Genomic DNA, 49,782 nt, shown 5'->3' with positions numbered 1-49,782 from the left:
GACCTCATCCATCTACGCCGGTCGAAGAACCGATTATTGGTCGGGGGCGATATCGACTATACGATTGTGGATGACGACGCCGGACTTCTGTCGTACCGGCGCACGCTGCCAGGCGACAGTCTCACGGTTGTGTTCAACATCTCGGGTGAAACGAGAGAGTTTGAACTGGCTCGTGCAAGCACGTTCGTGCCTGAGTTATCGTCGCGTCGCGGCGCGTTCTCAGTGGTATCAAGTCATCGCGCATCGCTGTTACCGCGCTCCGGCGTGGTCCTGGTCAGCCGGTGACGAACAGGGGACGCATCGACGGCAGGTCAGCAAAAGGGCAATTCGGCGTCCCCAAATCGGTTCTGCGCGGCTTTCGCTCCCATTTCATGAAAACCTTTTCGCGTTCCAGGGGAGCAGGGCGAGGCGTTTTCTGAAGACTTCCGGGCGGCGAAGTCGGGCGCGCGTCGACAGCACGTCGCGAGGAGGCACCCTCCCTGTTGAATCGATGAAATTATGCCTTTACCTTGCGGCTACGACACATGTAAGCGCTTTCTTTTTGCAGTTTCTGCAAACGAGAAACCGCAATAAAACTGCATATTTGGGCGTCACCATATACGATATCGCGGAGCGGGCCAGCGTCTCCATCGCCACGGTGTCGCGCGTACTGAACAACCAGGCCCGGGTCGCCCAGAAGACCCGGCGACGAGTGCTCGAGGTTGCGTCAGAGCTGGGCTACCAGCCTCACGCGTCCGCTCAAAGTCTGGCACGCAGAAAATCCAGCCTTATCTCCGCCGTGATCCCTATGATCACGAACTACTTCTTCATGGAAGTACTTCGAGGGCTTCAGGATCGACTGGCGGAAAGTGAGTTCGATCTTCTCGTCTACACCGCTCGAACGATGGAGGAAGTCGGCACGCAGCTGGACCGCGCCCTGCATCGGGGTCGGTCCGACGGCGCCATGATATTTTCGACGCCCGTCGACGACGGTAGAATCGCAAAACTCAGGCGATCCGGGCAGCGAGCGGTGTTCGTTGATTGCTCCCATCCGGATTTTGATTCCGTTTCGATCGACAATGAGCTCGGCGGGTATCTGGCGACCGGGCACCTGATTGAGCAAGGTCACTCGCGAATTGGCCTCATCATGGGGCACGCCGGCTCGGTTCCTGCGCACGATCGCTATCAAGGCTACTGTCGGGCGCTGCAAGATGAGCGAATCCCCGTCGACCATGATCTTGTCATGGCGAGCACGGATCAGACGCGACACGGCTTCAGTGAAGCTCAGGGCTACACTGCCATGAATGCACTGCTTGATCGTGGCAAGCCTGATGCAGTGTTCGTCACCTCCGACGTTCAGGCTGTCGGAGCCCTGGCAGCCGTTCAGGATCGTGGCCTGGCGGTTCCTCATGACGTAGCGATTATCGGCTTCGACGATCTTCACTTCAGCCGACACATCGGATTGAGTACGCTTCGGCAACCCATGTACGATATGGGCCGCCTCGCAACGGAAATGCTTCTGGCGCGCATCGCCGAGCCCGAACTCGGGGCACGGCACACCGTCCTTGCGCCGAGCGTCGTGGTGCGTCGATCGACCGTCGCTGAACAAAAGTCTGGCGCAATGGACGAGGTACTCGAATCCGTTCGCGGCGTAGCGAGGGAGCCATCGAATGCGTAAGCCGGCCATCATAGTGGTATTGATTGCAGCCGCTGCCTCGGCCGCCTGGCTCGGCATCATCCGTCCTGCTGGTGACGACCCGGTCGCAGTGGCAGACGTCGACGGCGTGCCAATCACAGTAGATCGCTACAGAACAGAATACGCGCAGTACCTGCTCGAGACAGGCCTGGAAGACACACCCATGCGCCGTCGGGATTTCCTCGAGCGACTCATTTCCGTCGATCTCCTCGTGCGTGAGCAGAATGACAATGGAGTTGCCAGTTCTCCCGAGTATGAGTTTTCACGCGACCGTGTCATACGAAAGCTGCTCATTGAAGGCTATCTGGCGCGGGCCGTGTACGATTCGATTGCTGTCCGGGAGCAGGATCTTCGGCAGCTCTTCCTGAGAACCAAGACGACGCTGAAAGCAAGTCACCTGTACGCACCGACGCTTGACGCTGCCGCAACCCTGCACGAGAGGCTTCAGCGGGGAGAGCGCTTTGAGGATCTCGCCCGCGAGCACTTCGAGGATCCGGCGCTGGCAGAAAACGGGGGTTCTCTTGGCTATTTCGGATTCGACGAAATGGATCCGGCCTTTGAAGAGGCTGCCTATGCACTGGAAGTCGGGGAGATATCGCCGCCCGTCAGGACGGCGCAGGGCTATTCCGTCATTCGGCTGGATGATCGTCTGGTCAAACCTGTCATCTCGGAAACCGAATTCGCGGAGCGCAAAGCCAATCTTAGCCGCTACGTAGTTGTTCGCCGTCGCCAGCTTGCGAAGAAGGCTACGTATGATGCACTTCTTGAGGAGATCGCACCCAGGATCGACGAACCCGTTCTGGCCGCGCTTTTTGAGCGGCTCGTCGGGACGACCATCGACCGTCGAGAACAAGTGACGAATATCGAGATGAATGACGTCCTGGTCGAGTTGGACGGGCGGACTCTCACAGTTGGCGAGTTCTTCGACGAGGCCGTTTTCGCCAGCGCCGAGCAACGAACAATGGTCCGGACCCCCGAAATCCTCGACGCCTTCCTCGAAGGCATCATGATCCGCCTGGCTATTCTTCGCCGGGCACGGGGATCGGGAATCGAGGAGGCACCGGAGTTCAAGCGGGCCCTTGAAGACGAGTTGAGAGACTGGACCTACGAGCGCGCGTGGGAAGCACTGGCCGACAACCTCGAAATACCGGAGGATTCGCTTCGCTCGCACTTCACGACGAATCGTGCAGAGTTTCGGCTGCCCGAACAGGTCTTTGTGCGCGAAATCCTGCTTGAGAGTCGAGAGGAAGCTATTGCTGTGCGTGGCACCGTTACGCCCGACAATTTCTCAGATACCGCCCGTCGCAGGTCGGTCCGGCCACGAGCTGATGAGCGAGGCGGAGCACTCGGATTTGTTGCCCGTGATCAACTCGGCGTGCTTGCGGATCGCGTCTTCTCGGCAGAATCGGGCGACATTCTTGGACCCATCGAGGTCGGAGGTCGCTATGTGGTGCTGTATGTCGGTGAGCGAAAGCCGGAACGAGAGGCGGAATACGCCGACGCCAAGGATGCCATCAGGCGCCAGTTGGAATTCGTCTGGTTGCGAAAGGCGGTAAGGGACCATGCGCGGGAATTGCGTGGTCGCTACCCGGTGACCATATTTGATGAGACATTGGGCTCTCTCCAGTTAAGACAAGAGCAGGCTTCATAGGTTGCGATGCTACGATTCAAGAAACTCGTATTGAGTGCGGCGCTGCTGCTGATTTCTGTATCGGCAGGCGCCCAGACTGGCAAGATCGTCGGTACGGTCACCGACATGGCGACAGGTGATCCGCTACCGGGCGTCAACGTCTTCATAGAAGGGACGACCCAGGGTACGGCAAGCGACCTGAACGGCCGGTTCGTCATTATCGGCGTTCGCCCTGGCGTGTACACGATCTCTTCGTCCTTCATCGGTTTCACGACGCAGCGAAAGGAGGGCGTGCAGGTTAACGTCGACCTTACGACGACCGTCGACTTTGAGCTCGGTGAGCAGGTCATCGAGGGCGACGAGATTGTCGTGACTGCCGAGGCCATCACGGTCAAGAAGGATCTGACGAGCTCGGAAGCACGCGTGACCGCCGAGACGATCGATAAGCTACCCGTTACCGAACTCGGCCAGATACTGGAGGTCCAGGCCGGAATTACAAACCGGGATGGCATCCACATTCGTGGTGGCCGAAGCAGCGAGATCACATATATGGTCGATGGTGTGCCAGTCACTGATCGTTACGATGGATCAGCGGCGATTCAGCTTGAGAATGAAGGCATCCAGGAGCTCCAGGTGGTGTCCGGCACATTCAATGCCGAGTACGGCAACGCCATGTCCGGTGTCATCAACATCGTGACGAAAGAGGGGCGTAGCGACCGATTCGGTGGCTCGGCTAAAGTGTATGCGGGGACCTATGCAGTAGGGGGCGACGGCGGGGAAGATTTCCTGCGTGGCACAGCCGTTGACGAGTTCACCAGTGCCGGGGTTCAGTACCGGGACGTCAATGTCTATTCGTACCTGCCCTTCAAACCGGGTCATTACTACAACGCGAACGTCTCGCTTGAGGGACCCATTCTCTCGGACCGCGTCACCTTCTACGGTCTGGCTCGCTATTTCCAGAACGACGGCTGGTTCTATGGCGCACGGTTGTTCAATATCGATGGTACACCGGGCGACAGTTCACTCGTTCCGATGAACACATTCGAGAAATTGAGCCTCCAGGGAAACGTTCGGATCCGGCTAACCAACCGCATCATCGTCAACCTGATTGGGCTGGGATCGATCGATACGGGCCGCAGTGCAGACCAGGGCCGCCGATGGGTGCCGGATGGCCGACAGGCGTTTGACAACAACGGGTACGACTTCAAAATCAAGGTCACGCATCTCCTGAGCAACACGACCTTCTACACGTTCAACGTCGCCACATTTTACAAGCGTGCCGAGGCTGCACTGTATGACGATCCGTTCGACACGCGCTACAACGACTTCAACATCAGTCCCCCCGATTCCGTACCCACCGGCGGCTTGCGGCTTCTTCGGGGCGGCACCGACCTGGGTCGTTTCAACAGGACAACACGATCGTATCTGGCCAAGGCGGATCTTTCCAGCCAGCTCGGCGAGCATCACCTCGTGAAGATTGGGGTTCAGGCGCAGCTGGATAATCTTGAGTTGACGGGATACGGGCTTATCCCGGCGACCGACGCTCAGGGCGCCCCGACGTCCGGAGCTGATTTCAGGCCGGCCATTCCAGAAGAGTCTTCCTCCTCATTCAGCAGTTTTGATGGCGTCGAGCCCATCAACATCAGCGCCTACGTGCAGGACAAAATCGAGTACGAGAATTTCATCGTGAATGCGGGAATCCGTATGGATTACTTCGACTCGCGTTCAGTCATTCCTGCCGATCCGTCGGATCCCAACATCTTCAATCCTCTGAAGAAGGAGAATCGCTTCCGCGACGAGAATGGCAACGGCTTTATCGACACCGCGGAGGAGCGGGCGGATAACCAGCTCACGATTGAAGATCGCGAGCAGTACTGGTGGGCTGAGCCCGGATCGAAGACCACGATTTCTCCAAGACTCGGTGTGGCCTACCCCATATCTGCACAGGGAGTCATCCACTTCTCGTTCGGGCTCTTCTACCAGATACCGACCTTGAACAATCTGTTTGACAATTTCGGCTATAAGATTCCGAATTCATCCGGACAATACGGTCCGTTCGGCAATCCCGATCTCGAGCCGCAGAGCACTACGATGTACGAGATCGGTTTCAAGCAGGGATTCGGCGAGTACGTGCTGGATGTTACCGGCTACTATCGGGACGTTCGAAACTGGGTTTCCACGTCGCCGGTCATTCTGACGGTCCAGCCGGGCATCTCGTACGTCGTCTACTCGAACCGGGATTACGCGAACACGCGAGGCGTCACGCTGAGCCTGAGCCGGCGATTCACGGATCACTGGGGATTTGACGCGAGCTACACGTTTCAGGTCGTCGAAGGGTCGAACTCCAACCCGGCCGACGAGTTTTTCGCTTCACTGGGGAACGCACAACGGAAGCTGGCCCTCCTGCCGCTCGACTGGGATCAGCGGCACAAGATCGCGGGCGGTTTCTACCTTGGTGGAAACGAGTGGGGCGCGTCTCTCCGCGCACGGCTTCAGTCAGGGTTTCCGTACGACCCCAGTTTCCCCGAAGCGGCCATCGTCGGTAACGACGTTCAGCCGGAGTTCGCCGAGAACTCGAGGCGTATGCCCTCTGCCTGGGAGATCGACCTGAGTGCCTACAAAGAATTCAGTCTTGGCTCGGTAAGACCACGCCTGTTCATCGAGGTGTTCAACCTGTTCGATCGTCGAAACGTGCAGGGCGTGTTCGGTGATACGGGCGAGCCGGACGTTACGCTGCAGGCGTTTAACCCCGATTCGTATGATCCGGGATTCTGGGTGCGTCCAGGGTTCTACAGTGAACCCCGACGGATTCAGATTGGCGTCGAAATCAGGTACTAGCGAGCGTGGTGCAGGTGTATTCAATGCCGTTGAAATCTGGAATAATGAGAATAAGATCAAACCGCAGGCGGTGGTTGCTCTCGCTGATTTTGGTTGGTGCAGGGCTTCTGATCGTCGGACCGGTGGCCGCGCAGGGAGTCATTGACCGGGATCACGTGCCGAGCAGCGAACGCGTGGATGCATTCGAGCGCAGGCGTGACAACATCGACGCGAATAACATCCGGGCGACGATCACGAACTGGGCGCAGACGGCCCAGTCGGGGAGTTCACAGCAGGACTTCTTCTACGAGTGGCCCAAAAACACAAACCGCATCTACATCTCACTGACGCAGCTCTGGATCGGAGCCCGCGTCCGAGATAACAACGGCGACTCACTCTGGGTCGTTGACGTGGCTGACTTCAGAAGCAAGCCCGGCGAAGAGAATGTCTCGTGGACGCTCGAACCGATCAAGGGCTATGTCAACCCGAATAGAGAGGCGAGTACCGAGGCGGCCGGGATGGCACAGTCCGACGAACAGGATTCGTGGCCACCGTTCTGGCCGGACAAGCTTGACGATACGGACGATCCCGGCTGGGCCGGTTCGTGGAACGGCTTCTTCGGTAAGGACATCTTCAACGCCGATCAGGAGTTCTTCTTCAAAGTTGGCGACGACCAGTACGATCGCTATCCGACCTATTTCCCCGACTCGACCGACCTGTCGCGAAAAGGAATGGGAATGATCGCCGACGTGCGCATGCTCGCCTGGAGTCAGATTCTGATTGATGATGCCGTCTTTGTTATTCACGGTGTTACCAACGACGGAACGGAAGATCTCGATCGTGTTGCGTTCACCATGTGGCTCGCCGACCTCGTCGGTGGTGACGCCTCCGACGACATACCGTTCTTCGATATCGAGGAAGACGTTGCATTCATGACCGACGCCGACGGTATCGGCACCGAGCCGTTCGGATCGGATCCTGTCGGCGAAGCCGTTTTTGCCTTTCTGGAGACGCCGGGCAATGCGGCTGATCGAATCGATAACGACGGCGACGGTTCAACCATCGGTTGTCTTCCCTTCATCGGTGAGTGCAACAGCCCTGTCGTATCAGAGGAGTTTCTGGTGGGCGAGAATCGCACCAACGGTGTTGACGACAACGCAAACGGGCTGATCGACGAGAACACGACGCACGTTCCGTTCTCAGGTGAGCAGGGCTCGAGCGTCGGCGTCGGTTTTGCCGATCGCATTGACAATGATCAGGATGGCGAGACGGGTGGTCCGACGATCACGGCTGAAATGATTGCGGCGTCAGCCGGGGATAGATGGAGGCGTTGGCCGCCGAACCCCGGCAATGATGCGACAAGTATTGACCTGAATGGACGGCCCATCGTGCACGTGGTGGATCTCGACGAACAGGATATTGGTCTGCCCTTTCGCGATAATATTGACAACGACGATTCGCACGTAAGCGCAACCGCCGACTACCCGTCGCTCTCCGAACCCGGATCGCCGTTGATAGACCAGGCGATTGTCGATCAAGCTTCGGGAGATCCGTACGGACGCTATCGGGTGCCGAACACGAACATTGTGCTCTACGCCGTCGGTCCGGAGGATCTGGGCAAGGCTTACGCCGACGGCATTGATAACGACGGCGACGGAGCGATCGACGAAGGGATCGATGAGGGCTTCGACGAGATGATCGATGAGAGTCGGTCCGATGGCATCGACAACGACCGCGACTGGAACGCTCTCCAGCACGATGCCGGACTCGATGGCGTGCCGTTCAACGGCGACCCCGGTGATTCCGACGGTGTGCCTACGACCGGGGCCGGCACGGACTTTCCCGGTGAGCGAAATATTGACAAGACCGATGTTTCGGAGTCCGATCAGATCGGAATCACGAATGTTCAAATTATTCCGGCCTTCTCCCTCAACTTCCAGTCGCAGTCTGACCGCTTTCTGTACAACTCGTTCATGATTCCCGGCGACTTCGACGTCGAGCCGCCGCCACCGGGCGAGAGCGACCTTGTCATTTCCAGCGGGCTTTTCCCTCTGGCTGCCGGGCAGACCGAGCGGATTTCCCTGTCCATTCAGATCGGAGTGACGCGGGAGGAGGTTCTTGATACGCGCGACAATGCGCTGCAGGCCTACCTCGAGGACTACCAGTTTGCTCAGGCCCCTGTCACGCCCACCGTGAGAGCTGTCGAAGGTGACCAGCGCGTGACGTTGTACTGGGATTCCGAGGCGGAGCAGTCGTTCGACCAGTTCCTCGCAGGACTCGGCCGCGATCCCTTCGACTTTGAAGGGTATCGCGTGTATCGATCGACGGACCCCGCGTTTCTTGATCCTCGTATCATCACGGACGGGTTCGGCAACCTGCTTTTCCGAAAGCCGATTGCACAGTTCGATCGCATAGACGGATTCGAGGGATTTCATCCCGTCGACATCAACGGGGTCAAGTTCTATCTCGGCAACAATCGTCGGGATCCGGGCGAAGCCTCAAACGGCCTGGCGCATACGTTCGTCGACTCGACCGTGACGAATGGCATCCGGTATTTCTACGCCGTTACGGCCTACGACTATGGGTCGGCCATCGACAATATTCCGCCCACCGAGACGCCGATTCGGATCCGGCGCCTGGCGGACGGTACCATCGAGACGGGGCCCAACGTCGTCGAAGTGACCCCTGCTGCTCCCGTGGCAGGTTTCGTCTCAGCACAGTTGAAAGATCTAAGACGTACGAAGGGTTCGACGACCAGTCGGATCTTCTACAACATTGTCGACCCGACCGTCATTGCCGACAACCATCAGTATCGTGTGGTTTTTCGCGACACGCTTCGCAAGGGCTCGGCGACTGCGCCCGATACGCTGGCGACGAAGGACTTCTCGCTGATTGACGTGACTGCAGGCGATACACTTCTCCAGCGCTCTATAGCATTCAAGTCCGGAATCGAGTTTCCGGTTCTCGATGACGTCGGGCGTCCCATCGGGTTCGATCTGGTTTTTGTTCCTGAGCCGTTCATCGTTGTCGACCGCGTGCGCACGGTTTGGGAGCCGGCCGGAGCATATCCGATCTCGCTCGACCCGTTCCTGTTTCCGCCCTTCATCAAGGGTATCCGGAATCCCTCTGACTACCGCATCCGAGTTCTGGCGCCGGAGCAGGGCCGGTCGATCGAACGAACGCTCAGGCCGGGCCTGACCGTACCGTCGATTGCAACCAATGTGGCTGTTTATCGGTTGGCGCCTGATGGTACCGAGACGCCCGTAGACTATGTCTTCATCGATCGAACCGGCGATCCGTTGATCAACGTGACGTCGACCGAGCCTGCGGAGTTCACAGCCGATCCGGCCAGTTCCTTCGGCACCGATCTCATCATACTGTACGAGCCGCTAATCGGCGCGGAAGAGGCCGGCCCGAGATACACGTGGCAAATCGGTCTCAACTTCACCGTGCAGAGTGCTCGCAACCCGCAGGAAGGAGATGTGATCGACATCATCACAAAGAAGCCGTTCCTCTCGACGGATGAGTTTGAGTTCACTACGGCTCCGCCGTCGGTTGATGCGTCGAATCCGGACTCACTGCTGGAGATGATTCGCGTCGTGCCGAATCCGTACGTTGTCACAAACCGGTTCGAGCCGCTCAACCCGTTCAGTACGGGCCGTGGCCCCCGGCTTATCAAGTTCACGCACCTGCCACCGCGAGCGACGGTTCGTATCTTTACTGTTGGCGGCAAGCTGGTTCGTGTACTTCGCCGAGACGAGGGCGGGAACGACGGACTCACTGCAGCCGACCTGCTGGATGGAACGCTGGACTGGGATCTAGAGAGCAGTGATAATCTGACCGTCTCGTACGGAGTTTACCTCTATCACGTCGAAGCGCCTGGTATCGGAGAGAAGACAGGCACCTTCGCGATTATCAAGTAGCGGTACGCGCCGTAAGAGCCATGGACAAACACATGATCATCAGAAGAAGCACCCCGATCGCGCTGGCACTGCTCCTCCTCTGCGGCGTAGCTGCCCTGCCGGTTTCTGCGCAGTTTGACAGTACCACACGAGACGTCACGAAGCGCGGGACAACGGCGGCGGAGTTCCTCAGCATTCCGGTCGGAGCACGTGCGACGGCCATGAGCAATGCAATCAGCGCGTCGACTGAAGGGCCGACCTCGATCTATTGGAACCCGGCCGGCCTCGCGTCAATGACCGGCGGCGCCTTTACGGCCGAATACGCACAGTGGCTGGCAGGAATTGACTTTTCATATGTCGCTTTGGCTGTCAACGGCAGCTTTGGAACAATCGGCTTCGGGTTGACCTCGATGCGCGTGCCCGATATGGAAGTCACAACGGTCAACGAGCCGGATGGCACGGGTGAGCAGTTCGATGCCTCGTCGTATTCCGTGTCACTGGCGTACGCCAAATCTCTGACCGACCGTTTTGGTATTGGCGGTTCCATCAAACTTGTCAACGAGCGAATCTGGAATTCGACAGCCAGCGGAGTAGCGTTCGACATCGGCACCATGTTCGAGACACCTTTTCATGGTATCCGACTTGGAGCGTCCATCAGTAATTTCGGGTCGAAAATGCAGATCGGGGGGGAGGACCTGCTCGTCGTGGTCGACATCGATCCGAATAACCGCGGAAACAACGAGAGCAACCGGGCTCTTCTGCGCACGGACGAGTTCGACCTTCCGCTGGTGATGCGGATCGGGTTAGCCGGTGAGGTCGTCAATAACGAACAGTATCGAGTGACACTGGCCATCGATGCACTGAATCCGAATAACAGTGAGCAGTACGTGAACGTCGGAGCCGAAGTGGGGCTCCTGGGTGATCTGATCATGTTGCGAGGAGGGTACGGTGAGATCTTCCTAACGGACAACGTGCGATCGTGGTCGGCTGGAGTTGGCTTGCGGTACCGGTTCGCGCCGCTGGACTTCGCTGTTGACTATGCTTATGAGTTGCAGGAGTTTTTCTCCGACATCAGCCGGTTTACTTTGACCGTTCAATTTTGAACATGAATCTGCCGGTAGTCTTGCCGGCATCGCAAAATCCCAACAGCATGAAATGCAATAGGGTGTTTTTTCAAACAAACCACAGGAGTAGTGAAATGCAGACGACTACTATCAAGTGGTGCTGGTTAACCGCTGTGTTCCTCTTGATGACCGCCGTTGTCCCTGCGCGTGCGCAGGAGCGGGTGGTCACGCTGACGTTGAACACGGCGACGATACCTGACACCACAAACGCCAACGGCCTGATTGAGGTACGTGGTACTGCCGATAATTCACCGCCGGACACGCTCTCCGACGGCAACATTATCGACTGGGGTTCCGCCAGCACGCTCGAGCCGACGAACATCGGTGGAGATTACTGGCGACTTCAGTTCGAGATCGCTGATTCTCTGCAGCAGTTCAAGTTCTTCTCGCAGCAGGCCGAAGATGCCGGGCTGAACGGATGGGAGGCAGATCCGAATCCAAAGATCGGTCCGGCGCCGGGCGATACCACGTTGCCGCTGCACTACTTTGAGTCGCAGTCGGAGTGGCGCGGTGTGTCCGGCGATCGTGGCGAATACGACTGGCGTCCCTTTGGTGCTGAGGGTGACTCGGTGGCCGTCTGGTTCCGCGTATTCATGAAGACCCGCGACGCAGCGACGAACGCGGGCTATGATGCAGAGAACCCGGACATCACGATCAGTGTCCGCGGTGGCCCGCCGGCTCCCGGCGCGCCGAGCGACTGGGGCGAAAAGGATTCCACGATAGCTACGCTAACTCGCGAAGTTGCCGAGATGGGAAAGACAGGCTATGACCTGTATTCGGGTCAGATCACGTATCCGGCCAGCGCTATCGGCATGGAGCAGAAGTACAAGTTCACGGTCGACGACGACGCTCAGGATGGCTTCACCATCGGGTGGGAGAGCATTAGTGATCGCGCCTTCACGGTGCCGGCACAGGACTCGACGCTGCGTTGGAAGTACTTCAACAACGACCCGCGAGCTCCCATCGGAACGGAGCCGGTCGCCGGAACGGTCCTGTATTCCGTCGACCTTGCGCCTTTGCAGGCTATCGGAGTGTTCGACCGCGCACGTGGAGATACTCTTGAGGTACGTGGCGACTTCAACGGTTGGGATTGTGACAATCCGGATGACTGTCTCTTGCTTCCCGATCCGTTCGAGCCGACTGTCTTCTCGCAGCAAGTGGCGCTGTCGAGGGTCGTCGGTAGCACGGTCAATTACAAGTACTTCATCAACTTCAAGGATGACGCCTTTATTGCGGAGTTCGGGGTAGATCCACCGGCCGGATGGGAAGAGCCGTTGAACACGACCGGCGCCAACCGCGTATTCGAATGGGCCGGAGAGCCGTTGCAGGACATCGGAAGGACCCAGTTCAACAACATCCTCTCGGGGAACATCATGCCGGATGGCGTGACAACCAACGTCACGTTTACGGTTGATATGTCGGCCGCCTTGCTGGTTACAACGGAGCCGTTTGTACCGTCGACCGACTCGGTATTTGTTCTCGTCGAAGATCCGATCTGGAACTTCACGCAGGGCATCGAGGCGAACGCGGGCAACTTCGCGCGGCTTCTTGCCTATCCCTTGACACTTGAGGGTGCTAATGTGTACTCGGGCGTGGTCCCGGTGACGGGTCCGACGTATGCCGGAATCGGGTACAAGTACACGTACGGCCGGCCTGCAGTGGATGCGTTCCAGGATGAAGCGGGACAGGGTCTGGGTTCGGGCACGGGACGTCGTCGCGTGCGGTTCGTTCCGGCCAACGGGGACGGTAGCTGGCCGGCGGACTTCTCCTTCCCGTCTGAAACGTATCAGCCCGAAGGTGCGCTTCCGTTCGAAGAGAATCCAACTCTCGTCGCGGTTGAGCCTATTGACGGGGAACTGCCTCAGGCCATCTCGCTGAGCCAGAACTACCCGAACCCGTTCAACCCGACCACGACGTTCGAGTATGCGATCAACGCGCCGCAGCGAGTCCAGCTGCACGTATATGATCTGATCGGACGCCGCGTCGCGACACTGGTAGACGGTGTTCAGCCTGCCAATGCCTACCGCGTCAACTTCGACGCGAAGGACCTGGCCAGCGGAACCTACTTCTACAGACTTGAAACCGCGGACAAGGTGATGACGCGGACGATGGTTCTGCTGAAGTAACCGGCCAACGATCTGACCGAATCGGCGGTCATTCGGCCAGTCGGAAACGCAAGTCGGCCACCTCGAGGGGTGGCCGACTGTGTCTCCGGCAACTATCAGGAAAACGTCTAAGGACAAAATGCGAATAATGCCTGTCGGACGACTATTCGTGTGCGCGGCATCGCTGTCGCTCGTGCTTGCGGGGATGGCAGCAGCCCAGCCGATCAACGTGACGTTTCGTTACGTTCAGCGACCTGACCTGAACTTTGTCCGTGTGTACAACCCGGGTGACTTTAACAACTGGGGCAACAACAGTGCCGGCAGAATCCCGGTGGGGGACCCGTCGCAATTCACTTATGACGCTGAACTCGACGAATACGTGTACACCAAAACCCTGCTTGTGGGCGCCTCGCATCAGTATAAGCTTCATTTTCAGTTCAACGACAGCGGTTCAGATTGGGCATGGTTCGCAGACTTTTACAACGACCGCATTTTCACAGGCAACAACGACGGGAATTCGCTCGTCACGATCAAGGACCCAATGGTCTTCCAGCCAGCGGGAAAAATCAGTACGTCGTTGAACGAAGTAGAACGTATTTCGGTCGGTGTATTTGGAACGGCTGCTGTAACCGCAATTACATTTGAGATCAACGAAGTCCCGATGGACGGCATGCCGTTCTTCGATGCGGGAAAGAGAGTCTTTCAGTACACGCCTCCGTCGCCCCTCTCTATTAATTCAACATTCAAGTTGATCGCGACGGACGCCATGGGGCGATCTGATTCCGTGAGCGTCGGCGACCCCGCCCCCATCGTGGTCGACGAACCAGCCCCTCCTGGTGTTCGCGACGGCGTCACAATGGACGATGCCGATCCGTCCCGCGTCACCCTCGCTTTGTTTGCCCCGGGCAAGAACTTCGTGCATGTCATCGGCGACTTCAACAACTGGGAAGTCAGTGACGACTTCCTCATGAAGCGCGATTCAATCAATGCAGACTCCATTCGGTGGTGGCTAACGCTGGACGGCCTGACTCCCGGACAGGAATACGGGTATCAGTATCTCGTCGACAACCAGATACGGGTTGCAGATCCTTACGCCACGAAACTGCTGGATCCGTCCCATGACGGTTTTCTGGCATCGGTTTATCCGGGACTCAAGGCCTACCCGACCGGCGAGACGACCCAGATGGTCGGTGTCTTCAAAACGGGAGAGAGTGCATTCAACTGGGCGCCTTTCGAACGCCCGGAGCAGAAGGACCTTGTCATCTATGAGATGCTCATTCGCGATTTCATTTCGAATCACGACTACGCAACGCTCATCGATACTCTCGACTACATAGAGCGACTTGGCGTCAACGCCATCGAGTTGATGCCGGTGGCCGAGTTCGACGGGAATGACAGCTGGGGCTACAACCCGGCCTTTCATCTGGCGCCGGACAAGTACTACGGCCCCCCGGAAGACCTGAAGCGTTTTGTGGATGAGTGTCACCAGCGAGGTATCGCGGTGATCCTTGACGTCGTCTATAACCACGCAACGGGTCAGTCACCGCTGATACGCCTCTACAATGCCTCGCAAACGGGGGACCCATCCGCGCCACCAAATTCGAACAGCATCTATGCCAACACGACGGCCCGGCACCCCTTCAACGTTTTTAACGATCTGAACCACGAGAGTACAGCGACAAAGTACTGGCTTGATCGAGCCAGCGAGTACTGGCTGGAGGAGTTCAATGTCGACGGATTTCGTTTTGACCTCTCCAAGGGCTTCACGCAGGTCAACAGTACGGATGATTCAGTGATGCGTCTGTACGACACCAGCCGGATCCAGATACTGAAGCGGATGGCGGATCAGCTCTGGGCGGTAGACTCCACGGCGTATGTCATTTTGGAACACTTCGCAGAGGATCGCGAGGAGCGTGAACTGGCAGAATACGGGATCGCTAGCGGCCGCCCGGGAATGATGCTCTGGAACAATAAGCACTCAAACTACAGCGAAGCGGCGATGGGCTACCACGGCAGTGGCAAGTCCAACTTCGCCAGCGTGTACTACGGAACCGGAGGCCGTGGGTGGACCGTCCCGAATATAGTCTCCTACATGGAGAGCCACGACGAGCAGTGGCTGATGTTCAAGAACCTGGCATTTGGAGCCTGTACGCGGTCGATCACCAATCATCTTGTCTGCGCGCCGTCCGATCCCCTGAACTTCGGGACGTACAATGTTCGCCAGCTCAACACGGCGTTAGACAGAATGAAGATGGCTGGGGCTTTTTTCTTCACCTTGCCGGGTCCCAAGATGATGTGGCAGTTCGGGGAGCTTGGATACGGCTACGGACCGGACGGGCGGGAGTGTCTACGTCCGGGAGACGAGCTGGGCGATTGCCCGGCCGGCACGCCGAGCCGCACGGGTCGCAAACCGATCCGGTGGGATTACCGCAACGATCCTCTCCGCGAGCGGCTCTACGGCGCATTGTCCGCGATCATCAACCTGCGAATGAACCATGAGGTGTTCTCCAGCACCCAGACCAATGTTGAGCTGAGCGTCTCAAGTGCTGTCAAGCGCATCAAGCTGTCGCATCCCACCATGAATGTGGTGATTCTGGGCAACTTTGGTGTCACTCCGGCGAACGGTACACCGGCTTTCCATCACCCGGGTACCTGGTTCGACTTCTTTACCGGCGCTGACGTGCCGGTGGCGGACGCCAGTGCGCCGTTATTACTTGCGCCTGGCGAATTTCACATTTATACGAACAGGCCGGTCGAGACACCGGAGTCGGGTTTGATCACGGTAGATGTGGAGCAGGAACCGTCCGAACTACCACAAGCGGTCGAGTTCGCGTCAGTTTATCCAAACCCCTTCAGTGGGGTTGCGACCCTGAGATTTGCGCTGCCCGCTCCCGGTAGTGCGAAAGTTGAAGTGTTCGACATCCTCGGCCGGCGCGTGGCTGTCCCCGTTGCAGGAAGACTGCCGGCGGGCAATCACGAAATCTTGTGGGATGCCACTGACCAACCCAGTGGGGCCTACCTGGTGCGTCTGCAGAGTGACGGCGTGATTCTTAATCGCACAGTTGTTCATTTGAGGTAGACACTACGGTTGTCGTCCCGGGACTCCGCATTCGCTCGCTTTCCATCGTGTTCGAGAGGGCGGGGCGTGATCGGAGATCGATCCCGTGCTCGTGATAGCGCTGGACAGGCTGCGAAAATCGTACACAGTCGATACGACATGAGATGTCCATGGATGGCCGCTCTTGCGGCCATGACGGAGAAAGTGCCACGCAACTGACCAAGAGCTGGATTCGATGTCACAAGTAACGTCAGGCCTGATCTTATGTAGCCTCCTCGTTGTCGCAATCGCGTCCTGCACGTCTGAGCAGGAGACGGGAGGACACCTCGCCAGCAACACGGTCCCTGACTGGGTGGCCGACGCCATCTTCTATCAGATTTTTCCGGAGCGCTTCCGGAACGGCGATCCTGATAATGACCCGACCCACGCCTCGCTCGATTATCCGGAGCGAGTCCCTGCCACCTGGCGGCCGAGCAGCTGGACGGCCGACTGGTACGCCCGGGCCGACTGGGAAGTCGCTGCCGGTGATGATTTCTATGAACACGGCGTCTTTCACCGGCGGTACGGAGGTGATCTCGCCGGTGTGATCGAAAAACTGGACTACCTCGCGGAACTCGGGATCAACGCCATCTACTTCAATCCGCTTTTCTATGCCCGCTCGATGCACAAGTACGACGGGAACAGCTTCCACCACATCGATCCGTTCTTCGGGCCGGATCCCGTCGCGGACCTCGAACTGATCGCCTCAGAGACGTCCGACCCCGAGTCATGGCACTGGACTACGGCCGACCGGCTTTTCCTCGATCTGCTGGCGGAAGCACGTGATCGCGATATTCGTATTGTCATGGACGGTGTGTGGAATCACACGGGCCGCGACTTCTTCGCTTTCGCAGATCTGCGTCGAAACGGAGAGCTTTCGCCATACCGCGACTGGTACCGCGTCAAACGCTTCGACGACCCGTCAACACCGGCGAACGAATTCGACTACCACGGTTGGTGGGGAGCAAAGAGCCTTCCCGAATTTGCGGATGCGCCCGGCGGTGATGATCTGCATCCAGGTCCGAAGGAATATGTGTTCGAGGTTACTCGCCGGTGGATGGATCCGGACGGTGACGGCGATCCGTCGGATGGGATCGCAGGCTGGCGACTCGATGTCGTTCCGGACGTACCGATCAAGTTCTGGGCAGACTGGAACGCGCATGTGAGATCGATAAATCCTGACGCGTACACGGTGGCCGAAATCTGGCTTGACGCAGGCAAAGACGTGGAGCGCGGCGGCTTTTCCGGAACCATGAACTACTTCGCCTTCGCGATGCCCGTCAAAGGATTCCTGGTTGATGACATGATGACGGGAGACGCCTTTGTCCGGATGCTGAAGGATCGGATGGATCGCTACGCTCCGGCGAATCGATACGGTCTTCTGAACCTGGTTGATTCTCACGACACACCACGCATCGCGTCGATGATTGCAAATCGTGAAAGCCGCTATACAGAGCCCGATGTGTTCGACTTCGATCGTGATTCGTCCCCGCGGGGTGGGCGAGCATTCGACGTCCGCAAGCCGGACACCCGTGAACGCCGAATTCAGCGGATGATCGCGCTGCTTCAGGCGACGCACGTGGGACCCCCGATGATCTACTACGGCACCGAGTCAGGTATGTGGGGCGCCGACGACCCCGATGACAGGATGCCAATGGTCTGGGATGACCTGGACTACGATGTACAGCGGACAGATCCTTCCGGACGCGCAGAGCGAGCCGACACGGTCGCTTTTGACCGGGATCTTTACGACTACTACCAAAAGATCTTCCGTGTCCGACACGAGCGTACTGTTCTGCGCCGCGGCGATTTCGAGCCAATCGGCTCAAGCGATTGCAGTCAATCGTTCGGGTTCGTTCGCAGTGTGGGTTCGGACCGGTCCATTGTCGTCATGAACCGGGGCAACGAGTCATGCACGTTCGATATTCCTCGACCTGCCGGGTGGAGTGGTGTCGATGTCGTCGTTTCGACGTCAAGTGACACGGACGTTCGGGTCACTGAGAATAGTGCTACCTTTGCGGTTGAGCTGGCGCCGCTAACGGCTGCTCTGCTTGAGGACTCGACAGCCATCCAATCCACTCGTGACCGGAATGAGTAGCGGCTTCCACCGGGGAATTATACTTGCGTGCACGCTTCTTGTGGCCGGCTGTGCCAGTGCGCCCGATGTACCCCGAATTCGGATCTGGCATCAGAAGATCGGTCCGGAGCGTCTGTTCTTCGAACGGGTTGTCGCCCAGTACAATGCGGACAATACGGATCACGTCGTTGAAGTGCTTTATCGCGAGACGGAGGAGGCGCGTAACCTGTTCGTGATCGCATCGGTGGGAGGGAAAGGTCCAGAACTTCTCTTTGGGCCATCGGACAACGTGTCGGTGCTGGCGCTTACGGAGTCGATCATGCCGATTGATCGTGTCCTGACGTCCGAATATCTCTCGCAGTTCAACGACGAGGGCGTACTCAGCTGGAACGATCAGCCGTGGATGGTCGCAGATCAGGTTGGCAACCATCTGATGTTCGTCTACAACAAGCGTTACATCACGGAACCGCCCGAGACGATCTCGGAAATGATCTCGATGCTCACTGAGCTCGCGAGTCGTCCCGAAGTCACGTACGGATTGACGTGGAACTACACGGAGCCTTTCTTTTTCCTTCCGTTTCTTACGGGGTACGGAGGGTGGGTCATGGACGAAGACGGTCGTCCGTCGCTGAATACGGAGGCGACGGTAAAGGCCATCCGCCTCATACTGGACCTCCGCGACAAGTACCGCGTGATTCCGGGCACGACCGATTATGACACCGCGGAGGCGACGTTCAAGGAGCAGCGCGTGGCGGCCATCATAAACGGACCGTGGTCGTGGACCGGATACGAACAGGTGGGCATCGATTACGGTCTGTCGCGCATTCCGATGAACGACGAAACCGGATTGTGGAGCGCACCGGTCATCTCGTCCAAGGGTTACTGTGTGAACGCGAACGTACCCGACGAAAAGCTTCCGTTCGTTCGCCGCGTACTTGAGTATCTCACGAGTGCTGAGATGCAGGCGGCGATGGCCGCCGAACTGACGACGATTCCGGTCATGACGTCCGTCCGCGAATCGGAAGTGATGAACGAGAACCCGCGGCTCAAGCAGTCACTTGCACAGATCGAAGTGAGCCGCCCTATGCCGATCGATCCGAAAATGCGGCAGATATGGGACGGCATGCGCGGGCCGTACCAGCTGGTGATGAACGGCGCCGTATCGCCGGAGGAAGGCGCTCGCCTGATGCAGCGCGAAGTGGAGAAACGAATCGCGGATACATTCCTGTAGAGCTATGTCGAGCGGCGGAGTTCTGGACTTATCGGTGGGAGGCAGCAGCGAAAGGCGGCGGACGCGACTGTTTCTGTTCTTCCTGCTCGGACCGACCGTAGTCCTTGTATTTGCGGTCGTAGCGTATCCGTTCTTCTTCAATGTGGTTCTGTCGCTTTCGAATATGAACATCTACCACATCCGCGACTGGGATGTGGTCGGTTTCGAGCAGTACGCGGCCGTATTTCAGGAGCCGAAGTTCTGGGAGATCCTGTTCAAGACGGTCGTGTGGACGCTCGTCAACATCATCTTTCACGTCGTACTCGGCGTGTTCCTCGCGGTCCTGTTGCATCAGAAGTTCGTGGTCGGGAAGCCGGCGTGGCGTGTGCTGTTGATCATGCCGTGGGCGTTGCCGCAGTACATCACTGCGCTCACGTGGCGCGGCATGTTCAACTACGACTACGGCGCGATAAATCTGATGATCACGAAGTACATGAATCTGTCGCCGGTCGAGTGGCTGACATCGCCACTAGAAGCCTTCTCAGCGGCCATCCTCACGAATATCTGGCTCGGTTTTCCCTTCATGATGGTGATTGCCCTGGGAGGACTGCAGTCTATTCCGGCCGAGCTATACGAAGCTGCCGACGTTGATGGAGCCTCGGCCTGGAAGAAGTTCTGGAACGTCACTGCGCCGCTGTTGAAACCGGTCATGCTTCCGGCGATCACGCTCGGCATCGTCTGGACATTCAACAACATAAACGTTGTGTGGCTGGTCTCGAATATGGGCGAGCCAAATGATCAGACCCACATCCTTGTGTCCTTTGTGTACAAGGCGGCCTTCAGTGCATACCGGTTCGGATGGGCTGCAGCCCTGTCGATGGTCATCTTCGTCATTCTGTTCACGTTCAGCCAGGTGTTTCTGAGCCGGACGGGCGCGACAAAAGCCGCCTATTAGGGAGACCATGATCAAACGGTTCGAGTCAAGGCGGTTTCTGGGAATGTTCGGTACCTATGCCGTCCTCCTGGTGTTCGCGTTTATCGCGATCTACCCGGTAACGCGAATTATCACTATTTCGCTTCGCCCGGGCGATCAGCTGTTGTCTACGTCTCTCGCCATGATTCCTGAGGGCGCGTCGCTGAAGAACTATGTGCATCTCCTGACGGAGACGCAGTTCCTCCGGTGGATGCTGAACTCGCTTGTCGTGTCTCTGGTTGTGACGGCAACGGGCGTCGCGTTTGCGTCGACGGCCGGCTATGCGCTATCGCGGTATAAATTCTCCGGCAAAGGCGCGATGCTCAGCGGCTTGCTCGTCACGCAGATGTTTCCGGCCACGATGCTTCTGCTTCCCCTCTACGTGGTGCTGATCAAGTTGCACCTGCTGAATTCGTATCTGGGGATTGTCATCATCTATACCGCCACGGCGTTACCGTTTTGCGTGTGGCAGATGAAAGGCTACTACGACACCATTCCGTTCGCGCTCGAAGAGGCGGCTCGCATTGACGGCGCGACTCCATGGCAGACGTTTACCAGGGTGATCCTTCCGCTCGCGGCACCCGCACTGGTGATCACCGCGCTCTTCTCGTTCATGACGGCGTGGAACGAGTATGTGGTCGCGAATGTCGTTCTGCAAGACACCGAGCTGTACACGCTGCCCCTCGGGCTGAAGATGTTTCAGGGGAGCATGCAGACACAGTGGGGCCTGTATGCGGCCGGTTCGATGCTGGTCTCGGTGCCGGTCGTTGCGCTCTTCCTCATTCTCAGTCGCTTCCTCATTTCCGGATTGACGCTCGGCGCTGTTAAGGGATGACCGTCCCGTGGCGCTCTGTACGGTGTCAACCGACCTGCCTTTCGCCTCCCGTTCTCCATTCACCCGGTTGGAACAGTAGTCCGACAGGCGCCACCAAGACGTTGTAGAGCGCGTACAGTAGCTCCCACACCGGTTGGAGGTTCAGGAGATCCCGCTCACCGAAGACGGCGGCCGGGCGGGCGAGGGCGGCTCGCTGTATGATGAGGCGACCGGCCAGCAGCGCGAGTCCCGGCAGACCGGCCACAATGGGCGCCAGCCACATCGCGTGTCCTGTGACGTGAAATGCCAGCAGGTGGGCCTTGACGGACGGACGGTAGTATCGGCCGGCAGAGGCGTGACGCCGCTTCTGCCGGATCCACTCTGACCAGCTCTCGGGCGCGGCAGTCGGTACCTGACTCTCCCGCTCGTGCATGTGCAGTACCGAAGCGCCGCGTCGTGCGGCCTCCTGAACGAGCAGATCATCATCGCCACTCAACAGGTGCGCGGAGTGATCGAATCCGTCGATGCGACCAAAGAGTTCTTTCGAATAAGACAGATTGCGCCCAACCGCCATGTAGGGACGGCCCAGGCCGATGGCGGCGGCTGTCAGGTAGCCGGTCAGAAACGTCTCATACCGCGAGACTGCGTTGACCATTCCGGCTTCCCGCTCAAACGGGCTGTAGCCTGCCACCACCGTGTCGCGGTCGGTCGAACAGGCGGCGAGTGAGCTCAGCCAGCCGGCACGGGGATGGCAGTCAGCGTCGGTGAATGCCAGACGCTCGAACGCGGCTTCCTCGATGCCAGCCCCGAGTGCATTCTTCTTTCGTGGTTCCGCCGGCGTCGTTGCGACAAGCCGGAATCGGTCGTCCGAACGAGCCTGTTTTCGGACGATGTCAGCCGTGGCATCCGTGGAGCCATCATCGACGATCAGAACCTCAAAGCGATCGTAGGTTTGAGCAGCCAGGGATGCGAGGAGGGCCGGCAGTCGATCGGCCTCGTTACGTGCGGCGACGATCACCGAGACTGGCACTGCAGTGGTCGATGGCGCGGTCGCGGTGCGGCGGAGCTGCCGCCGGAAGCCCAGAGTCAGGATGGTCCAGTACCCGATCTGAACGGCGAGGCAAAACGAGAATACGATGAAAGCGGTCAACGTGAGCCGTACCCCGGCTTCTCGCCGGTCAATGTCAAAAACAAGCAGGGTCGATTGTGTATCTTCCCTGTCCTCAATTCCCATTCGCTAGTCGATGGTTTCTGACAGCACCGATACCCGGCCGAAGAAGTGGCCTGCCCTGGGGCGATTCTGGACCGTGCCCAATATACTGACGATGAGTCGGCTGGTCCTCGCCGCCTGTGTCACGTACCTGATTCTAACGAACGGGTCGCTCGTCTGGTTGTTTGTGCTGCTGGCTCTGGCTATGGCGACCGACTGGTTCGACGGGCAGATTGCGCGATGGTCGCACACCGTGTCGGAATGGGGTAAGGTCCTGGATCCGATGGTCGACAAATTCAGCGCAGGCCTCGTCGTTCTGGCGCTGTTCATCACCGGCCAGCTTCCAGGCTGGTATCTGGGATTCATCGCAGGCCGCGACCTGTTGATTCTGCTCGGTGGATTGGTACTCGTGCGACGCACCGGCCGGATCGCCGTCAGTATGTGGTCGGGGAAGGTCGCGGTCACGGCAGTCGCCATCACGGTCCTCGCTGCCCTGCTTCGCGCCGACCCGCCGATCCTGAACTTCTGTATCTGGACGTCCGCGGGTCTACTGGTATACTCGTACATCAGATACCTCGTGCGTTTCTTTCGATTCCTCAGTTACGGTGCCGTGCCGCATCTGAATCTGGACGAGGAGTTGGTGGAAGAGGACAAGGTAGAAGCAGTATAGACGGCAACACACGGGCTTCCAGTGCGTTCGTGTGTCCACTCAAGATGCAATGTCCATTTCACGTAGCTGATGGCACTCTTCAACAAGACTCAGAGAGCGGAGGCAGAGGCCGAAAAACTCGCCGAGGGCCTGGAGAAAACGCGGTCCAGTATTTTCGGAAAATTGAATCGGATCGTTCGCGGAAAGGACGCCGTCGATGATTCCGTGCTGGATGAGCTGGAAGAATTACTGGTAACGAGCGACGTTGGTGTAAAAACGACGGTCGATATCGTGCATCGCGTTGAGGCTCGCGTGGCGCGTGACAAGTTCGTATCGACAAAAGAGCTCCAGCATCTGATTCGCGACGAGGTCGCCGGCCTTCTGCTCGACAGCACGGCGGAGCGGCCGGCCGACTTTGACGCATCCCTTCCGAATCGCCCGCATGTTATCATGATCGTGGGCGTCAACGGTGTTGGAAAGACGACGTCGATCGGGAAGATTGCACATCGATACAAGCAGGCCGGACGCAAGGTAGTGATCGGAGCCGCCGACACATTCCGTGCCGCCGCCATCGAACAGCTCGAGGTGTGGGCCACACGCGCCGGAGTCGATTTGATCAAGCAGCGGCACGGTTCCGATCCGGCCGCCGTGGCGTTCGACACGTTGGCTGCTGCGAACAACCGGAATGCAGATGTCGTCATCATCGACACTGCGGGCCGGCTGCACACGAAGGGCGGATTGATGGACGAACTCTCGAAAATCAAGCGGGTCATGGATCGGCAGGTCGACGATGCGCCGCATGAGGTACTCCTGGTACTCGACGCATCCACGGGGCAGAACGCGATTCGTCAGGCAGAGGAGTTCACGAGAAGTGTGGACGTGACAGGCCTGGTGCTGACGAAACTCGACGGAACCGCCAAAGGAGGCATTGTGATTGGCATTTCCAACGAGTTCGGAATACCCGTAAAATATATCGGTGTGGGCGAGACGATCGACGACCTGCAAGTCTTCGACAAGAGGCGGTTCGTCGACGCTCTATTCGGCTGATTTGGCGTCCATTCGATAGACTTTGGGGACCATTCGTGTCGAGAATTCTACCGTCTATCTTTGCGAACGTAGCGGTTTCAGGGATTTTACCGATATTCGTGGGTGCAGGCTTCCTCGCGGAAGTATCTACGATGCACCGAAGTTACACGGGGCTCAACGGCATTTCATGACGCATCGATACGACTCGGCTCTCTACGTCATCCTCTGTTTCGTCACCCTGGCGCTGGCCGTTCGTCCGGTATCGGTGATGGGACAGGTGGATGCCATCGACCTCGATATCGAGGCGATCAGTCTGATGGCGCAGACGCGCGATGCAGGGTCCCGGGTCGATGTATACACCCGAGTCCCTTTTACCGAACTGGCGTTTCAGCCCTCTCCGGAGGGCTTCGTCGCGAGGTATCGGATTGCAGGCGAGATTGTTGAGCTCGGAGCAGATGGTCGGCGCGGCAATCCAGTCAGGAGCCCGGTCTGGGATCGAACCGTGAATGTGCCCAGTTTCGGCGAGACAAAAGACAGGACGCGATTTGACTACACGACGCAGACCGTCCTGCTGAGACCAGGGCGGTACGCGGTCGAGCTCTCTCTCCAGAGCGAGGACGGCGCAACCTCGTTCGTCAAGGAAACCGAGATCGAGGTCAAGGGCTTCGACGCTCCGATATCCATCAGCGATCTGCTTCTCCTGGAAGAGTACGACGTTGAGTCATCGCAGATGCTGCCGAGTGTATCAAACCGCCTGGGATCCGATCAACTCGGCTTTTCCCTGATGTACGAGGTCTACGTGCGTCAGCCGCGGTCGGTGCGTATTTCACGCCAGGTATTTCTTGCCCCGGACGGCATGACCGCTGGGGAAACGCCTGCAGACGAGATGGAATCTGAAGAGATCGTGTTCGTTGATGCGGAAACGAAATTCCTGGAAGCCCGCCGAAGCCAGCACATCGTCACGATTCCGACCAACGAACTCAGGCTTGGTGGATATCTCGTGCGGGTTTCTTTAGAGGACGAAGACGGCAACGTGTTCGACGTGGCGGAGAAGTCATTCACGGTCGACTGGATGGGGCTAGCCGATCACATCATGGATGTCGATGAGGCGATCGCCCAGCTGCAGTATATCGCCAAGCGGAAGGAGATACGACACATCCTCGAGCCCGAGTCGAAGTCCGAGCGGCTGGCACGCTTCCAGGAGTTCTGGAGAAAGCGCGATCCGTCGCCAGGCACACGACGAAACGAGCGCATGGAAGAGTATTATCATCGCGTATCTCACGCGAACCGGCGATACGGCTCCCTCATTGATGGCTGGAAGACCGATCGCGGGCAGGTGGTCGTCTTGTTCGGAGAACCGGACTTCGTTGAGAGTCACCCATACAATTTCAACGTCGAGCCCTACGAGATCTGGTTTTACTACAGCATAGGTCGCCGCTTCATCTTCGTCGATCGAACAGGTCTCGGTGACTACCAGTTGCTCGTGCCGATCTGGGATGAACGCACGCGCCTTCGGTAGTTGTGCCGGATATTCGCTATCGTGAAGGGTGTCTGATTTCCAGGCATCCTTTTCTTGTTTTCAGTCCGTCCACCATCTAGCGTGCGCCATGTCTTTGCGGATCGTGTTCATGGGAACGCCGGAGTTTTCGGTACCCTCTCTCGAGCGTCTCGTGGAAGAAGGCTACGGGCCCGTAGCCGTTGCCACCGTTCCGGACGTGCCAGGGAGAAGAGGGTCAAAGCTGCAGACCTCTGCGGTCAAGCGGGCGGCATTGCGCCTCGGGATCGACAAGGTGATGCAGCCCGAGTCGGTGAAGGACCCTGCATTCGCTGCGGATGTCGTAGACCTGGCCGCGGACGTGATTGTCGTAGTGGCGTTCAAGATTCTTCCACCGGCGGTGTATGAAGCCGCCCGACTCGGAGCGTTCAATCTGCACGGCTCACTTCTTCCCAGGTATCGTGGTGCTGCACCCATCCATCATGCGGTGCTGAACGGTGACCGGACGACGGGAGTTACGACGTTCTTTCTGAAGCAAAAGGTCGACACGGGAGACGTAATTCTAAGGCGTGAAATGTCTATTGGTCCGGACGAGACGACGGGTGACGTCCACGACCGGATGATGACCCTGGGCGCTGAGGCCGTTGTCGATACCGTCCGGTTAATTGAACTCGGCGATGTGCCCTCGCTTCCACAGGACGACACGCTTGCCAGCCCCGCGCCGAAAGTATTCCGCGCCCACGCGGAGATTGACTGGAATCTGCCGGCGGCGAAGGTCCACAACCACATTCGAGGGATGTCGCCGGTTCCGGGAGCGTTCACGCATCATGGCGACGTCATTCTGAAGGCTCTGAGGTCGCGCCGTCGCAGCGAAAGCGGTGCGCCCGGCGAGGTGCTTGGTTCGGAAGATGAAATGATTGTCGCCTGTGGAGACGGTGCGGTTGAGATCATGGAGCTCCAACTGGAGGGCCGTCGCAAGATGAGCGCCAGAGAGGCACTACGAGGATACCGTCTGACCAGAGGCGAATTACTTGGTCGCCCGGGGCGCCAGGCGGCCCGATAAACGTCCTTGGCACAGCGGTTGAATAGGCACTTGATGATTGTGTTGGATATATTTGACGCCCGCGGGAGGAGTTGATTTCATCACGCTTCAGACCTGTCCACCTGCTACTCCGATGATGGGTCCTTCTCGCGGCTAAACCAGAACTGAGCTATCCAGCGAGACTACGTCCACTCCATGGAGCAGGATCCTCGACTCTCGATACAGAACTGGACGCCTCCGTTCGTGCCTCCTCTGCTGCGCGCACTTGAGCGTCTTAACGAGCGAGATGCGATCACGCCTGCCGGGCTCACTGCCCGCGCAAACGACAACCTTATCGGGCAGCTCGGCGTATCGTCCGAAGTGGTGGAACGTACGTTCTCTCACGGCGCCCTGGGTGTTGCCGTGGATCACACCGTACTGTTTGATGGCTTCGCCTTGCTGATTCCCGTGAGGGATGGCATCGCCGTCGCAATACGTGACAGTCCAGACCGGGTCTCTCGATTGGTGTTTGAGGGTGAAGACTATTGCTGGTCGTTCGATGCCGGGTCGATCGACTCTGTGACACCCGAAACCCCCTGGTGGGCCCAGGTCGTTATGCGTGTGCTCCACGCGCTCGATGGCATTACACGCCAGGTGGACATATCTGTCGTAAGCACGATCGTGCCATCGTGCGAGGAGTCGTACGGAGCTGCACTTGCTGTATCGTGCCTGCGGACATTGCAGTCAGTCTTCGCTCTTGCGCTGGGAGACGAGGAGGTGTTCTCCATCGCGACGCAAGCGATTGTCGAGTCAACAGGCCGGCCATGCAGCATTGCGTATGCCATCGCGTCGGACGCCGCAATTGCCGATTCGTTCATGGCGATTGATGTGAAGACCGGGCGTCACACGGATTTCCCGGTGGCGCTTCACGACGAAATTGCGTTCGGGTTGATAGAAACCGGTAAGCAGAAGGAGTCGGTAGCGTCGCTCCTCGAGCGTCGCCAGCAGGAAGCCGACGGGATTGCGGAACGACTGAGAAAGAAGCAGTTTCCGGAACTGGACTCCATTCGCGATCTGCAGCACAAGGATCTGGAGCTCGCCGAGAAGGCTCTCTCGCGCGGGTCGCGGCCATTGCTCAGGCACCTCGTCCGGGAGAACCAGCGCGTCCACCGTCTTATGGTGGCGGCTCGCAAGGGTGACTGGCAACTCTTCGGAGCGCTGATGTTGATGTCGCACGCGTCGCTGGATCGTGATTTCGGGTACACGGTGGACGAAACCGATATGGTCGTCCAACTTGCCGAGGAGAGAAGCGCCGATGGAATACACGGAGCGCGTGCGCTCGGATCCGCGGGTGCTGTGCTCATCCTGGGACGACCTTTCGTGGTTCCGGCCTTTCTGGATGAAGCGAAGGTCGCGCTCCAGGAGCAATTCGGAATAGCCGCAAATACCGTACTTTTGTAGCTTCGTTGTGAAGTACGGAGTGGTAGTGGCACAAGACGCCAGAAGAGCGAGTGTATGAGTGATTTCGACATTGCGGCAGTAAACGAACGAATTGCCAGTGAGAGCAGGTTTGTGGATGACCTGGTATCCGAGATCGGCAAAGTTGTTGTCGGACAACGATATATGATCGAGCGGCTGCTGATCGGGTTGCTGGGAGAGGGCCACGTGCTGCTGGAAGGCGTGCCGGGGCTTGCCAAGACGCTGACCGTCAGTTCCCTCGCACGGTCGATTGGCACCGGATTCCAGCGAATACAGTTCACGCCTGACCTGCTGCCGGCGGACCTCCTCGGAACGCTCGTGTACAACCAGAAGGATGGTGACTTCTTTATTAAGAAGGGACCGATCTTTTCGAATATCATTCTGGCGGACGAGATCAACCGTTCGCCGGCGAAAGTGCAGAGCGCCCTCCTGGAGAGCATGCAGGAGCGGCAGGTGACGATCGGAGAAACCACGTTTCCACTGGAGGAACCCTTTCTGGTACTCGCTACACAGAACCCGATCGAGCAGGAGGGCACCTACCCGTTACCGGAAGCGCAGGTCGACCGCTTCATGATGAAGATCAAAGTCTCGTATCCCACCCGGAAGGAAGAACTGGAGATCATGCGGCGCAATGCCCGGACCGGAGACAAAGCGGTTGTCAGGGAAGTCGTAACGCCAGCGCAGATTCTGAAAGCGAGGACCGTCATCAACGATCTCTACGCAGACGATCGAGTCGAGCAATACATGGTGGACCTGGTCGTCGCTTCGAGAGAGCCGGCCGCTTACAAACTGGCCGATCTTGCTCCCCTCATTCAGTACGGTGCCTCGCCACGTGCATCGATTAATCTCAATCTGGCCGCGCGCGCTCATGCGTTTCTGCGCCATAGGGCGTACGTGACACCGGAAGATGTTCGTTCTATAGCGATGGACGTCCTTCGCCACCGCGTCGCGATTACGTACGAGGCTGAAGCTGAGGAGATCAACAGCGAAGATATTGTCCAGAAGATTCTCGACACCGTAGAGGTACCGTAGCAGGATGGTTCCACCGCGAATCCCCATCACGTTTTAACCGCAGATCATGCCATCTTCTCTGACGGGAATGCTGCATCAACCGATCGCGTACAAGAAGGACTCGATCACGGTACCATTTCTGATTGAAAATCTGCGGACCGTCGTCGGCGTGGAGATCGAATCCGTGAACGGACTCACCGGTGAAGGGCGCAATGTCACCGAGAGCAATCTTCATCGACCGGGGCTCGCGCTCGCCGGTTACATTGATCTGTTTACCCACCAGAGAGTGCAGGTCCTGGGGAATACGGAGAACCAGTTTCTGATGTATCTCGAAGCCAGGGATCGTTCAAAAGCGTTCCGCAACCTGGTCAAATTCCCAGTGCCGTGCATCTTCCTGACGGAAGGAAATAAGCTGCTCAAGTCGCTCGTCAACATAGCGACGCGGGCGGACATACCGATCTTCAGGACGCCGCTGCCGTCGACGGAGTTCATGTCCGTACTCCGCGACTTCCTGATCGATCAGTTTGCACTCCAGCAGTCAATCCACGCCTCGCTCGTTGATGTATACGGCATCGGAATGCTATTGATGGGGAAAGCCGGAATCGGGAAAAGCGAGGTTGCGCTCGACCTGGTCGAGAGGGGCCACCGCCTAGTTGCGGACGATGTTGTGATCGCGACCCAAAAAGAAGAGAACCTGTTGATGGGTTCGGGCACGGATCTCGTTCAGCACTTCATGGAGATTCGTGGTCTCGGCCTGGTGGACGTTCGCGCCATGTTTGGCATTCGCGCAATCCGGTTTCAGAAGAGAGTCGAAGTCGTCGTAAACATGCACGTCTGGGATCCGGACGAAGAGTATACGCGGCTTGGAATGGTCGAGGACGAGTACGAGATTCTCGGCGTGAAGCTTCCACTCGTGAAGCTTCCGATCACGCCTGGAAAGAATGTGACCGTGTTGTGTGAGGTGATCGCCATGAACCATCTTCTTGCACACTATGGATACAATGCAGCGGAAGTGTTCGCGCAGCGGCTGTCAGAGCGAATCGAGGACAACTCGAAGGGTGTGCCGAAGCGTGGCATTGAGTACTTCGAGCACGATTACGAGTAGCAGAGTGCGGTGTGAAGTGCTCACCGGCCCGATTCGCACATACTGAATAAACCCTACCAATTATGATCGGCAAGACAGTAGCTCAATACGAGATCATCGAGCAACTCGGAGCAGGCGGCATGGGCGTCGTCTACAAGGCTCGCGACACCAAACTCGATCGAATTGTTGCGCTGAAATTTTTGCCGGTCGCGGTGAGTACGGATGCCGCCGTAAAGGAGCGGTTCATCCAGGAGGCGAAGGCGGCGTCTTCGCTCGACGATCCGTACATCTGCACGATCCACGATGTGGCGGAGGCGGAAGACGGACAGTTGTTCATCGTGATGGCCTTCTACGACGGAAATACGCTCAAGTACACGATCGACGACATGACGATGAGCGCTGCGGAGGCCTGCAGCATCGCCCGGCAAATGGCACTTGGGCTGGGTGCGGCGCATGACGCGGGTATCGTTCATCGCGACGTCAAGCCGGCCAACGTGATGGTGACGTCAAAGGGCCGGGTGAAGCTTCTGGACTTCGGTGTTGCCAAGCTTGGCGAATCGTCGATGTTGACGCGCGAAGGCTCTACAATCGGAACGGCAGCGTACATGTCGCCAGAGCAGGCTCGTGGCGAGAGCGTGGATTCGCGTTCGGACATCTGGTCGATCGGCGTCGTTCTCTACGAGATGCTATCGGGTGGTCGCCCGTTTGGAGGTCCGTATGAGGCGGCCATAGCGTATTCGATTCTCAACGAGGAGCCCGCGCCGCTCACGGATGTGCCGGAGGAGATCGTTAACATCGTCAGCAAGGCATTGTCGAAAGATGTCGATACCCGGTACCAGTCGGCCGTCGAGATGGCGAATGATCTGGCGGAATTTTCAGGAGACGCCGTGCTTCAGACGGCGATCAGGCCGTCCGTCGGCCGGTCCAACGCGGCTGTCCCTGGCTTGCAGGGCATTGTTCTTAGGTTTTGCATCGGAGCAGCGGTGGTTCTAGGAGTTCTGTACGCTACGATGATCGCGTTTGGTCTCCCGGGCTGGGTATTCCCGGCAGGCGTGCTTCTGGCTCTGGTGGGGCTTCCAATCGTTCTCTACGGCGCTTCACTCGACCGAAAGCGCGCCTCACTCAACACGGGAGAGCGCCAGAAACTGACCGGTTTGAGGGCGTGGCTTACGACGAAGCGCGCCTATCAGGGCGGCATACTCGCAGGCGCTGGACTCATCGCCGTGGTACTCGGATTTGTAGGACTCAGGACGGCCGGCGTCGGCCCCTTCGCCACGCTCATCAGTGGCGGAACGCTATCGGAGCAGGATCTGCTCATTGTAGCAGATTTCCACAACCAGACCACCGACCCGACCCTCGGCCTCACGGTGACGGAAGCGTTCCGTATCGACCTCTCGCAGTCCACTGCAATACGTTTGATGGACCGGTCGGCTGTCCAGTCGGCGCTTCAGCGAATGGAGATCAACCCGGACACGACGCTCACATCGAGCCTGGCGCTGCAACTCGCCGAGCGGGAGGGCGCAAAGGGGATCATCGAAGGGGACATCAACGCTGCCGGAGCAGGGTTCATTCTTAACGCCCGCATTATGTCGGGAGTTGATGGCTCTCAGCTGGCGGCGTACCGCGAGAGTGCCCGATCCGATGTCGACATTCTTGATGCCATTGACCGGCTTTCCGCCAAGCTGAGGGAAGAGATTGGCGAATCTTTGGTCAACATTCGATCGGGCGAAGCGCTAAGTCAGGTGACGACCTCGAATACCGAAGCGCTACGACTGTTTACCGAGGCTGACGAGGTCGCGAGTGCCGGTCGGTTCGAGGATGCTCTCGGATTGATCCGGCGCGTTATTGCGATGGACTCGAACTTTGCGATGGCCTATCGCAAGAAGGCCGTGCTGCACTCCAACCTCGGTGATCGTGACGACTCCTCGAAAGCTGCTATCACGAAAGCCTATGGACTCCGGGATCAGCTTCCGCTCCGCGAGCGCCTGCTCGCCGAAGCCTACTACGCATCCGAAGTGACGGAAGATCGGGACGAGGTGACGAGGTTGTACGAGGAGGTTCTTCGGCGGTACCCCTACGACCGTGTGGCGCTCAACAACGTGACGCTCGAGTATCGCCGGCAGAAGCGGCACGAGGAGTCGATTCCCCTGCTCAGGAGAGCTCTTGAGGTAGAGAACGCCTCTGTTTTTCGGCGGAACCTCGTCATCAATTATGCCGCTCTGGGCCGACTGGATGACGCTGAGCACGAACTTCAGGAGTTTGAAGCCAACATCCCGGGCCTGAGCAGCTCCGCGGATCTGTTTGGGCTGACGGCATATCTCAAAGACGATTACGAATTGGCCGAGGCGTGGACCGATTCGATGGCCGCACGGGCCGTCGGTATTCCGGAAGAGATGGGTGCGCTGGAGAGGAAGAATCATCTCCTGAGGGCTCGCGGAAGGATTGCGGATGCCAGGCCGTACCGTGATAAGCTGCGAGCGATGCGGCGGGAGCGGTTTGCATCGCCAGATCAAGACCCGCTCAAAAGGAAGGGCGACTCGCTGGGCGGGGTCATGGGCTACGAACATCAGGTAGCCCTTATGACGGGGGATACGAGAAGGTGGAAAGCCGCCTTTGATGAAGGATTGAGTTTCGCGGAGGAGAATAATCTGATCGAAGATGACGACGATCCCTACGCATGGTTCGCGATGACGCACGTGACGCTCGGCTTTCATAAAGAAGCATTGCCGTGGGTGGTGCGGCACGAAGAGCATCACGCGAAAACCGGAGAGGAGTCCGAGCCGTGGGGTCGGGCTGTGGGGGCCTATGTCAGGGCGCTAAACGATGACAAACAAGTCGAGAGTGCACTGGCTGAGATCGATGCGGCCCGCGATGAGATCGCCTGCACGCGTTGCTTTCATGACTGGCAGGGGAACCTGGAGGAGAAAAGGGGGGCACTGGACGCAGCAATCAAGCACTACGTGCAGTTTACGTCGGCGATTGACATCTTCGCTTTGCCCTGGAACAAGGACACCGAAGCGATAGCACTGTTCAAACTGGGCTCGCTCTACGAGGAACGCGGCGACACTGACGAGGCGATCGCGGCCTACACGCGAATGGCAGAGCGGTGGAAGGATGCCGATGCGGTGCTTCAGCCACAGGTAGCGGAGGCAAGACGGCGGATAGAGACGCTGCTGGATCGGAAGGCCCAGGAGGGGTAGGCGTATGCGACTCGTCAGTTTGTTGCTGCTCGGTGTGTTTCTCGTTGCGCCGGGGTCCGCTCAGGTCAACTCAGTCGTGGGGCAGGAAGAGCCGTTGCCTCTGCCCACGGAATGGGAGACCTACTTCGTCATGTTGATTCGTCCGGGCCCCGTTGTGGAATGGCAGAGGGAGGCACTTCAGGAGCTGATGAACGAACATATTCAGTACCAGCTTCGGCTGCAGGCCGATGGGCGAGCGATTGCGGCGGGAGGTGTGGCTCCGGACTCTACGGCTGCGGCATCTCTTGTTGGCTTCACGCTGCTGCGGGCGTCGTCTCTCGAAGAGGCGAAGGCATGGGCGGAGGCTGATCCGGCTGTGGCCGCAGGTCGCTTTTCCGCCGAGGTGAGGACGTGGTACGTGCCGGCAGGACGGCTGTCCCGGCCCGACTGAGCAGGTCGTTCAGCGCGGGCGTTGCTCTCGCACAACGATCAGGACCAATCGTCTCCGCGAGGAGACCCTGGTCGACGTGGCGATCCGGGCGGTGGGGTAAGATGTGAGGTCTCAGATTGCTCGCTCGCTGCCACTCGCTCGCAACGACAGTGCGGGAACCAGTCTCACGCTCGCTCGCCAGGCCAATGATCATCGTCTTCGCGAGGAGACCCCTGGTCGACGTGGCGATCCGGGCATGGGGTCAGATGCGACGGTTCAGATTACTGCACTCGCTATCAACCCCGCGCAACGACAGTGCGAGAACCAGTCTCACGCTCCCTCGCCATGGTGCTGAGCTATCGTCCTCACGCCGTCTCCAGCGTCTCCTCGAACCGAACACCCACCAGACTGGAGACGCCCTGCTCTTGCATCGTCACACCATACATACGGTCGGCCGCCTCCATCGTGCGCTTGTTGTGCGTCACAAGGATGAACTGCGTCGTCTCCGAGAACTTTCGGATCAAATGCATGAAGCGGGTAATGTTCGCGTCATCGAGCGGCGCATCCACCTCGTCGAGGATGCAGAACGGACTTGGCTTGACGAGGTAAATCGCGAACAGAAGCGCGATGGCCGTGAGGGTCTTCTCACCACCGGAGAGCTGCGCGAGCACGCTCGGACGCTTTCCGCGCGGGCGGGCGAACACCTCGATTGCTGACTCGAGCGGATCAGCCTCGTCGACCAGCACAACGTCAGCCGCTGCTTCACCACCGAACAACTCCCGAAACAAGTCGGCAAAGTTCGTACGGATTGCCTGGAAGGTCTCGTCGAATCGGGTGGCCGCAGTCGTGTTGATCTCCGCGATGGTCTCGAGGAGCGTTTCTTCGGCTTTCTCGAGGTCGATGAGCTGGGCGGAAATGAAATCGAATCGCTCCTTCTCCGTTTCGTACTCATCGAGCGCGAGCGCGTTCACGGGGCCCATGGACCGGATTCGGTCGCGTAGGTCGTGCACCTTGTCCCGGGTCTCGACCTCCGTCATGCCCTCCGGGATCTCGATTTCGGCCGTCTCCAGATTTACGTCGAAATCGATCTTGACGTGCTCGAGCAGATCTTCCAGACGTGTCTGGATTTCGGCTTTTCTGACCGCACGCGTATTTTCTTCGCGAATTCGCTCCTCGCGTGTCTGTCGCACTTTTCGCAGCTCGGCTTCGAGGCTCGAAATAGTCGACCTCGTTTCCATGACCTCATCCTTCGCCGCAGAGACCGTCGATTCGAGATCGGGTCGATCCTCCCGGACGGAGGAGAGCTTGTCGCGAAGTACGTCGCGCTTTTCCGTCTCGGAAATGGCCGTCTCCTCCAGCTGCGTCAGTTCTGTTGTGAGCCGTTCGGCGCGCTCTGAGGTTTCATCGATCTGGTTGCCGGTTCGCTCGATGTCGCGCTCCAGGTTCTCGACTTCGTTCCGCTTCTCGAGTGCAAGAAGGTTCGCTTCGCTGAACGCGGTAAGCGCCGCACGACTCAAAGCCTCGGCCGCGTTGAATCTTTCCTCAACGTCTGCGCGGAGGTCGCTCTTCTCAACAAGATCCATGCGGGTCTTGTCGACGGCCACCTTGTGATCTTCTATTTCACCTTCGGTGCGGGCTATCGTATCGCGAATCGTCTTTTGCCGATCGGCGAGCTCACGAACACGGTCGTTGAGAGAACCCAGCTGAAACTCGACTCTTGCCAGCGCCTTGTCGACCTCAACGGCCGTCTGCTCGGCCTGTGCAAGAGCCATTCGTTTGTCGGCGAGCTGGTCCTGCTCCAGACGGCGTTTCAGTTCGTCAACCTTCGACGCGCAGACAGCCAGCTCTCGATCGTACTCCTGCAATCGCTCGCGCGCGGCGTCAAGTTGTTCGCGGCGGCCAAGTCGTGCTGCCGAAGTCGACGTGCCCGGCTGATCGCTGCCTCCGAATACTATGCCGCGGACATCGACCCATTCACCTGTTCGGCTGAAGACACGATATCCGTCCTCAAGACGCCGGGCCACCTCGGCCGCCTCGTCGGTCGAGTCCGTGACGACACAATTGTGAAGCAGCACCCTGATCAGGGGTCGGTATTCGTCCGCGATTCGTGTTAGGTTCTCCAGTAGCTCACCGTGGGAAGTGGTAGCAAGCTCGAGTCGCCCGGCGGCCTTTTCCAGCCGTGACAGGATGAGGAATGTCGCACGGCCTTTACCCTGGCGGCGAAGGCTGACCATGGCTTCACCGGCTTCGGTCTCCGTACCTACCACGATGCAGGACGCCATGTCGCCCAGCGCAGCATCAAGTGCAAGGCGGTCGCGCTCATGGCACGAGACGAGGTCGGCCACCGTCTTCAACTCTGCTCCCGACTGACTCGACTGCTCTGCCAGGAATTGCACCGCCTCCGAGAAGTCCTCGTACGAGGTCACGAGACTTCCGAGAAGCTGCTCTTCAGTTGCTGCGGCCTCTCGCTGTTTCTCGATGCGGCGTAATACGTTAGTGGCTTCTTCGACTTCCTGTTCCAGGGCGCGGCGCTCCGTCTCAGCCTGGCTGACGGCTTCCCTTCCCTCAGCAAGCGCACGATGCTTCTCATCGGCCACGTCCGACGCGGTCGCTACTTCACCTGCAAGTGTCTCTGCCGCGGTAGAGAGTTCGGTTGACTGTACGAGACATGATTCACCGTCTTGCTCGAGCAGCTCTTTTCGGCTGACGAGACGGTCGAGATTTCGCTGGGTGGCCGCCATGGTCTCGGCGGTGGAGCGCTCAAGGTCTCTTGCTTCCTGAAGGCGTGTTCGAAGGGTCTCCGCCTCTGCGCTCGTGAGGTCGCGGGTCTCTCTCGCGCGTTCCAGTTCGTGAAGGAGGCGTTCGAGTTCCGGCCGGGTGGCGGTCAGCAACTGATCGAGCCGGATGACCGACGATTTCAGTGTTCCGATCCTGTCGAGGGCCTCGGCCCGTTCGCGCTCGCTCCGAACCCTGTCCCGTGCGACCGTCTCAAGACGCTGGCCGATGAGCCGGAGGTCCGCTTCGATCCGCCGAACTTCCTCGAGATGACTTTGCAGGCCTGCCTCGCGCGTGACGAGAATTTCCTCTTTCTTGATCTGGTCGATACGGAGTGACTCGAGATCTGCCTCGAACTGAGACTGCCGGGCATTCTGACCTTCGAGGTCATCGTGCAGGTCTCGCATCTCGCCGTCAATGGTCAGTCCTTGTTGGTTCAGGCGGGTGAACTCGAGAAAGGAGAAAGCGAGTTCCAGCGTTCGCAGTTCGTCTTCAAACTCCTTGTACCGAGCCGCCTTGTTCGCCTGACGCTTGAGGCTGCGGACGCGCTTGTCGATTTCGTCGACCAGGTCGCGCAGACGCGTGAGGTCGGCCTGAGTCGAGTCGAGCTTGCGCATCGTCTGCGTCCGGCGAAGCTTGTACTTGGTGATGCCTGCCGCTTCTTCGAATAGTCGCCGGCGGTCCTGTGCATTGTCGGACAGGATCTCCTCGATCATCTTGAGTTCGATCACGGAGTAGGCCCCGGCACCCATGCCCGTGTCCATGAAGAGGTCGGTGATGTCCTTGAGTCTGCACTGGACGCCGTTGAGCAGATACTCGGATTCGCCGGAGCGAAAAAGGCGCCGCCCGATCGTGACTTCCGCATATTCTACGGGCAGGATACCGCGCGTATTCTCGATCGTGAGTTTGACCTCGGCCATGCCGAGGGGTCGTCGTTTGGATGTCCCGTTGAAAATGATGTTTTCCATTTTCTCGGAACGGAGCACGCGTGCGCGTTGCTCACCTACGACCCAGCGGACGGCGTCAACGATATTGGATTTGCCGCATCCGTTCGGCCCAACTACGGCTGTGACGCCTGGATCGAATTGCAGATCGGTTCGACCCGCGAAGCTCTTGAAGCCATGCAGGTCCAACTTGCTTAGGTACATATTGGCGGAACTGTGAGAGCGTTGATTTACTCTGCCGGTGGGGGGATCTGGCAGACGGCACCGTGGTGCCTGGTTTGGACGACGACCTCCAAAGAAACGGAGTTTATAGCCGTTTTGCAAGCAATATGGCGTTGCCGATGGGTCGTGCCATCGATTGACGCAGCCTGTTGTAAATGCTGCGCTTGCAGACTCGACTCGCTAAACGTCTTTACTCCGATAGCCGTTATTGCTCGGATACATGGCAAGATTGAGGGCTCGGACAGAAAGAGGGAGGCCCGTCGCGCCCGCCATCGGCGCCTGATCATCCGGGTTCTCGTTGCCGACGCCGGGATACCCTCCGCGGTTAACAAGGAATTCGTCTGGCAGGCGGCCAGCGATACAAAAAAGTCCCCCCGCAGCCACCTGCGGAGGGACTCTCAATGACCAACTCCGAGATCCTATGCTCCAGCCATCTCGCACTTGTTCTCCAGCTCCCCTGCAATGGACCCTGGCATCGTCATGTTCTTCATGAAAGCGATCTTGCCGGCATCCTCGAAATACATCTTCATGCGGTACATCGCGTCCACCATCCGGATCGCGACGCCGTCATCGGTGGCTGTCACAACCAGCTCGATGGGATATGCTCCGGCGTGCGCCAGTCCCGGACACGCAAAGCCGTCCCGCTCGGAATCTTCACCCGCTCCGACGATCTCAAACGACTTCGAATCCAGCGGCGTGCCGGTCGTCCCGAACAGGACCGTCTGGTACTGGGCCAGATCCACTCTGAATGAGAGCCCCGTACCCCACTTCTCGCCGGGACGACGAAGTCCTTGCTCTACCAGGTTCGCAACTTCGTTGAGTGATCGGCCCGGTATCAGAGCAACATCCTTGACCTTGCCGTCGAACCTTCCGCCTGCCATCACGCCCATTGTTCGCCCGATGTATCCCTTGCTCCTGACCTGGCCATACTGCCTGACGCTTTCTGAGCCCGTGACCGCATCAAGAATGGCTGTGCGCAGGCCGGTCACGTGCTGCTCTACGAAATCTGCATAGCCCGTGTCGTTCATTAATACAGTGCGGATGATATTCCGCTGGTTCACGATCGACACATGTACTCCGTCTTCATCCTCAAAGATGTTGATGCGGTCGAGGACGCCGAACGGTCCTGTGGCGTTGTTCGCCCTCATCACAACGTTTCCATAGGCGGGGCGGTGGGCGATAACCACGCTCGCGGCGTAGCTGCAGGAGGCTGGAGCACCCGGAGCGACGTTGGCGACGATTTCCCAGCCGGCACCCAGCAGTGCATCCTGAACCGCGTTTGTGATGGAATCTATCGAGCCGTCCGCCGCCCGGACGACGTATTCGTACACTCCCTGGTCCTGCGCGGACTGAGCACTCGCGGACGAGACGTTCCATCCCGTCAGGAGGAATAGGCAGAGGGATAGTGTTATCTGAAGGTATTTCATGAATGTCTGCTGCTGGTTTTTTATTCCGCAGCGAAGATAGCAGGTGCGTACGGAGCAACGTGGAAGCGCTATCCCGATACGGTAGACCGGAAATCCCCTACGCGATCGTAGGGGATTCATCAGCATCGGACACCGTCGGTCAGTTTGGGATCAGGCGTCAGCCAGTTCTTCCTCGCGAAGGATCTCGAAGACCAGTCCACTCTCGTCGGGTGCACGATCGGCCCGGACCTCGGACCCATCCTGTAGCCATCCGCCAAGAATCTCCTCAGCGAGCTTATTGGTCAGTTGACGCTGAAGCACACGCTTCAGTGGTCGAGCGCCGAACACCGGGTCAAATCCCTGACTCGCGAGCCAGTCTTTCGCGTCGTCCGTCATCTGCAGATTGATTCCGTGACTGCGCATCACGAGCGACTGGATCCGGGCAAACTGGATCTCCACGATCTCCCGAATCTGATCGCGGCCCAGTGCTCTGAACATCACGATCTCATCGATCCGATTCAGAAACTCCGGCCGAAGTTGCTTCTTCAGAAGTTCCAGTATTTCGTTCTTTATCGACTCTTGCTCAGCGGAGCCCAGCCCATCTTCGAACGCCTCCATGCGGTCGCGGATTACCTCAGAGCCGAGGTTGCTTGTCATGATGACTATGGCATTCTTGAAATCCGTCGTCCGGCCCTGGTTATCTGTGAGGCGTCCGTCGTCGAGCATCTGAAGAAGGATATTGAACACCTCAGGGTGCGCCTTCTCGATTTCGTCGAGCAACACCACTGCGTACGGCCGTCTTCGCACCGCTTCCGTGAGCTGGCCGCCTTCTTCGTAGCCGACGTATCCGGGAGGTGCACCGACAAGCCGGCTCACCGTGTGCCTCTCCTGGTATTCGCTCATGTCGATTCTGACCATGGCCTGCTCGTCGTTGAACAGGAATTCAGCGAGCGCTTTCGCGAGTTCGGTCTTTCCGACGCCCGTGGTACCCAGGAAGATGAAGGATCCGATCGGTCTCGACTCTTCCTGAAGACCTGCGCGGCCCCGGCGGACCGCGTTAGCCACGGCTTCGACGGCCTCGGGCTGACCCACGACGCGCCTCGTCAGTTCTTCTTCCATTCGGAGAAGCTTGGACCTCTCGCTCTCGAGCATGCGGGAGACGGGGATTCCGGTCCACCGCGACACGATTCCAGCAATGTCTTCCTCGTCAACCTCTTCCTTGAGCAGTGCTCCGTTCGACTGGATTTCGTCGAGGCTCTGCTTGGCCTCGATGATCTGCTGTTCGAGCTGCGGAATCTTGCCGTAGCGAATCTCGGCGACGTTGCCGTAGTCGCCACTGCGCTCAAGGCCTTCGGCCTCGATCTTTAGATTATCGATCCCTTCCTTCGCGTGCCGAATATCCTGAATGAGCTCCTTCTCTCGCGTCCAACGCGCCCGCAGTTCTGTGCGAGTCTCCTGCAGGTCGGCGAGCTGTCTCGCGATGTTCTCGAGCTTCTCCGCATCCTTGTCGCGCTTGACGGCCGCACGCTCGATCTCAAGCTGGCGAATACTGCGTTCGAGTTGATCGAGCTCCTCGGGCATCGAATCGATCTCGATGCGCATCCGGGCCGCCGCTTCGTCGATAAGATCGATGGCCTTGTCGGGCAGGAAGCGATCGGATATGTACCGGTGACTCAGTTCTGACGCCGCTACAATCGCCGCATCGGTGATACGAACGCCGTGGTGAACTTCGTACTTCTCGCGGATACCTCGCAGGATAGAGATCGTATCCTCCACAGACGGTTCCGGGATGACGACCTTCTGGAATCGACGCGCGAGTGCCTTGTCCTTTTCAAAGTGTTTTCGGTACTCGTCGAGGGTCGTCGCGCCGATTGCTCTCAACTCACCCCGCGCAAGGGCGGGCTTGAGGATGTTCGCGGCGTCCATCGCGCCCTCGGCTGCGCCCGCTCCAACGATCGTGTGGAGCTCGTCAATAAAGACGACGATCTCTCCTTCCGCCTCAGTGATCTCTTTGACGACGGCCTTCAGTCGATCCTCGAACTCGCCGCGGTACTTCGCGCCGGCAATGAGCGCACCCATGTCGAGTGCCACGATGCGCTTGTCTTTCAGACCATCGGGCACGTCGCCCTGCACGATGCGGATCGCGATGCCTTCTGCAATCGCGGTCTTCCCTACGCCCGGCTCACCAACCAGAACGGGGTTGTTCTTGGTGCGGCGGGAGAGGATCTGCAGCACACGACGGATCTCTTCGTCGCGACCGATGACCGGGTCGATCTTTCCCAGCTTCGCCAGTTCATTCAGATTGCGCGTGAAGCGATCCAGCGCATTGTACCGGCTCTCCGCATGCTGATCGGTAACGCGCTGGCTACCGCGCACTTCCTGCAGCACGTTGACAATGGAGTCCTTTGTCACGCCCTGCGACGAAAGGGTTTCACCAATAGTATCTTTTGCCTCCGCGATAGCGATGAGCAGGTGCTCGACGGCCACATACTCGTCCTTGAGCACCTTCGCCTCAGCCAGCGCCCGGTCGAAGATCTTCTTCATCTCCTGACCGAGGTATTGTCCCGATACGCTCGACCCGCTCACTACCGGCAGCTTGTCGAGTGCCTGATCCGTTCTTGCAGAAATGAGGTCCGTGCTTGCTCCCAGATGTTGGAAGAGCGATAGAACCACGCTGTCCTCATTGTCGAGGAATGCCCGCATCAGGTGAGGGGACTCGAGGCCCTGATGACTGCGAGATGAGGCAATTTCCAGCGCACGCTGGACGGCTTCCTGCGCCTTTATCGTAAACTTCTGAAGATTCATATTCATGCAGGTTGAATCGCGGGCGCGTCCCGACGTATTGGCAGAACGCTTGTCTTGCTCGTGGATTTACATTGGCATCGAAAAGCGTACCAAGAGTAGCGGCGTGACAGGATGGCAGGATACGGTCTGGGCGCGGTTCGGGCGTGCTCACTAGATTAGAGAGCGTGGATTGATTCAGGCGTCGCCATCATCACGTTATGGTATTCAGGATGAGAGTTTCGATGATTCCGATCCTTGCTGCCGCCCTTTGCGTTTTCGCGCACGTCGGCGCGGCCAAAGGTACTCCGTCAGCCCACGGCGATCCGCCGGCCGACCACCTCATCGTCACGTCACCCAACGAGGAGGTCATGGTCGTCTTCCTGCTGGTTGACGGCCGTGCGTTCTACAACGTGGTGTACGGTGAGATGGAGGTGATCGAGCCGTCGCGTCTGGGTGTGCGGCTGCGCGGTGCCAATGGCTTTCACGATGGCCTGGTGATGACAGGCATCAGCCGACGATCGGTCGACGAGACATGGCGTCAGCCGTGGGGGGAGGCGAAGGACATCAGGAGTCACTTCAACGAACTCAGCGTAGAGCTCGCGACGTCCGCAACGCCGGCGCGCACCATGAACATAGTTTTTCGAGTGTTCGATGACGGCATAGGTTTCCGCTACGAGTGGCCAGAGCAACCGGCCCTTACGGATTTTGTGATTACCGACGAGGTGACCGAGTTCGCGTTCACCCGAGACCATGACGCGTGGTGGATTCCCGCCTACAGAGTCCATCGCTACGAGTATCTCTACCAGCGCTCACCAATTTCGGAGCTGGGCCTGGTTCACACGCCGCTTACACTCGAGACAGATAGTGGACTGTTCCTCAGCATCCACGAAGCCGCACTGACCGATTACTCATCGATGATATTGCAGTCACGAGGCTCTAGTCGTCTCGAGGCGAATCTCGTGCCGTGGTCGGATGGAACTCTGGTGAAGGCCCGGGCGCCATTCGTATCGCCCTGGCGAACCATCCAGATTGCGAAAAGTGCTGGAGCTCTGATCACTTCCTATCTGATACTGAATCTGAACGAGCCGAGTCGGATTGTAGATACGTCGTGGATTCAGCCCGGCAAGTACGTCGGGATCTGGTGGGGGATGCATCTGGACAACTGGACATGGGGATCCGGTCCGCGGCACGGGGCAACGACGGAGAACACGCGTCGCTACATAGACTTCGCATCCAGGCATGGTCTCGATGGTGTACTGGTCGAGGGGTGGAATGTCGGATGGGATGGCAACTGGGGTGAAAACGGCGACAAGTTCAGTTTCACACGACCTTACCCGGACTTCGACCTGGAGAAGATGGCGAGGTATGCGGCGGCCAGTAACGTTACGCTGGTCGGGCACCACGAAACGTCGTTCGGGATCGACAACTACGAGCAGCAGATGGACGCAGCATTTGCGCTGTACCGGCGACTCGGGGTGAAGGCGGTCAAGACCGGCTATGTGGACAACAGCGCCGAGCGCCACGAACTCCACCACGGGCAGTACATGGTGCGACATTTTCGCAAGGTGGTTGAGACGGCTGCCCGCTATCAGATTGTGCTGGACGTTCACGAGCCCATCAAGGAGACGGGAATTCGGCGCACCTGGCCAAACATGATGACGCGCGAAGGTGCACGTGGGATGGAATACAACGCGTGGGCGACAGATGGCGGGAATCCGCCAGAGCACGAGACGATCATCCCGTTCACGCGTGGACTCGCAGGGCCGTTCGATTTTACTCCCGGAGTTTTTGATCTCACGCTGAGCAGTTCCAAACGGAATCCGCTCGTGGCGCGTGTCAACACAACGCTGGCCAAGGCGCTCGCGAACTACGTCATCATCTACAGTCCGCTGCACATGGCGGCCGACCTCATCGAGAATTACGAGGGGCATCCGGCGTTCAAGTTTATCGTCGATGTGCCGACGGACTGGTCGGAGACCATTGTGGTCAACGGCAAAATCGGCGACTATGTGACGATTGCTCGCAAGGATCGTCGAAGCGACGAGTGGTACGTCGGAAGCGTGACGGACGAATTCGCGCGTCAGCTCGATGTGGCGCTGACGTTTCTGGAGGATGGGCGTGAGTACGTCGCTGAAATTTACGCCGACGCTTTCAATGCCGACTGGGAGACGCGTCCATATGCCATGACGATCTCGGAACGGGCGGTAACCCGCGACACGGTGCTGGATCTACGTCTTGCGCCAGGAGGTGGCCAGGCGATTCGCATACGGCCCGCTGGATCCGAATAGTGAAACGACCTTCCGGCGGCGTTCTGTGCGGTGTTGAGGACGAAAGCGACCGGTTACACCCAATACGAAAGTGAACCAGATGCTATCTAGCCGACCGATTCTCCTGTCGTTGCTCGCGGCCGTTCTCGTGGGTTGTGTTGACAAAAACGCGCCTGAGGAAGACCGCGCCTATGCAACGGCGGCCGTATATCAGACGTCAAGAGGCGGCGACAAACTGGCCGAGAAGGGGACTCTGCGATTTGCCGCAGAGGATCGATTGGACCACCCGGTCCTGTCCCTCGATCCCGCCACGGAATATCAGCAGATTCTTGGTTTTGGCGGTTCGTTTACAGAATCGACCGCGTATGTCCTGAATCAGCTCAGTGACGAAAAACGCAGCGAGGTCATCGATGCGTACTTCGGCCCGGATGGGGCGGCATACACGTTGACGCGAACGCACATCAACAGCTCGGACTTCTCGCTCCGGAACTATGCGTACGCCGAGGTGCCGGGCGATACGTTGCTTGAGCACTTCAGCATCGAAGAGGACATGGACGATGTCATTCCTTTGATCAAGGATGCTGCTGCAGTCTCACCGTCCGGCTTTCAGATTATCGCATCGCCGTGGACTGCGCCGCCGTGGATGAAAGACAACAACGACTGGAACGACGGCGCTCTGAAGCCGGAGTACTATCCAACGTGGGCGTTGTATTTCTCGAAGTATATCGAAGCCTACAGGGATCAGGGGATCGACATCTGGGGCGTCACCATCGAGAACGAGCCGCTCGGCAATGGAGGGAACTGGGAGAGCATGATCTACACGCCGGCCTCGATGCTCGACTTTCTGAAGAACCATCTCGGCCCGCGTTTCGAGCAGGACGGTATTGAAAGTAAGATTCTGATCTATGACCAGAACCGGGATCACGTTGAAGAATGGGTCGACACGATTCTGGCCGATCCCGACGCCTCGAAATACGTATGGGGGACTGCCGTCCACTGGTACAGCAGTACGGTCGAATGGTACCCGGAGGTGCTGAACGCGCTGCACGACCGGTACCCCGACAAACAGATTCTGCACACGGAAGGAACCATTGACGCCGAGATACCGGTGTGGCAGGATGACGACTGGTACTGGCGGCCGGAAGCCACCGACTGGGGATGGGACTGGGCGCCTGAAGAGGACAAGCCGCTCCACCCGAAATACGTACCGGCGTTCCGTTACGCCCGTGATATCATCGGAGGGTTGAACAGTTGGTTCGTTGGATGGATCGACTGGAACATGGTGCTGGATACACAGGGCGGTCCTAACCATGCAAGCAACTGGTGCATCGCACCCGTGATTGCGAAGCCCGAAACGGATGAGGTGTACTACACACCGCTCTACTACGTACTCGCGCAGTTCAGCAAGTTCATCCGGCCGGGTGCAGTGCGTATCGGCGTAGGTTCGAGTCCGCCGAATCTGATGGTAACGGCCTTCCGGAATGAGGGCGGTCAGATCGTCGTCGCCGTTCTGAATCAGACAGACGACGCTGTAGAATACGGGGTCAGCATCGGAGACAGGACGGTAGGCACTACGATTGACGCGAGAGCTTTACAGACGATCGTGATCGAGTAGTTGCCGGCGGGTTCGTCAGCTCGACGCCGGGGGTTTCGCGAACGAAAACAACCCGTACTGCATCGCGCCGGTCCGGTAAGCAGCGAGAATGCGGAAGATCGTGAGCAGGAATTTCCTGTCGGAACTCGCTGCATCCAGCAGGTAGCGTTGATATCGGCGATCGGTCAGGATTCTTGCGACTAGTCGGCGTTGACAGATCCACCAGGTGCGTCGGACTCGACCTGTGACATTCTCGACGACTATTTCGTCGAATCCCGCAGTGCGAGCCATCTCGCGGGCCTCGCCCGCGTTCGCCATGGAGGGCAGCCGGCCGTCGGAGCATATGGCCTGCAGCAGATGGCGCCGCTGAAGACGGCCGACCGATGGTCCAGCGAGCCAGGCGGCGACGACCAGTGTGCCTCCCGGCCTCAGCACTCGAAAGGTCTCGGAGAAGAACCGCGACTTGTCCGGCATGTGACTGAGTGATTCGATTGCCAGGACTACGTCGAAGCTCGAATCATCCAGTTCATTTCGCATCCAGTCTCTGAGCAGAAATTCGCATTGTGGACTTCCGTACTCACGCAGGGCGTAATCATACTGGCGTTCTGACACGGTGAGTCCGGTTACGACAGCGCCGTGCTCTCCGGCAAGAAGGTTGGCGACGGCACCGTAGCCGCATCCAACATCGCAGACGGTCGTGCCCGGCGGCAGCGTTGTGTGCCGAGTCGCGTACGACACAAGATTGCGCACTGCCACATCATTTGACTCGTCACCGCTCAACCAGAGGCCATGGTGGACGTGATCTCCCCAGACTTCACGATAGAATTCGTCGAGCGCGTCGTAGTGCCGGCCGACGTCCTCCACATCCTGAGAGCGTCGCGGATAGATCAATTCGTTCCCTGGTCTTCTACAGCGCGTCGATAACGGATTTCAGCATCTCCCGAACCTGGCTCGCGACCGTACCAAGCGTCTCGTTCTCGATGGCCTGCATGGACGCCATGGGATCGACTGCCGCCACCTCCGTTCGCCCGTTGCCGGCATCCTGGAGAATCACATTGCACGGCAGCATCGTGCCGATCTTGTCTTCCGCGAGCAGTGCCTGATGTGCAAACCCGGGATTGCAGGCTCCGAGGATCACGTACGGCCTGAAATCGACGTCCAGCTTCTTCTTGAGAGTCGCGGCAACATTTATTTCGGTCAGAACACCAAAGCCCTTTTTCTGGAGAGCATCCACGACTTGCTGCCGGGCCTCGTCCATGCCCGCGTCGAGCGTTGTCGAGAAGTAATACGTTTCCATGTCTGTTCTGTCTTGTTCGATTACAGCAATGCGTGTCACATCCATCGTCCGGCGATCGTTGCGCCGGCGAGGCGCCACCGAACGGTGTCAAACCTGCCGGCCTTGTCGCGGAGAAAGCAGTCAGAGTATTGCACATGTCCGTCTGATATGCGAGCCGGACGTGTCGCTTTCGTCGAGATCTCATACCGACTTCAGGCTGTTGCTACCGGTTGGCGATCACCCCTGCCACCTCGCCCTCGTCCGCTTCGCCGCTGCCAACGGATTTACCTGATATCTCGTCTCTGTACCGGATGCCATAGACGAGCGCATATATAGCCGGAATCATAATCAATGTGTTGATGGTTGAGGTGATGAGTCCACCGATCATGGGCGCCGCAATGCGTTTCATCACCTCGGTGCCGATGGCGGTGCCAAACATGATCGGCAGGAGTCCGATAATCGTTGTGAAAACAGTCATCAGTTTGGGGCGAACCCGGTCCACCGCTCCTTCCTCGAGGGCACTGCCAAGACTCGATCGATCGACGAGGCGGCCGCCGAGCCGATACCGTTCGACCGCTTCGTGCAGATACACATGCATGACCAACGCCGTTTCGGCCGCGAGTCCGGCCACCGCGATAATTCCCACTCCGACAGCGACGCTCATATTGTAGTCGAGCAGAACGAGAAGCCAGACGGCACCCATCGCGGCGAATGGAAGCGGGATCATCAGCAGCAGGGCGTCGACTCCGCTTCGAAGGTGCACAAAGAGCAGCAGGAAGATGACAGCCAGCGTCAGCGGCACCAGCACCTGAAGCCGCCGGCTGGTTCGTTCCATGTATTCGAATTGCCCGCTCCATGCGAGCGAGTATCCGGCCGGAAGGTCGACGGCATCCGCAACGGCGCGTCGGGCCTCCTGAACGTATGACCCGATGTCGACACCATCGTTCAGGTCGACAAAAACCCATGCGTTCGGCCGCGCATTCTCACTCTTAATCATCGGCGGGCCCGTAGTGAGGCTCACGTCGGCCAGTTGACCCAGCGGTAACTGAATTCCGTTCGGAGTAGACACCAGAACGTCGCGTAGCGCCGTGATATTATCACGATAGGCTTCGGGGTATCTCACGTTGACGGGGTATCTCTCCAGGCCCTCGACCGTCCTTGTCACGTTCATACCTCCGACAGCCGATGCGACGACATCCAGGACGTCGCTCGTTGTCAGCCCGAAGCGTCCAGCCTCCGCCCGGTTCACGTCGATATCAACGAAATAGCCGCCGGCCACTCGCTCCGCAAATACAGATCGTGTACCTGACACTCCCCGGATTACACCCTCTATCCGGGACCCGATCTGCTCGAGAACCTTGAGGTCGGCGCCTGCAATCTTTATACCTACGGGAGTTCGGATACCCGTCGCCAGCATGTCCGTTCTTGCGCGAATAGGCATCGTCCACGCGTTCGTCAGTCCGGGAATCTGAATTGCGGCATCAAGTTCGTCTACGAGACGGGGGATCGTCATCCCGGGTCGCCATTCTGCCCGCGGTTTGAGGATGATTGTCGTTTCGATCATCGACAGCGGTGCTGGATCCGTGGCCGACTCGGCCCGTCCCGCCTTGCCGAAGACACTCTGCACCTCCGGAAACCCTGCGATGATCCGGTCGGTCTGCTGCAGTAGCTCCTTTGCCTTCTGAATTGAAACACCGGGAAGCGTTGTAGGCATGTACAACAAGTCCCCCTCATTAAGAGGCGGCATGAATTCAGATCCGAGTTGCGGAAACGGAACGATGGTCCGATCAAAAATCATTCGCTGCAGCGGCAGCAGCGTAACGATCGGGATGATGAGACTTGCCACGAGGATCCCGACCGGGTGCCGCAACGTGAATCGGATGACCGGTCGATAGGATGCGATGAAGAAGCGCGCGACCGGGTTGGTCTTCTCGTTGGGAATCCGTCCCCTGATAAAGGTCACCATCAGGGCGGGCACGAGAGTGATCGCGAGGAGAGCAGACGCGCTCATCGCAAACGTCTTCGTGAAGGCGAGCGGTCTGAATAGGCGCCCTTCCACCTGCTCAAGCGTAAACACGGGAAGGAAACTGACGGTTACGATCAGCAGCGAAAAGAACAGGCTGGGCCCGACTTCCTTAGCCGCGTCGACGATTGCGATGAAGCGTTCTTTTTCCCGAAGTTCTCGTCCGAGTCGATCTCTGGTACGTTCCAGGTGCTTGTGGGCGTTCTCGACCATAACGAGAGATGCGTCCACCATCACTCCAATCGCGATAGCGATGCCGCCCAGGCTCATAATATTTGCGTTGATGCCCAGCAGGTACATCACCGTGAGAGAAATCAGAATGCCCACCGGCACGGTGATCAACGCGACGAACGCGCTCCTCACATGTAACAGGAAGATGACGACGATCAGGGCCACCGCGAGCATCTCCTCCCACAGTTTGGTCTGAAGAGTCCTGACCGCCTGCTTGATCAGTCCGGAGCGGTCGTACTCTGTGACGACTTC

At 58.4% G+C, this 49,782-nt stretch carries 30 protein-coding genes; 23 read left to right on the top strand and 7 right to left on the bottom strand.

Going from position 1 to position 49,782, the window contains the following annotated elements; translation table 11 throughout:
- The first annotated feature begins 36 nt into the window (after window positions 1-36).
- The 12 genes from HKN37_12685 (at window position 37) to HKN37_12630 (ending at window position 21,445) form a co-directional block, all read left to right on the top strand.
- Window positions 37-285, top strand: coding sequence for a hypothetical protein (locus HKN37_12685; GenBank protein ID NNE47503.1), 249 nt, complete (start codon window positions 37-39; stop codon window positions 283-285).
- A 298-nt stretch (window positions 286-583) separates the two neighbouring features.
- On the top strand, window positions 584-1,657 hold the full coding sequence (locus HKN37_12680) for a LacI family DNA-binding transcriptional regulator (GenBank protein ID NNE47502.1): 1,074 nt from the start codon (window positions 584-586) through the stop codon (window positions 1,655-1,657).
- A complete protein-coding gene (locus tag HKN37_12675) occupies window positions 1,650-3,326 on the top strand; it encodes a peptidylprolyl isomerase (protein NNE47501.1) in 1,677 nt (558 codons plus the stop codon). Before HKN37_12680 ends, HKN37_12675 begins: the two co-directional genes overlap by 8 nt.
- Before the next feature lie 6 nt (window positions 3,327-3,332).
- Window positions 3,333-6,143 carry a TonB-dependent receptor gene (locus tag HKN37_12670; protein ID NNE47500.1) on the top strand — a complete coding sequence of 937 codons (2,811 nt, stop codon included), beginning with the start codon at window positions 3,333-3,335 and terminating at the stop codon, window positions 6,141-6,143.
- A 44-nt stretch (window positions 6,144-6,187) separates the two neighbouring features.
- Entirely contained in the window at window positions 6,188-10,045 is a 3,858-nt protein-coding gene (locus HKN37_12665; protein NNE47499.1) for a hypothetical protein, read from the top strand.
- Between the two features lie 32 nt (window positions 10,046-10,077).
- A complete protein-coding gene (locus HKN37_12660; GenBank protein ID NNE47498.1) occupies window positions 10,078-11,127 on the top strand; it encodes a PorV/PorQ family protein in 1,050 nt (349 codons plus the stop codon).
- Window positions 11,128-11,129: 2 nt separating this feature from the next.
- Window positions 11,130-13,274, top strand: a complete 2,145-nt coding sequence (locus tag HKN37_12655; GenBank protein ID NNE47497.1) for a T9SS type A sorting domain-containing protein — start codon at window positions 11,130-11,132, stop codon at window positions 13,272-13,274.
- A 118-nt stretch (window positions 13,275-13,392) separates the two neighbouring features.
- A complete protein-coding gene (locus HKN37_12650; protein NNE47496.1) occupies window positions 13,393-16,332 on the top strand; it encodes a T9SS type A sorting domain-containing protein in 2,940 nt (979 codons plus the stop codon).
- 214 nt (window positions 16,333-16,546) lie between these two features.
- Window positions 16,547-18,448 carry a glycoside hydrolase family 13 protein gene (locus HKN37_12645; GenBank protein ID NNE47495.1) on the top strand — a complete coding sequence of 634 codons (1,902 nt, stop codon included), beginning with the start codon at window positions 16,547-16,549 and terminating at the stop codon, window positions 18,446-18,448.
- Window positions 18,441-19,658: an extracellular solute-binding protein gene (locus HKN37_12640; GenBank protein NNE47494.1), complete on the top strand. Its 1,218-nt coding sequence runs from the start codon at window positions 18,441-18,443 to the stop codon at window positions 19,656-19,658. The genes HKN37_12645 and HKN37_12640 overlap by 8 nt, the downstream gene beginning before the upstream one ends.
- A 4-nt stretch (window positions 19,659-19,662) precedes the next feature.
- Complete coding sequence (locus tag HKN37_12635; GenBank protein NNE47493.1) at window positions 19,663-20,592, top strand: sugar ABC transporter permease; 930 nt, start codon at window positions 19,663-19,665, stop codon at window positions 20,590-20,592.
- A gap of 7 nt (window positions 20,593-20,599) precedes the next feature.
- Entirely contained in the window at window positions 20,600-21,445 is an 846-nt protein-coding gene (locus tag HKN37_12630; GenBank protein NNE47492.1) for a sugar ABC transporter permease, read from the top strand.
- Between the two features lie 25 nt (window positions 21,446-21,470).
- On the opposite strand, the gene HKN37_12625 is transcribed toward HKN37_12630, so the two are convergent.
- Window positions 21,471-22,658, bottom strand: a complete 1,188-nt coding sequence (locus HKN37_12625) for a glycosyltransferase (protein ID NNE47491.1) — start codon at window positions 22,656-22,658, stop codon at window positions 21,471-21,473.
- A gap of 10 nt (window positions 22,659-22,668) precedes the next feature.
- Between HKN37_12625 and HKN37_12620 the strand changes: the two genes are divergently transcribed.
- The 9 genes from HKN37_12620 (at window position 22,669) to HKN37_12580 (ending at window position 34,029) form a co-directional block, all read left to right on the top strand.
- A complete protein-coding gene (locus tag HKN37_12620; GenBank protein ID NNE47490.1) occupies window positions 22,669-23,304 on the top strand; it encodes a CDP-alcohol phosphatidyltransferase family protein in 636 nt (211 codons plus the stop codon).
- A 69-nt stretch (window positions 23,305-23,373) separates the two neighbouring features.
- Complete coding sequence (gene ftsY, locus HKN37_12615; protein NNE47489.1) at window positions 23,374-24,330, top strand: signal recognition particle-docking protein FtsY; 957 nt, start codon at window positions 23,374-23,376, stop codon at window positions 24,328-24,330.
- A gap of 166 nt (window positions 24,331-24,496) precedes the next feature.
- Window positions 24,497-25,828, top strand: coding sequence for a GWxTD domain-containing protein (locus HKN37_12610; GenBank protein NNE47488.1), 1,332 nt, complete (start codon window positions 24,497-24,499; stop codon window positions 25,826-25,828).
- Between the two features lie 109 nt (window positions 25,829-25,937).
- Window positions 25,938-26,867 carry a methionyl-tRNA formyltransferase gene (locus HKN37_12605; protein NNE47487.1) on the top strand — a complete coding sequence of 310 codons (930 nt, stop codon included), beginning with the start codon at window positions 25,938-25,940 and terminating at the stop codon, window positions 26,865-26,867.
- 174 nt (window positions 26,868-27,041) lie between these two features.
- On the top strand, window positions 27,042-28,286 hold the full coding sequence (locus tag HKN37_12600) for a hypothetical protein (GenBank protein NNE47486.1): 1,245 nt from the start codon (window positions 27,042-27,044) through the stop codon (window positions 28,284-28,286).
- A gap of 54 nt (window positions 28,287-28,340) precedes the next feature.
- Window positions 28,341-29,336: an AAA family ATPase gene (locus HKN37_12595; GenBank protein NNE47485.1), complete on the top strand. Its 996-nt coding sequence runs from the start codon at window positions 28,341-28,343 to the stop codon at window positions 29,334-29,336.
- A 67-nt stretch (window positions 29,337-29,403) separates the two neighbouring features.
- Window positions 29,404-30,420 carry an HPr kinase/phosphorylase gene (locus HKN37_12590; protein NNE47484.1) on the top strand — a complete coding sequence of 339 codons (1,017 nt, stop codon included), beginning with the start codon at window positions 29,404-29,406 and terminating at the stop codon, window positions 30,418-30,420.
- A 62-nt stretch (window positions 30,421-30,482) separates the two neighbouring features.
- A complete protein-coding gene (locus tag HKN37_12585; protein ID NNE47483.1) occupies window positions 30,483-33,599 on the top strand; it encodes a protein kinase in 3,117 nt (1,038 codons plus the stop codon).
- A 4-nt stretch (window positions 33,600-33,603) separates the two neighbouring features.
- Window positions 33,604-34,029, top strand: a complete 426-nt coding sequence (locus HKN37_12580; protein ID NNE47482.1) for a hypothetical protein — start codon at window positions 33,604-33,606, stop codon at window positions 34,027-34,029.
- Window positions 34,030-34,373: 344 nt separating this feature from the next.
- On the opposite strand, the gene smc is transcribed toward HKN37_12580, so the two are convergent.
- The 3 genes from smc to clpB all read right to left on the bottom strand — a co-directional run bounded on the left by smc (window position 34,374) and on the right by clpB (window position 42,160).
- On the bottom strand, window positions 34,374-37,931 hold the full coding sequence (gene smc / locus HKN37_12575) for a chromosome segregation protein SMC (protein ID NNE47481.1): 3,558 nt from the start codon (window positions 37,929-37,931) through the stop codon (window positions 34,374-34,376).
- 437 nt (window positions 37,932-38,368) lie between these two features.
- On the bottom strand, window positions 38,369-39,376 hold the full coding sequence (locus tag HKN37_12570) for a hypothetical protein (GenBank protein NNE47480.1): 1,008 nt from the start codon (window positions 39,374-39,376) through the stop codon (window positions 38,369-38,371).
- Window positions 39,377-39,526: 150 nt separating this feature from the next.
- Window positions 39,527-42,160, bottom strand: coding sequence for an ATP-dependent chaperone ClpB (gene clpB / locus HKN37_12565; protein ID NNE47479.1), 2,634 nt, complete (start codon window positions 42,158-42,160; stop codon window positions 39,527-39,529).
- A 209-nt stretch (window positions 42,161-42,369) separates the two neighbouring features.
- On the opposite strand from clpB, the gene HKN37_12560 reads away from it, so the two are divergent.
- Window positions 42,370-44,427, top strand: a complete 2,058-nt coding sequence (locus HKN37_12560) for a glycoside hydrolase family 97 protein (GenBank protein NNE47478.1) — start codon at window positions 42,370-42,372, stop codon at window positions 44,425-44,427.
- Between the two features lie 79 nt (window positions 44,428-44,506).
- Window positions 44,507-46,021 carry a glycoside hydrolase family 30 protein gene (locus HKN37_12555; GenBank protein NNE47477.1) on the top strand — a complete coding sequence of 505 codons (1,515 nt, stop codon included), beginning with the start codon at window positions 44,507-44,509 and terminating at the stop codon, window positions 46,019-46,021.
- 15 nt (window positions 46,022-46,036) lie between these two features.
- Here the strand turns inward: HKN37_12555 and HKN37_12550 are convergent, their stop codons facing one another.
- The 3 genes from HKN37_12550 to HKN37_12540 form a co-directional block, all read right to left on the bottom strand.
- Window positions 46,037-46,891 (bottom strand): methyltransferase domain-containing protein, encoded by an 855-nt coding sequence (locus HKN37_12550; GenBank protein ID NNE47476.1) that lies wholly within the window; start codon window positions 46,889-46,891, stop codon window positions 46,037-46,039.
- Between the two features lie 16 nt (window positions 46,892-46,907).
- Window positions 46,908-47,297, bottom strand: coding sequence for a DUF302 domain-containing protein (locus HKN37_12545; GenBank protein ID NNE47475.1), 390 nt, complete (start codon window positions 47,295-47,297; stop codon window positions 46,908-46,910).
- Window positions 47,298-47,499: 202 nt separating this feature from the next.
- On the bottom strand, window positions 47,500-49,782 hold a 2,283-nt coding region (locus tag HKN37_12540; protein NNE47474.1), incomplete at its 5' end, for an efflux RND transporter permease subunit.

This window comes from Rhodothermales bacterium (assembly GCA_013002345.1).
In the GTDB taxonomy this organism is placed as follows: Bacteria; Bacteroidota; Rhodothermia; order Rhodothermales; family JABDKH01; genus JABDKH01.
Note: the sequence above shows the minus strand (reverse complement) of the source record. Positions and strands in the feature narration are given on the sequence as shown.

Coding starts and splice junctions, on each gene's coding strand:
- HKN37_12675 (NNE47501.1), top strand. CDS start 1,650: ATGCGTAAGCCGGCCATCATAGTGGTATTGATTGCAGCCGCTGCCTCG.
- HKN37_12670 (NNE47500.1), top strand. CDS start 3,333: ATGCTACGATTCAAGAAACTCGTATTGAGTGCGGCGCTGCTGCTGATT.
- HKN37_12665 (NNE47499.1), top strand. CDS start 6,188: ATGAGAATAAGATCAAACCGCAGGCGGTGGTTGCTCTCGCTGATTTTG.
- HKN37_12660 (NNE47498.1), top strand. CDS start 10,078: ATGATCATCAGAAGAAGCACCCCGATCGCGCTGGCACTGCTCCTCCTC.
- HKN37_12655 (NNE47497.1), top strand. CDS start 11,130: ATGAATCTGCCGGTAGTCTTGCCGGCATCGCAAAATCCCAACAGCATG.
- HKN37_12650 (NNE47496.1), top strand. CDS start 13,393: ATGCGAATAATGCCTGTCGGACGACTATTCGTGTGCGCGGCATCGCTG.
- HKN37_12645 (NNE47495.1), top strand. CDS start 16,547: ATGTCACAAGTAACGTCAGGCCTGATCTTATGTAGCCTCCTCGTTGTC.
- HKN37_12640 (NNE47494.1), top strand. CDS start 18,441: ATGAGTAGCGGCTTCCACCGGGGAATTATACTTGCGTGCACGCTTCTT.
- HKN37_12635 (NNE47493.1), top strand. CDS start 19,663: ATGTCGAGCGGCGGAGTTCTGGACTTATCGGTGGGAGGCAGCAGCGAA.
- HKN37_12630 (NNE47492.1), top strand. CDS start 20,600: ATGATCAAACGGTTCGAGTCAAGGCGGTTTCTGGGAATGTTCGGTACC.
- HKN37_12625 (NNE47491.1), bottom strand. CDS start 22,658: ATGGGAATTGAGGACAGGGAAGATACACAATCGACCCTGCTTGTTTTT.
- HKN37_12620 (NNE47490.1), top strand. CDS start 22,669: ATGGTTTCTGACAGCACCGATACCCGGCCGAAGAAGTGGCCTGCCCTG.
- ftsY (NNE47489.1), top strand. CDS start 23,374: ATGGCACTCTTCAACAAGACTCAGAGAGCGGAGGCAGAGGCCGAAAAA.
- HKN37_12610 (NNE47488.1), top strand. CDS start 24,497: ATGACGCATCGATACGACTCGGCTCTCTACGTCATCCTCTGTTTCGTC.
- HKN37_12605 (NNE47487.1), top strand. CDS start 25,938: ATGGGAACGCCGGAGTTTTCGGTACCCTCTCTCGAGCGTCTCGTGGAA.
- HKN37_12600 (NNE47486.1), top strand. CDS start 27,042: ATGGAGCAGGATCCTCGACTCTCGATACAGAACTGGACGCCTCCGTTC.
- HKN37_12595 (NNE47485.1), top strand. CDS start 28,341: ATGAGTGATTTCGACATTGCGGCAGTAAACGAACGAATTGCCAGTGAG.
- HKN37_12590 (NNE47484.1), top strand. CDS start 29,404: ATGCTGCATCAACCGATCGCGTACAAGAAGGACTCGATCACGGTACCA.
- HKN37_12585 (NNE47483.1), top strand. CDS start 30,483: ATGATCGGCAAGACAGTAGCTCAATACGAGATCATCGAGCAACTCGGA.
- HKN37_12580 (NNE47482.1), top strand. CDS start 33,604: ATGCGACTCGTCAGTTTGTTGCTGCTCGGTGTGTTTCTCGTTGCGCCG.
- smc (NNE47481.1), bottom strand. CDS start 37,931: ATGTACCTAAGCAAGTTGGACCTGCATGGCTTCAAGAGCTTCGCGGGT.
- HKN37_12570 (NNE47480.1), bottom strand. CDS start 39,376: ATGAAATACCTTCAGATAACACTATCCCTCTGCCTATTCCTCCTGACG.
- clpB (NNE47479.1), bottom strand. CDS start 42,160: ATGAATCTTCAGAAGTTTACGATAAAGGCGCAGGAAGCCGTCCAGCGT.
- HKN37_12560 (NNE47478.1), top strand. CDS start 42,370: ATGAGAGTTTCGATGATTCCGATCCTTGCTGCCGCCCTTTGCGTTTTC.
- HKN37_12555 (NNE47477.1), top strand. CDS start 44,507: ATGCTATCTAGCCGACCGATTCTCCTGTCGTTGCTCGCGGCCGTTCTC.
- HKN37_12545 (NNE47475.1), bottom strand. CDS start 47,297: ATGGAAACGTATTACTTCTCGACAACGCTCGACGCGGGCATGGACGAG.